At 41.1% G+C, this 57,671-nt stretch carries 55 protein-coding genes and 1 pseudogene (1 of these 56 running past the window's edge); 30 read left to right on the top strand and 26 right to left on the bottom strand.

Going from position 1 to position 57,671, the window contains the following annotated elements; genetic code table 11:
• Positions 1 to 1,422, top strand: a 1,422-nt coding sequence (locus BLS32_RS10555; RefSeq protein WP_175453162.1) for a T9SS type A sorting domain-containing protein, incomplete at its 5' end; no start/stop codon positions are given.
• Positions 1,423 to 1,544: 122 nt separating this feature from the next.
• On the opposite strand, the gene BLS32_RS10560 is transcribed toward BLS32_RS10555, so the two are convergent.
• Positions 1,545 to 2,345, bottom strand: a complete 801-nt coding sequence (locus tag BLS32_RS10560; protein WP_091395258.1) for a TerC family protein — start codon at positions 2,343 to 2,345, stop codon at positions 1,545 to 1,547.
• Positions 2,346 to 2,623: 278 nt separating this feature from the next.
• Here BLS32_RS10560 and BLS32_RS10565 point away from each other — a divergent pair, with 278 nt between their 5' ends.
• The 7 genes from BLS32_RS10565 to BLS32_RS10595 all read left to right on the top strand — a co-directional run bounded on the left by BLS32_RS10565 (position 2,624) and on the right by BLS32_RS10595 (position 6,534).
• Positions 2,624 to 2,884 carry a hypothetical protein gene (locus BLS32_RS10565; RefSeq protein WP_091395261.1) on the top strand — a complete coding sequence of 87 codons (261 nt, stop codon included), beginning with the start codon at positions 2,624 to 2,626 and terminating at the stop codon, positions 2,882 to 2,884.
• Positions 2,885 to 2,975: 91 nt separating this feature from the next.
• Entirely contained in the window at positions 2,976 to 3,836 is an 861-nt protein-coding gene (locus BLS32_RS10570; RefSeq protein WP_091395264.1) for a T9SS type A sorting domain-containing protein, read from the top strand.
• Between the two features lie 89 nt (positions 3,837 to 3,925).
• Entirely contained in the window at positions 3,926 to 4,297 is a 372-nt protein-coding gene (locus tag BLS32_RS10575; protein WP_091395268.1) for a nuclear transport factor 2 family protein, read from the top strand.
• A 124-nt stretch (positions 4,298 to 4,421) separates the two neighbouring features.
• Positions 4,422 to 4,901, top strand: a complete 480-nt coding sequence (locus BLS32_RS10580) for a response regulator transcription factor (protein ID WP_091395272.1) — start codon at positions 4,422 to 4,424, stop codon at positions 4,899 to 4,901.
• A 104-nt stretch (positions 4,902 to 5,005) separates the two neighbouring features.
• A complete protein-coding gene (locus BLS32_RS10585) occupies positions 5,006 to 5,539 on the top strand; it encodes a DUF4199 domain-containing protein (protein WP_091395275.1) in 534 nt (177 codons plus the stop codon).
• A gap of 9 nt (positions 5,540 to 5,548) precedes the next feature.
• Positions 5,549 to 5,974 carry a VOC family protein gene (locus BLS32_RS10590; protein WP_091395278.1) on the top strand — a complete coding sequence of 142 codons (426 nt, stop codon included), beginning with the start codon at positions 5,549 to 5,551 and terminating at the stop codon, positions 5,972 to 5,974.
• A gap of 44 nt (positions 5,975 to 6,018) precedes the next feature.
• Entirely contained in the window at positions 6,019 to 6,534 is a 516-nt protein-coding gene (locus tag BLS32_RS10595; protein ID WP_091395281.1) for a DUF6141 family protein, read from the top strand.
• 8 nt (positions 6,535 to 6,542) lie between these two features.
• On the opposite strand, the gene BLS32_RS10600 is transcribed toward BLS32_RS10595, so the two are convergent.
• The 3 genes from BLS32_RS10600 to BLS32_RS10610 form a co-directional block, all read right to left on the bottom strand.
• Positions 6,543 to 7,937, bottom strand: a complete 1,395-nt coding sequence (locus tag BLS32_RS10600) for an exonuclease domain-containing protein (RefSeq protein WP_091395283.1) — start codon at positions 7,935 to 7,937, stop codon at positions 6,543 to 6,545.
• A 160-nt stretch (positions 7,938 to 8,097) separates the two neighbouring features.
• Entirely contained in the window at positions 8,098 to 8,802 is a 705-nt protein-coding gene (locus tag BLS32_RS10605) for a LytR/AlgR family response regulator transcription factor (RefSeq protein ID WP_091395286.1), read from the bottom strand.
• The gene (locus BLS32_RS10610) at positions 8,778 to 9,812 is read right to left on the bottom strand and encodes a sensor histidine kinase (RefSeq protein ID WP_091395289.1); all 1,035 of its coding nucleotides are present in this window, start codon (positions 9,810 to 9,812) and stop codon (positions 8,778 to 8,780) included. The genes BLS32_RS10605 and BLS32_RS10610 overlap by 25 nt, the downstream gene beginning before the upstream one ends.
• A gap of 163 nt (positions 9,813 to 9,975) precedes the next feature.
• On the opposite strand from BLS32_RS10610, the gene BLS32_RS10615 reads away from it, so the two are divergent.
• From BLS32_RS10615 to lepB, 7 genes are all read left to right on the top strand, one after another.
• Complete coding sequence (locus BLS32_RS10615) at positions 9,976 to 10,944, top strand: hypothetical protein (RefSeq protein ID WP_091395292.1); 969 nt, start codon at positions 9,976 to 9,978, stop codon at positions 10,942 to 10,944.
• 8 nt (positions 10,945 to 10,952) lie between these two features.
• Positions 10,953 to 11,201 carry a hypothetical protein gene (locus tag BLS32_RS10620; RefSeq protein ID WP_091395295.1) on the top strand — a complete coding sequence of 83 codons (249 nt, stop codon included), beginning with the start codon at positions 10,953 to 10,955 and terminating at the stop codon, positions 11,199 to 11,201.
• A gap of 140 nt (positions 11,202 to 11,341) precedes the next feature.
• A complete protein-coding gene (locus BLS32_RS10625) occupies positions 11,342 to 13,318 on the top strand; it encodes a tetratricopeptide repeat-containing sensor histidine kinase (protein WP_139171756.1) in 1,977 nt (658 codons plus the stop codon).
• Positions 13,319 to 13,323: 5 nt separating this feature from the next.
• Complete coding sequence (locus BLS32_RS10630) at positions 13,324 to 14,073, top strand: LytR/AlgR family response regulator transcription factor (RefSeq protein WP_091395301.1); 750 nt, start codon at positions 13,324 to 13,326, stop codon at positions 14,071 to 14,073.
• 217 nt (positions 14,074 to 14,290) lie between these two features.
• Positions 14,291 to 16,846 carry an RCC1 domain-containing protein gene (locus tag BLS32_RS10635; protein ID WP_091395303.1) on the top strand — a complete coding sequence of 852 codons (2,556 nt, stop codon included), beginning with the start codon at positions 14,291 to 14,293 and terminating at the stop codon, positions 16,844 to 16,846.
• A gap of 375 nt (positions 16,847 to 17,221) precedes the next feature.
• A complete protein-coding gene (locus tag BLS32_RS10640) occupies positions 17,222 to 17,680 on the top strand; it encodes a GNAT family N-acetyltransferase (RefSeq protein ID WP_091395306.1) in 459 nt (152 codons plus the stop codon).
• 122 nt (positions 17,681 to 17,802) lie between these two features.
• Positions 17,803 to 19,404 (top strand): signal peptidase I, encoded by a 1,602-nt coding sequence (gene lepB, locus BLS32_RS10645; RefSeq protein WP_091395309.1) that lies wholly within the window; start codon positions 17,803 to 17,805, stop codon positions 19,402 to 19,404.
• Positions 19,405 to 19,491: 87 nt separating this feature from the next.
• Here lepB and BLS32_RS10650 read toward each other — a convergent pair whose 3' ends face one another.
• On the bottom strand, positions 19,492 to 20,163 hold the full coding sequence (locus BLS32_RS10650; protein WP_091395312.1) for a porin family protein: 672 nt from the start codon (positions 20,161 to 20,163) through the stop codon (positions 19,492 to 19,494).
• Between the two features lie 340 nt (positions 20,164 to 20,503).
• Between BLS32_RS10650 and BLS32_RS10655 the strand changes: the two genes are divergently transcribed.
• On the top strand, positions 20,504 to 21,280 hold the full coding sequence (locus BLS32_RS10655; RefSeq protein ID WP_091395315.1) for a T9SS type A sorting domain-containing protein: 777 nt from the start codon (positions 20,504 to 20,506) through the stop codon (positions 21,278 to 21,280).
• A gap of 233 nt (positions 21,281 to 21,513) precedes the next feature.
• Here the strand turns inward: BLS32_RS10655 and BLS32_RS10660 are convergent, their stop codons facing one another.
• The 11 genes from BLS32_RS10660 to BLS32_RS10710 all read right to left on the bottom strand — a co-directional run bounded on the left by BLS32_RS10660 (position 21,514) and on the right by BLS32_RS10710 (position 38,509).
• Positions 21,514 to 23,820, bottom strand: coding sequence for a chondroitinase-B domain-containing protein (locus BLS32_RS10660; protein ID WP_091395319.1), 2,307 nt, complete (start codon positions 23,818 to 23,820; stop codon positions 21,514 to 21,516).
• A 112-nt stretch (positions 23,821 to 23,932) separates the two neighbouring features.
• Positions 23,933 to 25,837 carry a sialate O-acetylesterase gene (locus BLS32_RS10665; protein ID WP_091395322.1) on the bottom strand — a complete coding sequence of 635 codons (1,905 nt, stop codon included), beginning with the start codon at positions 25,835 to 25,837 and terminating at the stop codon, positions 23,933 to 23,935.
• A 387-nt stretch (positions 25,838 to 26,224) separates the two neighbouring features.
• Positions 26,225 to 26,893: a bifunctional 4-hydroxy-2-oxoglutarate aldolase/2-dehydro-3-deoxy-phosphogluconate aldolase gene (locus BLS32_RS10670; protein WP_091395325.1), complete on the bottom strand. Its 669-nt coding sequence runs from the start codon at positions 26,891 to 26,893 to the stop codon at positions 26,225 to 26,227.
• 10 nt (positions 26,894 to 26,903) lie between these two features.
• Positions 26,904 to 27,926 carry a sugar kinase gene (locus tag BLS32_RS10675; protein WP_091395328.1) on the bottom strand — a complete coding sequence of 341 codons (1,023 nt, stop codon included), beginning with the start codon at positions 27,924 to 27,926 and terminating at the stop codon, positions 26,904 to 26,906.
• A 19-nt stretch (positions 27,927 to 27,945) separates the two neighbouring features.
• Positions 27,946 to 28,701, bottom strand: a complete 756-nt coding sequence (locus BLS32_RS10680) for an SDR family NAD(P)-dependent oxidoreductase (protein ID WP_091395331.1) — start codon at positions 28,699 to 28,701, stop codon at positions 27,946 to 27,948.
• 32 nt (positions 28,702 to 28,733) lie between these two features.
• Positions 28,734 to 30,008, bottom strand: coding sequence for an MFS transporter (locus BLS32_RS10685; RefSeq protein ID WP_091395333.1), 1,275 nt, complete (start codon positions 30,006 to 30,008; stop codon positions 28,734 to 28,736).
• Positions 30,009 to 30,163: 155 nt separating this feature from the next.
• A complete protein-coding gene (locus BLS32_RS10690) occupies positions 30,164 to 30,871 on the bottom strand; it encodes a FadR/GntR family transcriptional regulator (RefSeq protein ID WP_091395336.1) in 708 nt (235 codons plus the stop codon).
• Between the two features lie 154 nt (positions 30,872 to 31,025).
• Entirely contained in the window at positions 31,026 to 32,375 is a 1,350-nt protein-coding gene (locus BLS32_RS10695) for a RagB/SusD family nutrient uptake outer membrane protein (RefSeq protein ID WP_170227558.1), read from the bottom strand.
• A 10-nt stretch (positions 32,376 to 32,385) separates the two neighbouring features.
• A complete protein-coding gene (locus BLS32_RS10700; protein ID WP_091395341.1) occupies positions 32,386 to 35,454 on the bottom strand; it encodes a SusC/RagA family TonB-linked outer membrane protein in 3,069 nt (1,022 codons plus the stop codon).
• A gap of 441 nt (positions 35,455 to 35,895) precedes the next feature.
• Entirely contained in the window at positions 35,896 to 36,249 is a 354-nt protein-coding gene (locus BLS32_RS10705) for a cupin domain-containing protein (protein ID WP_091395343.1), read from the bottom strand.
• Between the two features lie 10 nt (positions 36,250 to 36,259).
• Positions 36,260 to 38,509: an alginate lyase family protein gene (locus BLS32_RS10710; protein WP_091396096.1), complete on the bottom strand. Its 2,250-nt coding sequence runs from the start codon at positions 38,507 to 38,509 to the stop codon at positions 36,260 to 36,262.
• 121 nt (positions 38,510 to 38,630) lie between these two features.
• Here BLS32_RS10710 and BLS32_RS10715 point away from each other — a divergent pair, with 121 nt between their 5' ends.
• Entirely contained in the window at positions 38,631 to 39,191 is a 561-nt protein-coding gene (locus tag BLS32_RS10715; RefSeq protein ID WP_091395346.1) for a DUF6642 family protein, read from the top strand.
• A gap of 18 nt (positions 39,192 to 39,209) precedes the next feature.
• On the opposite strand, the gene BLS32_RS10720 is transcribed toward BLS32_RS10715, so the two are convergent.
• Positions 39,210 to 39,638, bottom strand: a complete 429-nt coding sequence (locus BLS32_RS10720) for a response regulator (RefSeq protein ID WP_091395349.1) — start codon at positions 39,636 to 39,638, stop codon at positions 39,210 to 39,212.
• Between the two features lie 227 nt (positions 39,639 to 39,865).
• Between BLS32_RS10720 and BLS32_RS10725 the strand changes: the two genes are divergently transcribed.
• The 3 genes from BLS32_RS10725 (at position 39,866) to BLS32_RS10735 (ending at position 43,230) form a co-directional block, all read left to right on the top strand.
• Entirely contained in the window at positions 39,866 to 41,002 is a 1,137-nt protein-coding gene (locus tag BLS32_RS10725; protein WP_091395351.1) for an alpha/beta hydrolase, read from the top strand.
• A 74-nt stretch (positions 41,003 to 41,076) separates the two neighbouring features.
• Positions 41,077 to 42,273 carry a PQQ-dependent sugar dehydrogenase gene (locus tag BLS32_RS10730; RefSeq protein ID WP_091395354.1) on the top strand — a complete coding sequence of 399 codons (1,197 nt, stop codon included), beginning with the start codon at positions 41,077 to 41,079 and terminating at the stop codon, positions 42,271 to 42,273.
• Between the two features lie 3 nt (positions 42,274 to 42,276).
• On the top strand, positions 42,277 to 43,230 hold the full coding sequence (locus BLS32_RS10735; RefSeq protein ID WP_091395357.1) for a gluconolaconase: 954 nt from the start codon (positions 42,277 to 42,279) through the stop codon (positions 43,228 to 43,230).
• 11 nt (positions 43,231 to 43,241) lie between these two features.
• Here BLS32_RS10735 and BLS32_RS10740 read toward each other — a convergent pair whose 3' ends face one another.
• Complete coding sequence (locus BLS32_RS10740) at positions 43,242 to 44,009, bottom strand: XRE family transcriptional regulator (protein ID WP_091395359.1); 768 nt, start codon at positions 44,007 to 44,009, stop codon at positions 43,242 to 43,244.
• Between the two features lie 107 nt (positions 44,010 to 44,116).
• On the opposite strand from BLS32_RS10740, the gene BLS32_RS10745 reads away from it, so the two are divergent.
• The 6 genes from BLS32_RS10745 to BLS32_RS10770 all read left to right on the top strand — a co-directional run bounded on the left by BLS32_RS10745 (position 44,117) and on the right by BLS32_RS10770 (position 47,933).
• Positions 44,117 to 44,575, top strand: a complete 459-nt coding sequence (locus BLS32_RS10745) for a DUF1810 domain-containing protein (RefSeq protein WP_091395362.1) — start codon at positions 44,117 to 44,119, stop codon at positions 44,573 to 44,575.
• Positions 44,562 to 45,188, top strand: a complete 627-nt coding sequence (locus BLS32_RS10750) for an alpha-ketoglutarate-dependent dioxygenase AlkB family protein (protein WP_091395365.1) — start codon at positions 44,562 to 44,564, stop codon at positions 45,186 to 45,188. Before BLS32_RS10745 ends, BLS32_RS10750 begins: the two co-directional genes overlap by 14 nt.
• A gap of 46 nt (positions 45,189 to 45,234) precedes the next feature.
• Positions 45,235 to 45,630: a ribosomal maturation YjgA family protein gene (locus BLS32_RS10755; protein ID WP_091395368.1), complete on the top strand. Its 396-nt coding sequence runs from the start codon at positions 45,235 to 45,237 to the stop codon at positions 45,628 to 45,630.
• A gap of 337 nt (positions 45,631 to 45,967) precedes the next feature.
• Positions 45,968 to 46,300 (top strand): hypothetical protein, encoded by a 333-nt coding sequence (locus tag BLS32_RS10760; protein WP_245699415.1) that lies wholly within the window; start codon positions 45,968 to 45,970, stop codon positions 46,298 to 46,300.
• Positions 46,301 to 46,346: 46 nt separating this feature from the next.
• Positions 46,347 to 46,778: a hypothetical protein gene (locus tag BLS32_RS10765; protein WP_091395371.1), complete on the top strand. Its 432-nt coding sequence runs from the start codon at positions 46,347 to 46,349 to the stop codon at positions 46,776 to 46,778.
• 45 nt (positions 46,779 to 46,823) lie between these two features.
• Positions 46,824 to 47,933 carry an acyltransferase family protein gene (locus tag BLS32_RS10770; protein ID WP_091395374.1) on the top strand — a complete coding sequence of 370 codons (1,110 nt, stop codon included), beginning with the start codon at positions 46,824 to 46,826 and terminating at the stop codon, positions 47,931 to 47,933.
• Here the strand turns inward: BLS32_RS10770 and BLS32_RS10775 are convergent.
• The 3 genes from BLS32_RS10775 to BLS32_RS10785 all read right to left on the bottom strand — a co-directional run bounded on the left by BLS32_RS10775 (position 47,930) and on the right by BLS32_RS10785 (position 50,738).
• Positions 47,930 to 49,672, bottom strand: coding sequence for an ABC transporter ATP-binding protein (locus tag BLS32_RS10775; RefSeq protein WP_091395377.1), 1,743 nt, complete (start codon positions 49,670 to 49,672; stop codon positions 47,930 to 47,932). The genes BLS32_RS10770 and BLS32_RS10775 overlap by 4 nt on opposite strands.
• Positions 49,673 to 49,801: 129 nt before the next feature.
• Positions 49,802 to 50,203, bottom strand: coding sequence for a GlcG/HbpS family heme-binding protein (locus BLS32_RS10780; RefSeq protein WP_091395380.1), 402 nt, complete (start codon positions 50,201 to 50,203; stop codon positions 49,802 to 49,804).
• 139 nt (positions 50,204 to 50,342) lie between these two features.
• Complete coding sequence (locus BLS32_RS10785; RefSeq protein WP_091395383.1) at positions 50,343 to 50,738, bottom strand: winged helix-turn-helix transcriptional regulator; 396 nt, start codon at positions 50,736 to 50,738, stop codon at positions 50,343 to 50,345.
• Between the two features lie 133 nt (positions 50,739 to 50,871).
• On the opposite strand from BLS32_RS10785, the gene BLS32_RS10790 reads away from it, so the two are divergent.
• The 3 genes from BLS32_RS10790 (at position 50,872) to BLS32_RS10800 (ending at position 52,656) form a co-directional block, all read left to right on the top strand.
• Positions 50,872 to 51,309 carry a DUF1304 family protein gene (locus tag BLS32_RS10790; RefSeq protein ID WP_170227559.1) on the top strand — a complete coding sequence of 146 codons (438 nt, stop codon included), beginning with the start codon at positions 50,872 to 50,874 and terminating at the stop codon, positions 51,307 to 51,309.
• 3 nt (positions 51,310 to 51,312) lie between these two features.
• On the top strand, positions 51,313 to 51,900 hold the full coding sequence (locus BLS32_RS10795; protein ID WP_091395390.1) for a Crp/Fnr family transcriptional regulator: 588 nt from the start codon (positions 51,313 to 51,315) through the stop codon (positions 51,898 to 51,900).
• Positions 51,901 to 51,978: 78 nt separating this feature from the next.
• The gene (locus BLS32_RS10800; RefSeq protein WP_091396098.1) at positions 51,979 to 52,656 is read left to right on the top strand and encodes a hypothetical protein; all 678 of its coding nucleotides are present in this window, start codon (positions 51,979 to 51,981) and stop codon (positions 52,654 to 52,656) included.
• Positions 52,657 to 52,658: 2 nt separating this feature from the next.
• Here BLS32_RS10800 and BLS32_RS10805 read toward each other — a convergent pair whose 3' ends face one another.
• A complete protein-coding gene (locus BLS32_RS10805) occupies positions 52,659 to 53,507 on the bottom strand; it encodes an alpha/beta hydrolase (RefSeq protein ID WP_091396101.1) in 849 nt (282 codons plus the stop codon).
• 294 nt (positions 53,508 to 53,801) lie between these two features.
• On the opposite strand from BLS32_RS10805, the gene BLS32_RS10810 reads away from it, so the two are divergent.
• The gene (locus BLS32_RS10810; RefSeq protein WP_091395393.1) at positions 53,802 to 54,875 is read left to right on the top strand and encodes a glycosyltransferase family 9 protein; all 1,074 of its coding nucleotides are present in this window, start codon (positions 53,802 to 53,804) and stop codon (positions 54,873 to 54,875) included.
• 1 nt (position 54,876) lies between these two features.
• On the opposite strand, the gene BLS32_RS10815 is transcribed toward BLS32_RS10810, so the two are convergent.
• From BLS32_RS10815 to BLS32_RS10825, 4 genes and pseudogenes are all read right to left on the bottom strand, one after another.
• Complete coding sequence (locus BLS32_RS10815) at positions 54,877 to 55,383, bottom strand: peptide-methionine (S)-S-oxide reductase (RefSeq protein ID WP_091395395.1); 507 nt, start codon at positions 55,381 to 55,383, stop codon at positions 54,877 to 54,879.
• Positions 55,380 to 55,952 carry a peptide-methionine (S)-S-oxide reductase MsrA gene (gene msrA / locus BLS32_RS18690; protein WP_245699430.1) on the bottom strand — a complete coding sequence of 191 codons (573 nt, stop codon included), beginning with the start codon at positions 55,950 to 55,952 and terminating at the stop codon, positions 55,380 to 55,382. Before msrA ends, BLS32_RS10815 begins: the two co-directional genes overlap by 4 nt.
• A pseudogene (msrB, locus tag BLS32_RS18695) lies at positions 55,926 to 56,363 on the bottom strand (peptide-methionine (R)-S-oxide reductase MsrB); the annotation flags it as partial. The gene msrA and the pseudogene msrB, both read right to left, overlap by 27 nt.
• Before the next feature lie 101 nt (positions 56,364 to 56,464).
• Positions 56,465 to 57,671, bottom strand: partial view of a DEAD/DEAH box helicase gene (locus BLS32_RS10825; RefSeq protein WP_091395402.1) — the 3' portion only. It continues 314 nt past the right edge of the window; 1,207 of the gene's 1,521 nt are visible here — the last part of the coding sequence; its start codon lies beyond the right edge, outside the window; it ends in the stop codon at positions 56,465 to 56,467.

A 57,671-nucleotide genomic window follows, 5' to 3' on the forward strand; every position in this document is an offset into this window, starting at 1 on the left:
TGGTCGCCTGCTTTGAATAATACGGCCGCGACAACTTATACGTTTACACCCTCGGCTGGCCAATGTGCAACCACAGCTACGATGACGATCACGGTAAACCCGGTTCCGGAAACGCCAACCATTACCTCAAGCGGTGCAACAACTTTCTGCCGGGGCGGAAATGTCGTGCTGACTTCATCGGCTGCGACCGGGAATATCTGGTCGAATGGTGCGACAACACAGTCGATCACCGTTTCAAATTCAGGGGAATATAGTGTTTTGATCAGTAACGGAAATTGTACTTCGCTAAGTTCAGCACCAACCACGGTAACGGTCAATAATTTGATTGCTCCTAATTTTTCATTTCCAACAACCCCATTATGTAGTGGCGGCACAGTACCTGATTTGCCAACAACATCTCCAAACGGAATATCAGGTATCTGGACTCCAGCAATAATAAATAACCTGACGAGTGGCAGCTATTCTTTTATTCCTGACCCGGAACAGTGCAGTCTCCTATTGGTACTGAGTATAACAATCAATCCTTTGCCGGAAACGCCAACAGTTACAGCTTCAGGCACTACGAATTTATGTACGGGCGGAAATGTCGTTTTGACTTCATCGGCTGCGACCGGAAATGTCTGGTCAAATGGTGCGACAACGCCATCAATCACCGTTTCGGCTTCGGGAACTTATAGCGTTTCGGTGGATAATGGAAACTGTACTTCTGCGCCATCAACAGCAACAACGGTGACGGTTAATCCATTGGCTGCAACGCCAACCATTACGACAAGCGGTGCAACGACTTTCTGTGAAGGCGGAAATGTCGTTTTGACTTCATCGGCTGCGACCGGAAATGTTTGGTCGAATGGTGCGACAACGCCATCAATCACCGTTTCAGCTTCGGGAATTTATAGCGTTTCGGTGGATAATGGAAACTGTATTTCTGCGCCATCTGAAGGAGCAACCGTTGATGTAAATGCAGCGCCACTTGCAGGCGTGGCAGAAGCTTTGGGAATTTTGACTGCAGCACAAACCGGCGCTGCATACCAATGGTATGACTGTTCGGGTACACCGATTTTTGGCGCAACAGGGCAAACTTTTGTTCCGGTTGTTGACGGCAGTTATAAGGTAGAAATTTCGTTGGGAACTTGTACGGTCACTTCGGCTTGTATCGATGCCACCGTTTTGGGAATCAAAGGTTTTGATGCGGTTCCTGAATTTAAATATTATCCAAACCCGGTTGTTGATGTTTTAAACATCAGTTATGCTAATCCGATATTGAAGACGACGGTGTTTGATATTGCCGAAAGGACGGTGATGACAAAAATAGCCCATTCGGAAACGACACAGCTCAACCTGTCCGGCCTTCCTGCCGGTGTTTATTTTGTTGAGGTGCATGCTGCAAATGCAAGTACTGTTTTCAGGATTATCAGAAAATAAAAAACATAGGTTAAATATTAAAAGCCACGGACAAGTAAGTTCGTGGCTTTTTTTATGATTTGACTTCATTTAAACAGACTTCAAAATATGAAACCCTGCATTTTCAACTTTAATAACGCCATTTATGATTCGGAAATGTTGGTGTTCTTTTTGGGCCAATTGAAAAATGTGGAAGTTAAAATCGGTACAAAGAAAATTAGCACCGTAAGTACTGAAATGCCAATGTCGGCGGCATGGCTCGCTAATAACCGGCTAATTGGGCTTTCGGGATAAAAGTGCTCAAAAAGCGATACGGTCAGTTTGAGTCCGAGTATGGCGATAACAATAAATGCAGCGGTTTCAAGGAAAGGATATTTTTCCATTAATTTGACAAACCATTGTGCGATAAAACGCATCGCCAGGATTCCGATAAAAACACCGATGCAAACCAGAATAATATTTGGCGTAAAAGCCACTGCAGCAAAAACATTGTCAATCGAAAATGCCATATCCATCAATTCCACCAGGCAAACTGTTGCCCAAAAAGAGCCTAATGAACCCACTGTAATTTTATACAGCCAGTTGCTTTCCTTATCGATGGTATCATCTTCAGTGCTTTCGGTTTGTTTGCTTTTCCAGAAATCGTAAGCGAGATACAACAGATAAATTCCGCCCAAAGGCTTTAACCACCAGATTTTAATCAGGAACGCTGCAAAAATCATGGCCAATCCGCGGAAGAAATAAGCGCCCCAGATACCGAATTTTAGCGCTTTGTCGCGTTGGTCCTGCGGCAGATCCATCACCATGGTTGCAAGTACGGCGGCATTGTCGACAGATAGAAGGCTCTCAATGATGATCAGGTTTCCAATGATCGCAAGCGAAGTGCCCGGATGGCTTATAATGTCCTGCCACAATATGGCGATGTGCTGAAGTAAATCGTTCATTTTTTGATGGATTTGTAATTTATTAGTTGCTTTTCTTTGGCAAACGTGCCGAAGATATTGGTATTTTTTTAATATTTATTTATTTCTATGAACTTATTGTATCCGACATACATTTCCGGTTAAAGACTCTGAGACATCATTCAAACAGCAATTGATATTTTCATAAATTACGGCTTGAGGGAAAATATGATCGTGATATGCAGATTCCAAGAAACTGAAAATATTTTTTGCCTGGATTTATTATATTTACAATCGTTTGAAAAATAAAAAAAAATACTATGAAACCTGAAAACCTGACTGCATTAAGTGATCAAGAACTTTTTCAAAAAATAAAAAAAATAAAAACCAATAAGACAATCGATGCGGCACTTATTGGATTTACTGTTGGAATTGTAGTGTATAGCGCGGTACAAAACGGTTTTGGGTTCTTTACTTTCTTCCCTTTGATAATAACCTATGTCATTGTTAGAAATTCTAAAAACAATCAGATTTTAGAAAACGAAATGCAGCGTGAATTACAATCCAGAAACCTAAAGTAAGTTTGGCTGGATTATCGAAAAACGCCTGACAAAATGTGTCGATAAAGACCCTAAAATGAAATTCAAAATTAAAAAATAAAAAACATTCCTAATGAAAACAAAATTACTTCCTTTTTTATTTTTAATATTTTTAAACGGAAAATCCTTTTCACAGGACTATTTTCCCCTATTGAACAATGCATCGTGGAATGTAGAAGTAGCAACTTTCGGCGGAAGCCAGACTTATGCAATTACCCAAAATGGCGAAGCAATTATTGGCGCACATACCTATAAAAAGTTTATTGATTCCGATCTAAGCAGGGAATATTACATCAGGGAAGACATTGCTGCAAAAAAGGTGTACAAAATACTTAATGGCAGCGATGTCCTGCTTTTTGATTTTAACCTGCATGTTTCAGATGTGATTACACTCGCAAACGGAAACAATTACAGTGTGGCTTCGATTACAAATATCAATGTAAACGGTGGACAAAGAAGGCAATTTTATTTAAGTAATGTATCGAATCTGTTCGGATACAATGAAGTTTGGGTAGAAGGTGTCGGGAGCACCGCCCATCCGTTGGTGTCGCGCTACGAAATGTTCTCAGATCCTGTATATTACCTGCAATGCAGTTTTCAGAATGGAGAAAACATTTACAATCGCGGATTGGCAAATGGCGGCACTCCGACAGCTTGCGTGGTTTTGAGTGTTGAAGATCAGGATTATTTGCCCAAAATAAGCTTTGCTCCTAATCCGTTTCAAACCGAAATCACAATTTCAACTACAACTGGTTTCAGGAATTCGACTTTAAAAGTTTACAACCAATTTGGACAGTTGCTTAGAGAAATCAAGGGGCTGAATGGGAATAAAATCAACTTTGGAAGAGAAAACCTAAACAGCAGTTTATACTTTTTTGAATTGACGGAAAACGGAAAATTATTGACGTCTGCAAAAATACTAGTGACAAACTAACAATTAATTGAAAATACCGCTACGCGCCGGAGAAGTAAAAACAAGTACCGCCGGATTTTAATAATCCGATAATCCACATCAATTACAAAATGGAAAATCAATTCGAAAATACCATCAAAAAGGCATATACCGCATTCAATGAAAGAAACATCGACAGCGCACTATCGACCATGCAACCAGATGTACAGTGGTCGAAAGCCTGGGAAGGCGGCTACATTAGCGGCCATGGTGAAATTAAGCAATACTGGACCAGGCAATGGACAGAAATCAATCCGAATGTCGAGCCTATCGGGTTTGCTGAAAGACCAAACGGAAGCCTGGAAGTTACAGTGCATCAGCATGTAAAAGATCTACAAGACGGTTTAATATTTGACGGACTCGTAAAACACATTTACAATTTTGAGAACGGACTGATAAAAACAATGGATATTGAACTCATTAATCCAATTAACCTTTCGTAGCATCTTAATTTAAATTGCTGTTGTTTGTTATTCAATGCCATGGTTCAGGCATGCATCAATATGATATTTTCCATAAATTTGTTGTATTTCGAAGATCTTAAAACCGCACCGAAACCTCCTAAACATGACCAGTCAAAAAAAAATCCTGCAAAGGAATAAAGCGGTTATCATGTACAGCATCAGCCTGGCGTTGCTTTTGTTTTTACTCAAATGGCTTGAGCTTCGGTTGATCGTATTCGACCATTTCTTTGAAATTTACATCGGATGCATTGCTGTCCTTTTTACTTCGCTGGGCATCTGGCTTGCGTTAAAGCTTTCAAAGCCAATTATCAAAACCGTAGTCGTCGAAAAGGAAATATTCGTAAACCGAAATGAAAATTTTGTCCCGGACCAATCAAAAATCTCCGAACTGGAACTCAGCAAACGGGAACTGGAAATCTTAAATTTATTGGCTCAAGGCCACAGCAACCAGGAAATCGCCGCAGCCATTTTTGTTTCTTTAAGCACCGTAAAAACGCACAACCAGAATCTTTTTGAAAAGCTGCAGGTGAACAGGCGCATACAAGCCGTTGAAAAAGCAAAAAAGTTAAACCTGATTCCGTAAGGTTTCACACACAGGTATAAATACTCTGAAAGCAAAAAATAGCCGAAAGTATGAGTGAAAAAAATGAAACATCCGCTACATTCGCAGCATAAAAACCATAAAAAATGAAAAAAAACATTCTTGTTTACGGGCTTATTTCAGGCATTATAGTTTCTGTTTTGATGCTGTCTTCAGTTAATTACCTAAGCCATTGCAACGGAAACACAGGCTATGAAACCAGTATGCTTATTGGCTATGCTTCGATGCTCCTCGCCTTTTCATTGGTATTTGTCGGCATTCGCAACTACAGGAACAAATACAATGAAGGTGTAATCAGTTTCGGAAAAGCATTCAAGATCGGAATCGGGATGGTCCTGATCGCTTCAACCATTTACGTACTTTCCTGGCTTGTCGACTACTTTTTCTTCATTCCTGATTTTATGGATAAATATGCCGCGCACATGATCGGCGAACTCAAGGCAAACGGTGCGAGCCAGGCCGAAATTGCCAGCCAAACAAAAGAAATGGCAGATTTTGCAGTGATGTATAAAAATCCGTTCTTTAATGCGATGATGACCTACATGGAAATTTTACCGGTCGGATTGGTCGTAACGTTGATCAGTTCCCTAATTTTGAAAAGCAAAACAGTCAAAAATTAATATAAAAATATGGAAGACCAAAAAAACAATACCGACAACACTACTCCGAAAGTCACCGGAATTGGAGGCATTTTCTTTTTTTCAGACAATCCCAAAGACGCAAAAGAATGGTATGCCAAAAATTTAGGGCTTGAAATAAATGCCTGGGGCTCATCGGGTTTTGAATCCAGGAATATTGACAAACCAGATCAAATCGATTCGCTTCAATGGAGCCCTTTTAAAACAGGAGATGATTATTTTTCGCCATCCAAAAAAGAATTCATGATTAACTACCGGGTTCAGAATATGGAGGCGCTCGTAAGCAAACTCAAAGAAAACGGCGTCACCATACTCGACGACATTGCGACCTATGATTATGGGAAATTCGTACACATTATGGACGCTGAAGGCAATAAAATCGAATTGTGGGAAGCTGTGGAAGAAAGCCACGATTAAAGCATTTTTCAACAAGCATTCCGGAAAAATATGGAATTGAAATCATGGAAGAAAAAATACTATTTACAGAGCAGCAAAAATTCAGTCAATGGTGGATCTGGCTGCTTCTCATTGTACTAAATGTCTTTTTTATTTTCGGAATTAACAAGCAGCTCATCCACCATGAACCTTTTGGAGATCATCCGACTGGAGATATCGGATTGCTTGCCGGATTTGGATTAATCTTATTTGTCACACTACTTTTTTACACTTTTAAACTGCAGACCATTATTAAAGAAGATGGCATATATGTCCGGTTTTTTCCGGTTCAAATCGCCTACCGCAAATATTCGTGGGATAAATTGACCAAAACCTACGTCAGGAAATACAGCCCGATTGCAGAATATGGCGGTTGGGGTTTTAGGGGCGGAATTTCCAAGAGTGGATGTGCTTTTAATGTTTCGGGAAATCAGGGATTACAGCTTGCCTTTTCAGACAGGCAAAATTTACTGATCGGCACCAATAAGCCTGATGAAATAAAAGAAGTGCTGGTTAAAATCGGAAAATACAAAATAGAATAATCAGGCAATTATTCGGCAACGTTCGCGTTTGAAAGTGCCTGGTCCCGGATGATCTTATGCGGATGTTTTTTCGCAAAAGCATAAATCAGCTGCATGATGTATTGATTGCTTCGGTAAGGCGTCATGTAATCCTTCATTCCGGAAATTTTTGTAAAACCCACATCCGAAGCGATATAACCCATACCATAAAAATGGCCGGCTTCAACCCAGATGCAGCTGCGTTCTTCTGCAGATCTTCCTTTGTCCAAGATCCCAAAACTTGGCCTGTTTTCGAGCAAAAAATCGATGGCAGTTGCGATCTGCTCGTTGTGCTGTACAACATCGGGCAAATTTGTATGGTCGGGCTTTAGCAAGAATCCGCCTTCTGCCGGCCGGCCGTATTTGCAAAACCGGTGATCAATGCCAAACTGTTCTGCCAGGCTTCGCAGCAAATGTACGGCCTCATATTCGTTGTTAAAAACCTGTAGGGCCGACTGGAATTTGCTGAGTTTTCCAACTGCGAAATACCGATAGCCGTTGCGGGCTTCATATTCGTAAAGCCCATATTTTGCTTCAAAACGCTTCAACGCCTTATTGTATATTGGCCATAGTTTCTTGATTTCGGAACATTCGAGCAACAGCGCCATCAGTTCTGTAGCACAAACTTCAAACGATATTCCGAAAATATCCCTTAAGAAATGCTGCCTTTGTGGTTTCAGGTTGTGCCCGCTGAAGTGCGAAGCCACACGCTTTTTTATATTGATCGCCTTTCCAACATAAACCACTTTTCCGAACGCATTGTAAAAATAATAGACCCCAGGTTTTTCAGGCAATTTTTCAAAATCCTGAGGCGGCAGGTTTGGCGGCAGGCGCTGGTCCTGTGCAGTTTTTTTAATCATATTCTGCAATACGCCTTCGCTGTCCCATTCAAGCAGTCGTGAAAATAAAATGACTGTGGCATCTGCGTCACCACCTGCGCGGTGGCGGTTTTCCAGACGAATGTCCAGCGAATGGCAAAGGTTTCCGAGGCTGTAGGAACGCAGCCCAGGTTTGATTTTTCTGGCGGCGCGCACGGTACATAATTTTTTCGCTGTCCATTTGAAGCCGCTTTCTTCAAGCTGGTGCCTGACAAATGAATAATCAAAATTGACATTGTGTGCCACAAAAATCCGGTCGGTCAGCATTTGCAGGACTTTTTCAGAAATATCATCAAAAATCGGTGCATCTCGCACCATGTCATTGTTAATTCCCGTCAATGCAAAAATCGGGACCGGGATTTCCTTTTGCGGATTGACGAGCGTTTCCCAGCGGTCGATGATTTTTGTTCCGTCATGAATGACAATTGCGATCTCGGTAATGCGGCTGCCACTGGCATTACCGCCTGTGGTTTCGATATCTACGATGGCATATTGCTGATTTTTCATGGTAAGTTATAACGCAGCGCAGTCGTTCAAAGTATGGCGCTGTTGTAATTTTTGGAGCAGATAAATTTAAGGAAATCTTGTGGGATTTAGAACGAAATAAGCAAACAATTTCCTTTTTTTCACTTTAAATACAAAGGCAAAAACGGCGTTTTTTTTCAAATCAGCGTGAAAGCAAAATCTTGTATTTTCTTCCAACAGGAATTTCGATTCCGTTATAAAGTGTCAGGTGGGTTTGCCCGATGTTGTTTACAAAAGAAGTATTTACGATAAAGGAACGGTGTATCTGTATGAAATCAGCATTGCCAATCGCTTCAGCCATGCCCAGCAAAGTTCCGTAAACAATGAACGGCAGTTTGTTTTTAGTACAGAATAATTTCAGGTAATTTCCTGTACTTTCAATATACATCAACGTATCGAGGGCAATGTGCATCATTCCGCCATTTACCTTGACAGACAACATTTTATCCGATTTGGTTTCCGAAACTTTAGCCTGCGCAGTGCCTGCAAAAAAGGTTCGTGCCTTTTCAATGGCTTTTGCAAATTTTTCGAGTGAAATGGGTTTTAACAGATAATCGATCGCATCATTCTGATACGCTTCGAGGGCAAAGTCAGAATATGCTGTTGTGACAATGGTCAGCGGACGCACAGGCTGCAATTCCATCAATTCAATTCCCGATAAGACCGGCATGTTGATATCGAGGAAAATCAGGTCATACTGGTTTTCATTCAGCATTTTCAGTGCTTCTTTTCCGCTGTAAGCGCTGCCCGAATGTTCAAGATCGTCAAATTTTGAAATGTGCGAAGCCAGTGCTTTGTGGGCTGGCGTTTCATCATCGACGATCAGGCAACGGTATGTAATTCCCATAATTGTAGTTTTATTGTGAATAAACCATTTTCCTTGCCGTAGACCAATTCGTGTTTGAGTCCGTACACTTCAAGCCGTCTTTCAAGGTTACCAAGACCAATTCCAGTTCCGTTTAACCTGGAGCCGACTTCCAGAAAATTATTTTCTATTGAAAAAGACAGGTTTTTTCCGCTAACCTCAAATTCAAAACGGATTTGCGGTTGAAGCGTTTCCCTTGAAAACTTAACGGCATTTTCTACAAGCGGCAGAAAAAACAAAGGTGGAATCTCGATTCCGTCGGTTTCTCCAATGTATTCCTGGTGCACTTCGAGCCGTTCGTTACTGAAGGAACAATATGCTAAATATCGTTTTACGAAATCCATTTCATCCTGCAAAGGCACGAGATTTTTTTTGGTGGCTTCGATCTGGTAGCGCAGCAAATCGGAAAGGTTTAAAATGCGGTCTGGCACGCTCTCAGGTTCAGATAGCGATTCGCCATAAAGGTTGTTCATCGCATTCAAAAGAAAATGAGGGTTGAGCTGCTGTTTTAAAAATGAAAGTTCCGTTTCGATGTTCATTTGTGCTTTGCGGCTTTCTGAAATATTTCTTAAAATCCACAAATGCAAAAAGTACAATGCGGTGCCGTTGCTGATCGCGATGACTGTGAGCAATAATGAAACTTTTCCCAATTGGACAGCAAGTAAAGTTTCGCTTCTCATGTGCACAAAATCATAATAATACTGGATCCCAATGTAATAAAGCGTCCAGTATAATAAAAAAAACGCAATAAATAAAGTGTATTTTTTCTGAAACAATAATTTTCGTACCAAGACCATATTGCTAAAAATCATAGCAATGTACAAAGGAAAAAAGCCTCTTGAAATTTTTACGAAAGTCCATAAAAACTGCCCATTTGTTTCGTCAATCTCGGGATCGGTATCATAAACGCATCCAAAAATAACCAGCAGGCAAACCACGATAATGATGGAATTCCGTATCCAAAAATTCTGATAAAGCCTGATGATGTTCATGCTGCAAAATTAATCCAATAATTTGCTGTGAAAGCCATTGGATCCAAAAAATTACACGAACGCCATTGGTATAATCGAAATGGTCGCGGTATAAATTTTAGCTTCAAATGGAAATATACGTGCTATTTTTGCTGCTTCAATTTGACAGACCTAACAATTCTTTATGAAAATATCCTTTTTATTGATGATGATTGGCTCGTTTCCAATGCTGGCACAGGTTAAAGACAGCACTTCGGTGGCAGCCGGAAAAGAGATCAATGACAAATTTCCGACAACGCGTACATTCGACATCCAATATGACCAATTTGGTTCGTCAGATTTAAAAACCAAAATCATGGGAAATGCTTTTGAAAAAGGGACTGTTGAAAGCCATTCGCGGTTTAAGTTTGCTGCGAATATTCCGCTTTACCAGTCGGCTGCAAAAAGATTTTTCATCACCAATTCCTTCCGGTACAAACGTGAGGCATTTTCATTCGGAGACATCCAAAACGAAACCAGCAGGTACACCAGGCCCGATTTAGACTTTCATTATTTTGCCAATACGGTCACTGCCACTTATTTTTCAAGCCTGTGGAAAAAGCCGGTCATGTACAATGCAAGTGCGACTGTTGATGCCGATCAATATCATTTTCAGAGGGTCAAAGGCCTGGCATCGGCGATCATTGTTCTTAAAAAAACACCGGTGACGACCATTACTGTCGGTGTGATGCTGATCCTCGATCCTTCGTCTATCGTTCCGTTTGCACCGATTGCAACGTATGAACACCAATTCAGCAATTCGCCCTGGAAACTTGATTTCATCCTGCCGCAACGCTTGTTGTTAAAAAGGCCGCTGCTCGAAAACGGACGGTTTTCAGTGGGCACGGAACTGGGCTCTGAAAACTTCTATCTCGCACTCAATTCTACTGCATTTCAAGGAACTTATGAACTCAACCAACTGGAATTGCGTTCGGGAATTGCTTATGAATATGCGATCAGGAAAAGCCTCATCGGCACATTTAAAACCGGAATCGCAAATGTTTTAAGTTCGCGGATTACCGAACGTGGGGAACGCACGAATCGCTATGTAATTGACAACAAACAAGATCCGCAGTTTTACTTTAATATTGGATTGTCGTATAATCCATTTTAAATGAATTTATGAACTTTTCAGAAGTACAGATCATGGAAAATTTAGATCACATACTCATTTTAAAAACAGACATCCGGACTGAAGATCAGGTGACATCGTTAAAGCCCTTGCTTTCAGACCATCCGGATGTGATGGACTGGAGTATTGATGTTGACGATGTTGATTGCGTGTTGCGCGTGGTTTCGGAAACGCTTTCCTGTGGCCAGATCGTAATGCTGTTGGGGAAATCCGGTTACTTTTGCTGCGAATTGGAATAAAACATTAGATCTGAATTGGGATTGGAACTTTTAGGAAATCCAAAAAATCGTGTTTAAACGGAACTCAGATTTATTTTTTGCCCGAAAAATAGATTTTTAATTCCTTACTTTTGGTTTCGAATTTAATCATCCATTTCTTAATGCTGAAATTACAAAAACTTTTTGCGCTGTTTTTTTTCTTCCTGATGTGCTGCAATTCCTATTCTCAGGATAAAACGATTGATTCTTTAAAAGTCGTTTTGCAAAATTCAAAAATTCATGACACGACAAAATTACGCGCCATAAATGAAGTAATGGACCGCAATTATACGCAAGATGATCAGGCCTACTATACGCTCAACAAAATGAGAGGCGATTTGGCGCAGAAAAACCTTAAAAAAAGCAATAGCCCGGAACTGGAAAAAAAATACACGCTTTGGCTGGCTTCTTACAATACGACTTTAGCCAATGAATACGCCAATAAACAGGAAATTGAAAAAGCCCTTGCGTGTTCTGATAAAAGCATCGCCCTGTTCAAATCGGTAAAAGCATATAATGAAATGTATTCTGCAATGATTAGCAAAGCTTCTGTTTATGCAAAATTCAAGCAGGACGAGAAAGCCATACCACTTATTTATGCAGCATATAAATATTTTGAAAAAGACAAGGCAAATCACATCAACGATTTAGCCGACGCCTCGTCTGCCCTGGGCTACATGCATTATGACATGAACCAACATGCCAAGTCCATAACCTATTATAATGACGCCATCCGTTACTATAAAATGGCGTATGCGAAAAACCCGAGCAATGAATTACTGTATGTGATCAGTGTCAATTATGGCAATATTGCTTTCTCGTATTCCCAGCTCAAAAAATTCGACAAAACAATTGAATATTGCGACAAAGGCATTGAAATATCCAGGAAGATCGGAAATCCTACCATGACCGGGATTCTTCTTACGCGAAAAGCGTATGCCCAAATGCAATTTGAAAAATATGACGAAGCTGAAAAATTGTTCAAGGAAGTTTTATCCCTGAAAGAATTGGAATTGGCGAACAATGATGTAGCGATCGCAAATGCGAATACCGGACTGGCAGATTTGTATGTGAAAAAAAAGGAATATGCCAAAGCCCTTCCTTATGCCGATAAAGGTTTTTTCCTGAGTAAAAGAGGCGGCAGCGTTCCACTTCAGACCAAAACTGCCAAAACGATATATGACATCAGTATGGCGACAAAAAATTTCGAACGCGCGCTCGAAATGTATCAGTTTCAGGAAAAGCTAACCGATTCGAGCCAGATTGAAGCCTCAAAAAATGAATTGGAACAACAGCAGCTTAAATACAATTTTGAGAAAAAGGAACTGAATTACAAACTTATTTCCGAAAAAGAAAAATCGGCTAAAAACAACTGGCTGATCGCACTTTCATCTTTGCTTTTATTGATTCTCCTTGGCGGATTTTTCTATTATCGCAACAACAGGCAAAAGCAGGCGATCGCTGTTCTGGAAAAAAACCAGATCAAGCAGAAATTGCTGATCACGCAGATGAATCCGCATTTCATCTTCAATTCCATTGAAAACATCCGAAGCCTGATTTACCAGAACCAAAACAATGATGCCGTCAATTATTTAGGGAAATTTTCAAAACTCACAAGGCAAATCCTTGAGAATTCCAATGAAAATTACATTTCACTCGAAGAAGAAGTCGAAATGACCGAAAATTATCTGTCCATCCAACAGCTTTTGTACAACAACAAATTCATTTTTAGCATTGCAATCGAGGAAAACATCGATCCCGAAAGTGTATTCCTGCCGCCAATGCTTACACAGCCTTTCATCGAAAACGCGATCAAGCACGGCCTGAGCAACACCACTGAAAATGGAAAGATCGACATCCGGTTTTACCTCAAAGAAGCGAAATTGTTCTTTGAAGTTTCCGATAACGGAAAAGGATTTGACAATAGTCAAAAGTCGGGCACACACAAATCACTGGCCATGACCATTACAAAAGAGCGTTTGGTGACCTACACCAAAAACCATGATTTTGTAGTACAAACCGACAATATCATCGGTAAAGATGAAAATATCATGGGCGCAAAAGTGATCTTCGAAATCCCTTATATTTACGAAAATTAATCAGTATGCTAAAAGCCATTGTCATTGATGATATTGAAGCGATCCGAAAAAACCACATTGCGATCATCAAATCGTGTTGCCCAAATATTTCGGTTATCGGTCAGGCCGATTCGGTAGAATCAGGTGTAAAACTGATCCGTCAATTGTCGCCAGATCTTGTTTTTTTAGATGTTGAAATGCCCGACGGCACCGGATTCGATTTGCTCCAGAAACTAAAGCCCATTGCGTTCAAAGTCATTTTCATCACCGGGCATGAGGATTTTGCGATCCGAGCTTTCCGATTTTCGGCGATCGATTATCTGCTGAAGCCGCTTGACGCCGATGATTTGGCCGAAGCCGTAAAAAAAGCCGAAGATTCTTTAGGTAAGGAACTATTCGACATCAAGCTGCAGAATTTATTTGCAAATCTTGACCGGCCGAAAGACCTCCAGAAACTGGTCCTTAAAACTTCCGACCGGATTTATTCGGTCAATATTCAGGACATCGTTTGTTGTGAATCTGATAAAAACTACACGACTTTCGATTTTATCAATGCCCCAAAACTGGTCGTTTCAACGAATCTTAAGGAATATGAAACCTTATTGGTTCCGTATAATTTCTTTCGCACACACAAATCGCACCTGATCAATATGGCCTACTTTGACCATTTTGTCAAAGCCGATGGTGGAAACAAGATCGTGATGAAAAACAAGCTTACGGTTCCACTTTCCGTCCGGAAAAAAGAAGAATTCCTCGTGTTGCTGGAAAATCTGTAACCTAAAATCGCAAAAACGGTCGTATTTAAAAATGCTACGTTTATCTGCTGAAAAGCCGCGTACGTACATTTGCGAAAATTCTTATTTTGCTTTGGATTATCATTGTTTCATTAAAAAACAAAAACCATTCATCTTAAATTCGGCACGAGCTTAGGATTTGTTTTTATTCGATAAAAAATAATATCTTTCACTCATTAAACGAAGCTATCAAACAATTATGAAAAAATTCTATCTTTTATTTTTATCGGTTTTCAACATCGTGGCATTTGCCCAAACGTATGATTATACGTTGTACCATCCAAACAATTCCGGGATCACATCGGCAAATATCAACGATATCAAAATCGATTCGGGCGGCGCATTATGGCTTGCTACTTACGGAGCACTCACGACGTTTAACGGCACTGCATTTACGAATTACACCACTGCCAATTCCCAAATCCAGGCCAGCGACCTGAAAAAAATTACCATCGACAACCTGAACAGAAAATGGATTGCAACCGGAGAAAACGGCGTGATTCTTTTTAACGGATCGATTTTTATAAACTACAGAAGCACCAATTCTCCACTTCCCAATAACGTAATTAATGACATTGCCGTTGATAATTTAAACAATGTCTGGATTGCGACATATAGCGGATTGGTCAAATTTAACGGCACAACCTGGACAACCTACAATACGACGAATTCTGAGATTTATTCAAATACTGTAACCTCTGTTGCAACAGACAGCAACAACAATGTATATCTGACATTGAATGGAATTTTAATGAAATTCAACGGAACTGCATTTTCGATTATTGGCGACCAGGCTTATAAAATCCATAAAATCGCAAACAATGATTTGTATGTGACTACGCAGCAGGGCGGCTATTTAAAGTATACAAATGGCGAAGTTTCAGATGGCCAGTTCTACAACAATTCCTGTATGCTCGACTGCCAGATTGAAGGCATCGATGTAGACCAGAACAATAAAGTATGGCTGGGTTTTTCGCGCGAATGTGCCAATGGTGGTTTGCAGAATTTCACCGATTGCCACAACTACATTCCGGCTGTTGCAGGAGCCGCTTTTGACTATGTGAGCTGCCTGAAAGTGCAAAATTCAAGCACGATTTGGGTTGGGACTTATGAAAACGGACTTGTAAAAATGAGCCTGCATACTTCAGGAACGACTTGCAACGCGCCAACCAATCTTTCCGTAACGAACCTGAATCCGACGTCTGCCACGTTCAACTGGACTGCAGCATCGCCTGCGCCAAACGGTTATGCTTTTGTTTATGCAAACACTAATAATTTTGGAAGCGGCATTACCGGATATACGACATCGACATCTGTTACAGTTGACGGCCTGAACCCAAATGGGGATTATTACTGGTGGGTGGCTTCCGATTGCGGAACAAGCCAAAGCGAATGGACAGCAGGAGGATTTTTTCCAACACCGCAAGTTCCTGCGCCTGTTGTATGTTATCAGAAAGTAAGCGCCGGAAGCGACCACAGCATTGGGCTAAAAACCGATGGAACGCTTTGGACATGGGGAAGCAACAGTGCCGGGCAATTGGGCTTCAGCACAACGATTACTCAAAAAAATGTACCAACACAGGTTGGTGCCGCTTCAAACTGGCAAAACATTACCGCATCAGGAAATGGGACTTATGCCATCAAATCTGACGGAACGCTTTGGGCCTGGGGAAATAATAATTTCGGGCAATTGGGCGACGGAACAACGATTAACAGAACGACTCCAACACGAATTGGCACTGCGATCAACTATGCAAATGTCGGAATCGGACAAAATCATACCGTTGCTGTTAAAACAGACGGAACAATCTGGGCCTGGGGATGGAATTCTTCAGGACAATTGGGCGATGGTACGACTACAGACAAAACATCGCCGACACGCATTGGAACTGCAACCAACTGGAAAAATGTCAGCGGTGGAAGTTTGCATACTGTTGCCGTGAAAACCGATGGTACGCTTTGGACCTGGGGATCTAATAGTTCAGGCCAATTGGGTGATGGAACAAATACGAACAGAAATATTCCTACGCAAATTGGAACTGCAACCAATTGGGATACTGTTGCTGCCGGTGGCGAACTCACTGTAGCCAGAAAAACCGATGGCTCGCTTTGGGCATGGGGAAATAACAACAGCGGCCAATTGGGCGACGGAACCACTGTAAATAAAAATGTTCCCACCCGAATTGGAACCGGCACGAACTGGCAAACTGTAGAGGTTGGGATTTTTCACGTCTTGGCCGTAAAAACAGACGGCACGCTTTGGGCTTGGGGACGAAATGCTTACAGCCAATTGGGTGACGGAACGGAAACCAACCGAACAGTACCAACGCAAATCGGCATTGCAGCCAATTGGAAGGGCATTTCCGGTGATGCATTTCATAGCCTTGGTGTAAAAACTGACGGATCTGTTTCATCCTGGGGTTATAATTTTAGCGGCCAATTGGGTGACGGAACAACCACTGACAGGACAATTCCAACAGCAATTGCCTGTGCTTCTACTTTAGAAGTTGACAATTTTGCTGTGGCCAATGAAATGAAAGTATATCCGAATCCTGTGAATGATGTTTTAAATGTTTCTTTTGATGCTACAATCAGCAAAATCACCATTTACAACATGCTTGGCCAGGAAGTGATTGCAAAATCTGTAAATGCCAAAGAGAGCAAAATCGATGTTTCGGCTTTGCATTCAGGAACTTATTTTGTAAAAGCGGATGCAGGAAATCTAGTGAAAACCTTGAAAATCATTAAAAGGTAAAACAAGCTTCAGACAGAAATTTCCACAAATTACTTCGTGTAATTCGCGACTAAAAAAATGAGCCAGTCCGTCAACACAGTATTTTAGGAAAAAACTCTAAATAAATCAAATCCCAAATTCTTCGTTGAGTCTGGGATTTTTTTATAGGATTTTGTTACATGGCAGAAGTAAGCATTCATGCCGGGGAAGGCTTTGAAGAAGGCAGAAAAACCAAAGAAGATTGGGATAAAAAATCGTGGCGCCAAGGAAATTAAATGATACACTGTAATATCAGTCAGAATCTTCAAACTACTAGATATCAATGTGTGAAAAATCGTGAATTCGCATTAAAGAAATAAACATTTCGTTAGATTTACTTCGACCAATGCCACAAAAATGAAAATTGCCAAAGCCTTTCCTTCAGATCACAGAATTCTATCCGATATTACTTTCAAAGGAAAAACATATTGGAATTATGATGCAGCTCAAATGCAAAACTGGAAACCCGAACTGACTATTGCTTCAGAATACATCGAAGCCCATGAAACCTATAAACTCATCGTTGAAGAAGAGATCGTTGGATATTATTCATTCGTTGAAACGGATAAAAATACCATAAAGCTCGACAATCTTTTTTTGCTTCCGAAATGCATCGGTTTGGGATATGGCAAATTTTTGATGAACGATTTTCTGAAAAGAGCCACAAAAACATCCGCCACAAAAATCATTTTAGATGCTGATCCGAATGCCGAAAACTTTTACAAAACCTTCGGATTTCAGACCTACAATAAATTGGAAACTTCGATAAAAGGCCGTTTTCTGCCACAAATGGAACTCGATATTATGCCATCTTAATTCCTTTCGAAGCAATACAAACTTTTTAACGGCTGATTCTGATCCAAAAAAAAATTAAGTTGCGCTGTAACGAATTGCTGATTGTTCACACCTATTGGACATTATCAATTAAATCCTGGCGCATGACATTTTTCGGGTGGTTTCTCTTTTTTCTTCTGATCCAGATCATACACTTTTTGGCAACCTGGAAATTATACCTAAAAGCCGGCCGCAAAAGCTGGGAAGCACTAATCCCAATATACAATGCCGTTGTATTGATGCAAATCATCAACAGGCCGAAATGGTGGGTCATTTTGCTGTTTCTACCCATTATCAACCTGATCATGTTTCCGGTCGTTTGGGTCGAAACCATCCGAAGCTTCGGGAAAAACAGCAAAACCGATACGGTACTCGTCATTATAACTTTTGGGTTTTACATTGCTTATTTAAATTATAATTCTGAAAAACTGCACTACATCCCCAACCGCGACACCAATCCGAAAGCCGGGATCCAGGATACGATAAGTTCGCTTTTGTATGCGGTTATTTTTGCGACGGTCATTCACACATATTTCATGCAGCCGTTTACGATTCCGTCGTCATCACTCGAAAAATCCCTGTTGGTTGGCGATTACCTGCTGGTTAGCAAAATTCATTATGGCGCCAGGGTTCCAATGACAACTGTTGCGCTTCCGATGGTGCATGATACGATTCCGCTGTTTAAAAAGAAGTCCTATCTGTTTAATGACAAGCTTTCGGAAAACGAAAATTCCTGGGCAAACAAACTGCAATTGCCGTATTTGCGGTTGCCCGGATTTCAGGAAATAAAGCGCAATGACATCGTTGTTTTCAACCAGCCGGCCGATACGCTGTTAGACATGAATAATTTTTCACCCGACCGGAATTATTACAAACCGATCGATAAAAAGACCAATCTCGTAAAGCGCTGCGTTGGGATTCCCGGTGATGTTCTGGAAGTGAAAGACGGCAATGTTTACATCAGCGGAACATTGTCACAGCTTCCCGACAGGGCAAAATTGCAGTTTGCTTATGCGATCAAATTTAAAATGCAGCCTTCTTCGTATGAGCAGATTTCAGCTATTTTAAAAATGTATGACATTACCGACGGCGTTGGTTTTGACCCTGAATCCAGTGTTTACTTTGTACAGGCTACTGCCGAAAATGCAGCAAAAGCGCGAAACAATCCGTATATCGAAAGCCTTGAATTGAAGAAAACCCCGAAAGGCATCCGCGATTCGAAAATCTTTCCGCACAACTCAAAGTACGCTTGGAACACCGATTTCTTCGGGCCAATTTACATTCCGCAAAAAGGAAGAACGATTCCGCTCAATGTTGATGTGCTGCCGCTTTACAAACGCCTGATCACGACTTATGAAAGGCATCGATTGTCGGTAAAAGGGAATGATATTTTTATCGACGGAAAGTTGGCAAAAAGCTACACTTTCCAACAGAATTATTACTGGATGATGGGCGACAACCGTGACAATTCGATCGATGCGCGCTTTTGGGGATTTGTACCTTTTGACCACGTGATCGGAAAGCCGGTTTTCATCTGGCTGAGCATCGACAAAGATGGCAAAGGCCTTAATAAGATCAGGTGGGAACGCATGTTTACTACGGTTTCGGGCGAGGGAAAAGCAGTGTCGTTTTTCTTTTATGTTGTTGGCGCGTTGGCCGTTTATTTCGGATATAAAAAATACCGGAACAAGAAAAGCACCAATTAACATCCGATAAAAATCCAAACCAAATTGCTGTATCGCATAAAAAAAGGCATCCCAATCAGGATGCCTTTATACATTTAAAAATGTTTGTTAGAATTTATATCCCAAACTGATCTGGAACACCTGGTTGTGTAATCCGTCAAAACCAATGTCGCCACTTTTGTTTGTATCGTATAATTTTGTAAAACCGTAAGTGTAACGGCCCGTTGCGAACAATCCCATTTCAGTCTGAAAAGTCAGTCCGCCCGCTACGCCAACGTCAAATTTGTTAGGCTCAAATCTGGTATTGGTAAGATCAATATCTCCGTCGTTAGAGTTTGGATTAAAGTCGAATTCATCATTGACAAGGTAACTGAATTGCGGCCCAACGTCGATGCTTAACCCTTTGGTTACGTAGATTTTTGCTAAAACCGGCACGTTGATGTAATCCAGTTGTACTTCTGCATTGTCACCATCACTACCTTGAAGGTTTTTGACATCAAAGCCTTGTCCACTGTAAAGTGCTTCTACTTGTACCGAGAACACATCAGAAACTGGAATTTCTGTAAATACACCTGCATGGAAGCTGGTTCTTGATTCCGGGTTTTCATCCCCGCCAACCACGTTCGCAAAGTTCACCCCACCTTTCACTCCGAAAGTAACCGATTTGGATGCTGTATTGTCTACTTTTGCTGGCATATTGCCCACATTATCCTGAGCAGTAGCAACTGTTGCCGTACCTACAAGCAATAATGCAGACACTAAAATTTTAATTGATTTCATAGCATTTTTTATTTAATTGTTAGAGTGTCAAAGGTATTTATATACCATGCATGCATAGTATTAAGATATCAGGATAATTTTACACGATTTAAATAATTCTCATTGATTTCTAACAATTAATGCTTATTCAGTATAAAATGTTAATTTTTTTACGCAAACGTTGGTAATTGTGCAATTTTTGACGTTACTGTCTGAAAAACAGCAATTTGATTTTTCCCTTTATTGGATAAATATTTATGGATAAAAACCACATACCACCTGTTTGAGATTGTGTAATTCAAAATATTGAATATTTTTGTGAGCATTTTAAGAAACTTCAACGCTGATAACAAACTGAAACATGAAAAAAACTACCCGATTAAAATTAAACCCTTACAATTCTCTAGTCATGCTGATTGGGATCTTATTCCTTTCGATTTCTAATAACAGCTCGGCACAGTGTGTCGCTCAATTATTGGACGGAACCAGAAATTCAAATGGCAATGGCTACCGTTGGGCCGATGCGTTCTTAGCACCTTGCAGCGGAAAGCTTGAATATGTGCAGTTTTATGCAGTAACAGATGGAAACATAGCAGCAGGAACACTGAAAGTATATTCGGGGCAAGGCGTAACTACAACACCGATCTACACTCAAAATTACGGATCGATGGCGGTAACCGCAGGTGCACCAATCCGGGTTGACCTCACAGGCGATGTAAACCTTACTGCAAATAGTGCCTATACATTTGAATTGTATATAAGTGGTGTTAATATCTATTATTATCCTTCATTTTCAGCTTATCCCGGAGGTGCCGCTTACCAAAACGGTGTTGGAAGTTACCAGCACAATTTCAAGCTGAATGTTATCGGAACGCCGCTTGGAACGGAAGCACTCGAAAGCAACACGGAAATTGCAGTTTACCCAAATCCGTCAAATGGAATCTTCCAAATTCAGGTTCCAAATCCTAAAAAAACAGCTGTAGAAGTTTACAACATTCTTGGTGAAAAAATATTTGCGACAATTTCAGATCAGCAAAAAACCATCAATATGAATCTTTCAGGCAAACCACAAGGAATTTACACCGTTAAAATAAGTGATGGAGAAAATACGGCGGTGCGTAAAATAACGATTCAGTAAAACTCTAAGTATTTAATTTTTATACAGATACGATCATTCCCAAACTTTTCATATTTTAGGTTCGGAAAAAATAAAAATGTAAAAAATATGAAACAGTGAAATTATTTGGAATTTTTTTTATTGGGTTGTTGTTCCCAATTGCGATCACGAGTTGCAAAAATGAATCATTGCAAGACCATAAATCATAAAAAAGCCGCTGACGAATCAGCGGCTTTTTATTTTGCTGATCTTTATCAATACATCATTTTCAATTTCAGGTTTTGCTCTGTTTTAAATTCACCCGAATTTTTAACGGTGTTGTCTTTCGGCTCCTGCTTCTTTTCACCCCAAAACACTGCGATTGCTTTCACGGGATTGTTTGAAAAAGTGTTGTTTGTAATCCCAACCTGAATGATCCCACGCGTTTTGATCAAAATCCCGCTTGGTTCTAAAGCACCGCTATTGCTGACCAAATTGTTCTGAAAAACCAGGTTTCCACCAATGGTCGATTCGTCATAACCGCCGCGGTAATAATCCAGGACGGCATTCTGAATGTTGTCAAATTTGGAATTCCGGATGTAAACAAACTCGGCGTTGTATTCGCCCTGATCGTCATTTTCAGATGCCAGGCTTATACCGTTCTTACAGTTTTTGATAACCGAATGGTCAATTGAAATCGTATCGGCAAATGAATCTTTGAACGCCTTCAAAACAAAATCAAAACCGCTGATTTCGGTATTTCTGATTTTCAGGTTGTAGGCCGAAGCCATATCTTTTTCTTTGGTCGCAAAAGCATTTTGGGTGTTTTCTCCTTTAAGATTTAGGTTTTCTACCGTCAGGTTTCCGTTAGGCAACATTAGGAAAATCGATGAATTTGCTTGCCCTTTGTACAAAATAACCGCAGCCTGTTTCTTATCTTTTGACCTGATCGTAATCGATTTGTCGATAACCAATGAATTGCCGAGGTTGTAAATTCCTTTTTTCAATTCGATCACATTTCCCGGATTGGCTTTAGAAACAGCTTCAGCCAATTCTTTTTCAGAACTGACGGTGATTGTTTTTGATACCGTTTTTTTATTTTCATCAGAAAACCAACTGGCTCCAAAATCTTTCTTGTCGAGCTGTCCTTTGCTTTTGTCAACCGGAAACACCATCGCTCCAATAGCACTCGAATTTGCGCGTTTTTTTCCGAAAAGGTCTTTCTGGATGGTTTCAAAATCAAATCCTGAAAAGACATCAGATTGATTTGAAGTCGGAACATACAGCCAATCGGATTGTTTTGTCATCGAAAAATCTACGGTTTGGATCGCGTCTTTAACATCGCTGTTGTTTGGGCCGTTCATCACATTATTTTTGAACAAAACACCATCGACTTTATCATACGCTTTTATCGGAAAATCATTCGCCTGCTGATTGAAGATCAGATTGTCTGCAACAATTGTCCTGAGCGGCCGCGCCGAACGGATTTCCTGCAACGGCAACACCTCTTTTTTATCCATATTTGCGCCCACGCTAAACTGCCACGGCGCCACACAATCCACAAAAGTGTTGTAAGCAACCACAACATCGGTCACTTGGTTGTAACGATTTTGGGGCGATTTCGGCACGCCGTTCATGACTGCCAGCGCACTTCTGAATTCCTTGCCTTTGATCTTATAAAAATAATTATTCGTGATCCAATGCCCGGAATTGATCACGCGGATACCGCCCATGAAATCTGACGCGTCGTCGCCAATGAAAAAATTCCCGTCGATCGTGCAATAATTCCCATGTCTTAAAACCAGCGATCCTTCGGATTTGTAAAAAATATTATTTCGGAATTCATTGTTGTTTGATTTGTTCGAAATGACTTCCACTTCGCCGTCGCAACGTTCAAAAAGGTTGTTCGACACATTGGTAAAGCCTGGCGCCATTGACGTATAACTGTCGCCCAATTGAATGGTTTCCCCATGTGGCCCGCCTTTTCTCGGCCTCGGCCCAAAATGGTTGTTGACGATCTGGTGGTAATTGTTGGTGTTTTCATTTCCTGCCAAACTCACTAAAATCGTTGGCCCGGAATTCGATTTTCCTGCGATATAACAATGGCTGAGTTCGTTGTTTCGGCCCCAGAATTCAATCCAGTGGTCTTTCTTGCTGCGGTTGGATTGGGTGAAGTCTTTGATGACACAATCGGTAACTTTGCAGTGGTTGGCAATCGTGGTTGAATCCAGTCGAAAGTCGATAACGGTTTTCGATGGCGTAAATCCGTTTTTGAAATACAAGCCACGGACTTCCAGGTATTTTCCACCGATTTTTAAATCGGAAATGCCTTCAATAGTAACTTTTCCAGGCGTTTCTGCACGTAAAATAATCGGAGCTTCATTGGTTCCGTTTCCGAAGAATTTGATTTGGATATCTTTCCAAATGCCATTCGCCAGAATGATTTCAGTTCCCGGAACGGCATTTTTAATTGCGGCATTTAATTCATCCGGATTGTTGACCTTAATGTCATTTTCTCCAATTCCGAAAGAAAAAAAAGCGAAAACAAAGCTTAGTAACAACATATTTTTTATCAGTTTCATTTTTCTAAAATCAATTTGTTTGTTATCATTTTTTGAAACATTAAGGCATTGAGATTCATTGAATATTGTGTTTGCTTAATGAATCTCAATACCTAATGGTAAATATTTTATTTTAAAAATGATCTGTACGAAATGGCGGCGTAGCCAATCCATCTTTGTTAAAAAGCATCACTTTTCCCGGTGCATCGTACCATAAATAGCGGACTTCCTTTGGATTAGAAACCTTTTCACTACTGACTTTTACAGATTTGAAATCATTTTGCAACACCGCAGTAGCCGTATAGAATTTTTGATCGGAACCGGCAACCATAAACCCGCTGATTCCAGATTTTGATGTATCACCAGCAAAAGTCCCGTTTTTAAAAGAAACGATTATCGCATTTCCGTCAGCTTTAATTTTATCAAATACAGGTGCCGAAGAAGTCTCTTGTTTATTACCATAAGTGAGGTTTCCGGCAATTGTGGCCATTCGTTTTCCGACAACCTGTTTGTGGATCGGATGGATATTGTCGTCGGTGCCAACGTCGATCAAAACCGCCATTCCTGTATTTGGAAGTTCGAGCGCCTTTGCCTGCGATTCGCGCACCAAAGGCCAAAGCTGTTTTTGGTTGGCAAGATTTGGCAATTGCGCAAAAATAAACGGATAATCTGCATTCCATTTTTTACGCCAGTCGGTGATCATGTCTTTAAATAAACCGGCATATTCAACCGCATTTTTCATGTTCGATTCGCCTTGATACCAAATGATTCCTTTAATTTTGATCCCAAAAAAAGGCGCAACCATGCCGTTGTATAATGAAGTCGGATAAATGTTTGGATGTTGCCTGAGCGGAACTTCTTCAATCGTTTTGGTTCCGATTTCGTATTTCCATTCTCCCGATAAATCGATTTTACCAGAAGCAGTTTCCAGATACAAAGCCGCGGCTGCACTTCTGAATCCGCCAATATCACCAGTATTTTTGATGCGCATTGTTATTGTATTTTTTCCGACTTTAAATACATCTGCCGAAACTTTATAAAAACGATCTACATCTTTGACATCGCTTTGCCCGACAATTTTTCCGTTGATGTAAGTCACATCTTCATTGTCAATCCTTCCAATGCTTAAAAGCAACTCTTTTTCAGATAAGTCTTTTTGGGATATTTCGAAAGTCCGGTTCACCCAAACCACGCCGTCACTCGGAGTAATTTTAGCCGTTTCCCACAAAGTCGGCACATTCATAATTTGCCATTTTGTTTTGTCGTACGAATCCTGGAACCATTTTTCGGTTGTTCCAATATCGAGTTTATCGGCTTTTTCTTCCCAGGCTTTGAAGTCTTTGTCGTATTTGGCAAGCAATTCAGGAAAGTTGATGTTTTTCATTTCGGCAATGACTTTTCTGGCCGATTCGTGTTTGCCCATAACATCTTCGCCCATCCAGTCTTCAATGCGCGTTCCGCCCCAGGATGAATTGATCAATCCGATCGGCACTTTATATTCCTGATATAAATTGCGCCCGAAAAAATACGCAACAGCCGAAAAACCTAAAGCACTTTCAGGTGAACAGGTTTTCCATTCGCCTTTTTCGATGTCTTTTTGCGGCGTTCCAGCCATCGTTCTTGAAACCTGGAGCAGTTTTATTTGATCGTAATTGGCTTTAGAAAGCTCTTCTTTTCCGTTTAAAGCGTCTTCGAGTTTCCAGCCCATATTGGATTGTCCCGAACAAAACCAAACGTCACCGATGTAAATGTCATCGAAAGCAATTTGGTTTTCTTCGGAAATTGTCATTTTGTATGGGCCGCCGGCTGGCAGTTTTTCGAAATCAACGCTCCATTCACCATTAGAATTGGCTTTAACCAAAAGCGTTTTATTGTTGAAAGTGATCTTTACGGTTTTATTTACATCGGCCCAGCCATAAATCGTGATTGGCGCATCGCGTTGCAGCACCATGTGGCTGGAGAAGAATTTGGGCAGGGAAACTTTGGCCAGTATTGTCCCGGATAAAAGCAGTAAAACTATGGATAGAAACTGTTTCATAACATTTAAATAAAATTATTTCTTTGTAAAAGGCAATCGATATAGAGCGAGAAGTATTTGTTTTAAAAAAATTACTGGTAAAACCTACACAGGATAAAACCATTAAGGCATTAAGATTCATTAAGTGTTGCGTTGTCGTAATAAACCTTAATGCCATAATGGTAGAAAAAAATGTAGACTATCAAACATATAATGTATATCGTATTTTAATAACTGTCTGATTAAAAATAAAAAATCTGACTTCGTCCAAACAAAGAAATAAAGGCTTTTCCTCAGAGCAACTCCTATTCTTAAACATAGAATGCAACTTCTACTAATACAAAATAAACTCATGAATTGCCACTCCTATGAAAAAGCCCTATTTCCGTCCAAACTAACTTAAAACACTTATTTTTTTAAACTTTTGATGATGTCGATGCATTCGCGGGTCAGACTTTCAATTTTTGAGAAATCGAAATTTCCGTCTGCATCTGCTTTGATCAATTTTGAACCGATCCCAACGCAGCTTGCGCCTGCATCGAACCAGCTTTTGAGGCTTTCTGCTGTTGGCGAAACACCGCCGGTAGGCATAATCGTTGTCCACGGTTGCGGTCCTTTGATGCCTTCGATAAACTTTGGCCCATAAATATCTCCGGGAAAAAGCTTAATGATCTCGCAGCCCAGTTCTTCGGCTTTTGCAATTTCTAAAAGTGATCCGCAACCTGGCGACCACAATACTTTTCGTCTGTTGCAAACGATTGCAATGTCTTCGCGCAATACCGGAGTCACTATGAAATTTGCACCGAGCAACATGTACAAAGAAGCTGCCGCTGCATCGGTTACAGAGCCGACGCCGAGAATCATTCCTGGCAATTCGGCAATTGCATATTTGTTCAATTCGGCAAAAACTTCATGGGCAAAATCGCCGCGGCTGGTAAATTCGAGCAGCCGTGCGCCGCCGTCATAAACAGCTTTCAATAGCTTTTTAGCAACTTCGGCGTCTTTGTGGTAAAACATCGGCACCAAGCCTGTTTCCTTCATGACCGTTGCGACTTCTATTCTTGTAAATTGTGCCATTTTATGTTTTTTATCGGGATACTTTTCCTGAAAAATCACCCGAAAGCAATTTTTCAACTTCTTCTTTTGTCACCAAATTGTAATCGCCTTCAATCGTATGTTTTAAGCAACAAGCTGCAACTGCAAAGTTTAACGCACGTTGTTTGTCAAACAGCTCTTCTGAAAATCCGTAAATGAGTCCGCCCATAAAAGCGTCGCCGCTTCCTACACGATCGACTACCGGCGTAACTTCCTGAACTGCTGCGTTGTATATTTTTTGTCTGTCGTATAAAACACCGCCAATCCTTTGATGAGACGCGCTGACGGAATATCTTAAAGTCGTTGCTGCCGTTTTTAAATTCGGGCAAAGTTCAAAAATCTTGTCGTATAATTTCGGCAAAGACGCTTCGTCCTGATAATCCGGATTCGCTTTTTCAATGCCCAACATGAAATAAGCCGTATCGATATCGCCTAAAATCAGGTTGCTGTATTGCAGCATTTTCGGCATCACTTCATGTGGTTGCTTGCCATATTGCCACAGTTTTGAACGGTAATTTAAATCGGTTGAAATCGTTAATCCGAGTTCGTGTGCCATTTCAATAGCTTCTAAGCAAGCTTCAGCTGCGCTTTCAGAAAGTGCCGGTGTGATACCGCTCCAGTGAAACCAATCGGCATCTTTGAAGATTTCCCTCCAATTGATCGTTCCTTTTTGGATCGTTGCCATCGCGCTGTTGGCACGGTCGTAAATGACATTACTGGCACGTGTGCTGGCTCCGGTTTCGAGGAAATACAATCCGAGGCGATCGCCACCTAAAACTATATTTTCCGATTTGACATGTAGCTTTCGCATTTCCTTGATCGCCGAATGCCCGAGTTCGTTGTCGGGCAATCTGGTGATAAATTCGGCGTCGAGGCCATAATTCGCAAGCGAAACAGCTACGTTAAATTCGCCACCTCCATAGGTTGCTTTATAAGACTCGGCCTGGGAAAACCTCAGAAAACTCTGGGTGGACAAGCGGAGTAAAATTTCACCAAAAGTGACTACTTTTTTCATTTTATTTCTGTTTGGATAATTAGCTGAATGCCAATCCACCGTTGATATCGATATTATTTCCGGTTAAGAATGACGCTGCATCTGAGACCAGATAAGCCACCACATCTGCTACTTCTTCTGCTTTTCCTTCTCTGCGCAAAGCAGTTCCGGCAGCTACGTTTACACGCACTTGGTCTTTGGTAAAATCATCGTGGAAACGCGTGGCGATCATTCCTGGATTCAATGCATTGACGCGAATGCCCTGTGGGCCGAATTCTTTTGCTAGTGATCTGGTGTATGTCATCACCGCACCTTTTGAAGCCGCATACATTGATGCGCCAGGGCCGCCGCCGTCTCTTGCTGCCTGTGAAGCAAAATTCACGATTGAAGATCCTGAAACCAGGTAAGGTTTGAATGCTTGCGTTACTAAGAACACCGATTTAAAATTGACATTCATCAGTAAATCATAAAAATTTTCGTCCATTTCTTCGATGGTTTTGCGGGCGAAAAGTCCGCCGGCAACATTAACGAGAATGTCAACCTGTTTTCCGAAAGCTTCTGTCGTTTGGGCAACCATCACATCGATATCGGCTTTTTTAGTCACATCTGCGTAAGCGGCAATCGCTTCTCCACCTGCATTTTTTATCTGGGAAACCGTTTCATTGGCATCGTCAACATTGTCAAAATAGTTCACCACGACCTTTGCGCCTTCCGACGCCAGTTTGATTGATACGGCACGGCCAATATCACGCGATCCACCAGTTACAACTGCTACTTTTCCTTTTAACTTGCTCATTTTTTTATTGTATTTGAAATTATGTGTGTTATTTAAAATTTGTGTTCTACCGGTTCAATTTTTTTGATAAAAAACAGGATAGAAAGTATGGCCAGCGGCGCTAATATGGCGATGATGATGAATGCTGGCGTGTAAGAAACTTTTGTAATTTGCGGAATCAGCCAGTTGATAATGATGACAGAAAATGCTCCGATCGTTCCTGCAAAACCGGCTAATGTTCCTACTGAAGGGCCTTTGAATAAATCGCTTGAAAGCGTTTGTAAATTTCCGATGGCGAACTGGAATCCGAAAAGTACAATCCCAACGATGTAGATGAAACTCATTGAAGTATCGACGAGGAAAATGATGGCTAAAAGTCCAATGAAAATCAGTGCGCAGCCAATTCCAATGGTGATTTTTCTCGCCGCATCAACCGATTTCGTTTCCATTAATTTGCCGCAATACCAGCCACCGACAAGGCTTCCGGCCATTCCGCCTAAATAAGAAATCCAGATCGTAGAACCGATTTCGGCAATGCTGAAACCGAATTTGGAATGCAAATACAAAGGCATCCAGCCTACGAAAAGCCACCAGATTGGTTCTATAAAAAAACTTCCTACGATAACGCCCCAGGATTCACGGTGCTTTAAAATCTGTAAAACACTCAATCCTTTTTCTTTTTCGTTTGATTTTTTGGCGTTGTCTACTTTGCTGCTGGCAACGATTAAATTCAATTCTTCTTCAGTAATCCACGGATGTTTTTCGGGTGTTGCTTTGTTGATGATCAGCCACGGAATCACCCATAAAATTCCGACTACTCCTATGATAATGTAAGTCGATCTCCAGCCGTAATGCCCGAATAAAAAGGCTATTAAAACCGGTGCGATGACGCTTCCTAAAGAGGCTCCGGCATTGAAAATTCCCTGTGCCATCGCGCGTTGCTGGATCGGGAACCACTCGCCATTACTTTTTACTGCGCCCGGCCAGTTTCCGGCTTCACCCAATCCGAGAATCCCGCGAAATAATGTCATTGAAAACAAGCCTCGGGCTACTGCATGAAAAGCTGAAGCCAATGACCATACGACAATCGAAACGGTAAAACCCAATCGCGTTCCGATGATGTCGTATAATTTTCCTGATAGAAATTTTCCGGCTGCATACGTGATCATGAACACATTGAGCATCACGGCATAATCGGATTCGTCCATGCCGAGGTCTTTCCCCATTTGCGGCCACATGATCCCGAGTGCCGAACGATCGATGTAATTAATGACCGTTGCGAAGCATATCAGTGTGATGATCCACCATCTTAATCCTTTTATTTTCATGGTTTAAATTTTGGCTTATCTGAATAAAAAAAGCAAAAAAATCCTGTACCCTGTGTTTTTTAACAAGGTGAAATTGGTATTTTAACTAAAGAAAAGCAATTGTTTTGTATCGATTAGTTATTGAATTTAACCGATCTTTTTATGGTACAACCAACTTAAATGTTGTAACAATATTCATATAATAGTTTGAAATGCTCTTTCATTTTTTGTTTTGCAAGCTGCGTGTCCTGCGCGATGATCGCTTCGTAGATCTCCGTATGTTCTTTAATGATGGCCAAACCGTCGTTTTCCTTTTTATCGCACACGTGGTACTTTTCAAAATTGGTCAAGATTTCTGGCGTAATGATCAGCATCAGGTTGTTCATCGTCGTGTTTCCGCTGGCTTTAGCAATGGCGAGGTGAAACAATAAATCTTCCTGCATCGCGTCTTCTCCTGTCAATATTTTCTGGATGAAAGCGTTTAATGCTTTTTTGATCTGCTGCAAATCATTGTCGGTTCTGCGTTTTGCTGCAAGTCGGACGGTTTTGAGTTCGAGTAAAATCCTGGTTTCTACCAATGATTTAAAGTCGGAACCCTTCAATTCGAGAATGTCATCAATGATTCCGTTCATTGCAATGACTCCGATGTCTGCAACGAAAGTGCCGCTTTGAGGAATCGATTTTAAGATGCCGTAGAATTCCAGTTTTTGAATCGCTTCGCGTACGCTGCTTCGGCTGACTTCAAACTTTTCAGACAGCATGCGCTCAGACGGCAGTTTGTCATTTGGCTCCAAATTTTTGAAATTGATGTAATCCCTGATTTTTGAAATGATCCCATTCACCACTTCCTCATTGTCTTTTTTAGTCAGTACCTCTAAATTCATTGCTGTAAATTTAAATTCAAAATTTGGTTAACCAGATTGGTTTGACAAAAATAGGAAAAAATAGCTTTCATTATAAAATAACTGTTCCCACATTGATGCAATAAAAAATATATTAAAATGCCGACTGTAATCTAAGTCACAGCCAGCATTTTTATTAATTGTATAATGGATTCTGTACCAGGATTCCGCTGCTGACGTTGATCTGCGTTTGCGGAATTGGCAACAATAAATCTTTCGGTGCCTGAAAAGTCACTGAATAAGCAGACAATACCGTTTCTGCCTGTCCGAAACGGATCAAGTCATACAAACGTTGGTTTTCATAAGCCAGCTCTGCCCTTCTTTGGTTCAGCAATTGTGTTTTTGTAATTTCAGTACTCGTCACTGGAGCAACAAATGCGCGGTTGCGGACTTTATCATAATAAAAGATCGCTTGTGCATCGGTTGTCGAATTGGCTGTTCCCATGACCGCTTCGGTGTACATCAGATAAATATCGGCAAGGCGCAACACGATCCAGTCGTTTCCTGACAAACGCGGTGCGGCAGCTGTGTTGACCCATTTCCCGTTTTGTGCTGGTGTGGTCTGGTTGATGTTTGTCAATCTTCTTGTATCCAATGGATCGGCGTTCATAAATGTTGCAAAATTTGGCGTTACATAATTCAGTCCGCCAGCAACGGTCATATTGTAGGAGAAATCTTCGCTTTCCGTAGAACTGTCTGCGGTGTATGGAATTGCAAATAAAATTTCATTGTTTTTCTCCACATAAAAGACATCACGATAATTGGCGCTGAGGCTGTATCCTGTATCGCCTACCAATGCTGTCAGCAGCGGCAAAGCATCGCTGTATCGATGCTGTGTCATGTATACTTTTGCCAGAATTCCCTGAGCGGCTTGTTTGGAAGCGCGCCCAAAAGTTGTAGCTGATTTTAACGGCAGATTTTCAATTGCTTCTTTAAGATCGCTTTCAATCAATGCATAAGCGGCGGCGGCCGGGCTTTTTGCAAAATAACTTTTATCTCCAATTCCGATAACTTTATCGATAACCGGGATATCCCCGAAAGCGCGAACCAGATTGAAATGCGACAAAGCCCTTGCGAATTTCGCTTCTCCGATATAGTTCAACTTTTTGGCTTGGTCAGCCATCACATCGATATTTTTCAATACGACATTGGCACGGTAAATAACATTGTAGTTCGCACTCCAATAGTCGTTTACAACCGAATTTGTTGGCTGGACTTCAAACGTTTCCAATTGCTTGAATTCGCCTTCACCCAAATTTGATTTGGCATTGTCAGAACGCATTTCGGTTAATGTAAATTCCCGCAACGGCACAGCCTGCAGTCCGTCATAAATTGCGATCACTGCACCAAGAATATCAGAATCGTTGTTGAAAAACTGTTCTTCTGAGATGGACGAAATCGGAACCAATTCTAAATCGTCTTTCCCGCAGGAAGAGGCAAATCCTGCCAGCAATAGTGCTAAAACTGTATATTTAATATTTCTCATGTTCTTTATTTTAAAATTCAACATTTAAACCAAAAGAGATCGTTTTGTAAATTGGCGCTGCACCTCTTTGGTATCCGTAAGTCGTTGGCGTGGTTGGCAAGGAACCCGGCCCTGATGAAGGCATAATTCCTTCGGGATTGTATCCATTGTAGTTTTTAGCCATGATGTAAACCAGGTTTTGAGCACCTGCATACAATCTTAATTTTGTGAGGCTCATTTTTTTAACCAGTTCACCATCAAAAGTATACCCTAAGTTAATGTTTCTCAAGGCTACATAAGACGCATCCTGGATGTCATCTGTGGTAAAAATTCTTTCTTTAACAAGCGCTGCATCCGGGAACGACGGAATGTAATCTGCATTAGCATTGAATTCATTTTGCAGGTACTGAGAATCTACATTTCTGACTTCGGCACCGTGTGAACCCTGGACCATGAAACTGAAATCGATATTTTTATACCTGAAAGTATTGTTTAAACTCCATACCAAATCCGGGTTTGGATCTCCTAAAATTTGTCGGTCATTCGTATCGATCTTGCCATCGCCGTTGATGTCTTTCACATAAATATCCTGTGACTGCACGTTGATTGGATATAATGGATTTTTGATATATCCAGGCTCGATTTCGTGGGTGGCGACATATCCGTAAAATGAAGATATCGGATGTCCTTCAAGCGCGATCCATTCTGCCGGGCGTTTTGGGTCGATCACGCTGATCAATCCGCTTGCTCCTGCAAAATCAAGCAACGTATTTTTGTTGTGCGTAAATAATGCTGAAGTGGTCCAGGTGAAATTCTTGCTTTTGAAATTTGTAGAACGCAATTCCAATTCAAATCCTTTGTTTTCCACTTTTCCGCTGTTTACCAATGCCGTGTTGAATCCGGTAACGGCAGGAATCGGAAGGTTTAATAGCAAATCTTCGCTTCTTCTGACATAATAATCGAATGAGATTCCGAGTACGCCTCCAAAAATGCTTGCATCCAACCCTAAGTCATATTCTACGAGTTTTTCCCAACCCAAATCCGGGTTTGAAATGTTGCTTACATTGTAACCGTTTGCCGTTCCTGTTAAGCCTGTGCTGATTGGATTGACCATGCCAAGGTGTGCATATTCCCCAATTCCAGAGTTGCTTCCTGTAGCACCGTAGCTCGCTCTTAATTTCAATTCCCTGACGAATTTGCTGTTTTCAAGGAATTTCTCGTTTGAAATTCTCCATCCAATCGATGCAGCCGGGAAATATCCAAATTTTTTATTCGGGCCAAATTTCGAGCTTCCATCTGCCCTGAAACTTACTGAAAACAAATACCTGTTGTCGTAAGCATAATTTACCCTTGAAAGGTAAGAAACCAGCTTCTCATCTGTTTGTGTCATGCTTCCGCCGCCTGTACTTACGTTTGCTGCAGGAATGGTTGCAATGTAATCATTGGTATAACCTGTACCTCTTAAACTTACATATTCGGTATCCCAGTTTTCCATTGTGAAACCGGCAACTGCCGAAACGTTGTGTTTACCAAAATCATTGTTGTAGCTCAATAAACTTTCCGCAACGGTATGTCTTCTTTCAGTTGAATTGTAAGAAGATGAAGCATCACCGGCATAATTTAAAGTCGCTTTCGTACCCATTCTGTTCTCTTCTTTGATCATTCGGTAATCGCCTCCAAAAGACTGTTTGAAATTCAAATGATCCGTAAAGTTGATTTTGAAATAAGAGTTTCCGAAAATTTTCGTCTGCATGACTTCATTGTCGCTTTCCACAACGTAGGCGTATGGGTTTCCATCGCCGGTTACATTAATCGAAGTGGTTCCGGTTCCTGGTGTATCGGTTGTCAAATCATAATTTGTAAAGAATCGCTCTTCGGCATAATCCCCAATTTTTACATTCGGAAAAGTGACCGGATTTACAAACTGGATCGAATGCGCATCCAAACGGATTGGCAACCACGAACTCTGGCGGATTGCGTTGATGTTTGAATTGGCAAAAACCCTTTGTTTCGTGTAAGAAGGATTCAGCATTACGCCAAACTCTAATTTTTTGACTTTAGTATCTAAGTTTAAGCTGGCATTCAGTTTTTTGTAATTGTCGGTCAATTGCACGCCTTCGTCGTTGTTGTATCCTAAAGTAGAACGGAATTTTGTGTTTTCAGTTCCGCCGCTGATCGATAAACTGTGATCGGTGATCGTACCGCCGTCATACATTACTTCTTCCCAATTGGTATAAGTTCCCAATCTTGCAATCATCGCCATCTGAGGCGTTAATTCGCCATTGTTGTTTTCACGAACATGTTGCGCCCATTTTTCAGGTGTTGATAAAATATTGGTCCTCGGCACCGATTTGAAACCCATATAAGTATTGTATGAAAATTTCGTCGGGCCTTCTTTTCCTTTTTTGGTTGTGATCATGATAACGCCATTCGCACCACGCGATCCATAGATCGAAGATGAAGACGCATCTTTTAAAACTTCAACCGATTCTACTGTGTTCATATCGATACTTCCGAGGAAATCGGCATCGTTGCCCACGGCCACTCCATCCAAAACGATGAGCGGACTTCCGGCAAATGAAATCGATCCTTGTCCACGCACTTTAATTGTTGGCGCGCCACCGGCTGTTGGATTGGTCTGTTGGATATTGACACCCGCAACCTGTCCCATCAACGCATCATCGACACGTGAAACCGGGATCTGATCCAAATCTTTGTTGGTCACTTTAGAAATCGAACCAGTAAGGTTTCCTTTCTTTTGCGTTCCATAACCTACGACTACGACTTGCTCCAATTGGTTTGAGCCGTCTGCCAAAGTAATGTCTAGCGATTTCTGGTTTGTGATTTTTACTTCCTGGGTTGCGAAACCCATGTATGTAAATTGAAGCACATCGCCTGGGGTAACCGAAATGGCATAATTTCCGTCAAAATCGGTTTGCACACCAACCTTCGAACTCGTCACCATGACATTCACTCCCGGCAGGGAGGCTTTGTCTGAACTTGAAATTACTTTACCTTTTAAGGTATAACTGCCTTGGGCAAATGCAGCAACATTAAACAGTAAAATAACAATCAATGAAAGTTTAATCTTAAAATTCATAATTACATTGTTTAGTTTATAATGTTTGGTTTTTGTTGGTCTCAAATTAAGATTTAATCTGAAGTGGTATTTTTTTTAAAATGTGTTTTGAAACATTTTATTTGGTTTTCCAAATTGGATAACCAGTTTGGAAAACCAAATATAGTTTTCTTTTTAAAATAAAAAAGTTAAAATGAATTTTTTTTGCCGAAAAAACTATTGATGCTGTTTTTTTAAACTGATTTTTATCAGAATTCGATAGGAATACAGAAATATTGTTTCATAATAACCAGAAAAAACGATTTCGTTAAAGACCTGTAATTGTTGGTATTTACAACGATATAGTTTGATTATCCCGATACCAAATCATTACTGGAAAGGTTAAAATAAAACGTTGGATCTTTCAAAACAAATTCTATTTGCTCAAAAGATCCAACGCTAAATGATAATTGACTACTGATATTATACCGATTTCATGAAGTCTTCCCGAATCGGACTAAAAACATCAATAAGGATTCCGGCTTCCAAACATTTCGCACCATGCCAGACATGTGGTTTGATGTAAAAACAATCACCGCCTTTTAGGATTTTTGTCTCTTCTCCTACCGTTACTTCAAATTCCCCGCCAACAACATAAGTCACCTGCGCATGGTAATGTTCGTGCATCGGCCCGATTCCGCCTTTATCAAACGATACATTTACGAGCATGATCGTATCGTCATAGCCCATGATCTTGCGTTTTACGCCTTCGCCAACGGTTTCCCATTCAATTTCATCCCCAATCAGGAATGCGGCACTTGATCCAAAAGTTTGCATAATTTATTTTTTATTTATTTGTGGTTTTATAATAAACGCCTGTCCATTTATAAGTCTTGTCTTTTATTTTTAGCTGATGCTTTTTAACGGCGCTATTGTCTTTTGTCGAAAACAGCAATAAGGAAGAAACACCCGACTTATTTTTTATGTTCACTCCTATATAATAAGGATCTTCGTAAACGATTTCCAATGTAGCAATGCTACTCGAAGCATTTACTGCCGATTCCGTAACGGTACTGTAACTTCCGTGCGATTCCAGTACCGATACAAACGTGGAATTTTTCGCGTTCTTTTTCCTGAAAATAATTCCCGGATCGCGTCGCAAATTAAAATTCGGGTCGTTTGCTCCTGTTCTGACAAATAAGACTTCGTCGTTTGGATGTGTTACAGCAGTCAATGTGTAAAAACGTTCCTCATCAAGCCATGAAATTTTTGCATTCGGTTCAGATAAAGTTGCCGAAGCTTCTTTCCATAAATGCTGGTATCCATTCTTTTTTCCGAGCGGCTCAAGCGATTTCGGAGTTTCCAACGAAAAATTCTCCGACATCAATTGCCCGAAATAATAAAACGGCAAATCATATTGGTTGGCAGTTTTAGAATCGACTTGCATGATGTCGAGCAAAAAAGGCCTTTCAAATCCGTCTTCCTGGATCAGCGCCATCGTTCTGTGCAGCGTAGTTCCCGGATAGGCATTATTTTCCTTTGCGCTGATAATTTGTATTTTCGGATTGGATCCGTCATAAAAATATTTCTCGGAAGCGAATTTATTCCCGGTTTCAAAATCGCCGTTAAAATGTGACGTTTCGTTTTGGATCAGTGTATTGTGTGCGATCGTTTGCTTCGCCCAGGTGGTATTTTCTTTCAGGTAATTTCCGCCGCCTTTTTGTTCGATGTTGACAAACCGCGCCAATCCATAATCCTGCAAAATTTCGGTAGCGTTGTGATAATACGAAAATGAAAGTTTGTCATAATGGCCGTGGCTCAAACCCTGGGCGGCATATTTCATGACTAATGTCAGTTCGTCATTGCCTGTTTTATTTCGTATAATGGCGACGCCGCCCTGTTTACCATCGGTTCCATCCGATAAATCAATGGATTTTTTTTCGAATGGCTTGGCCAATTTGTCCCTGATGCCCAATGCCACAGCAATACCGGGGCTATTTAATGAAACGCGGGCTTGTTTTTCGGCAATCGACAACAACGACGGATCTTTTCCGCCAAACAAATACGCGATATCCACAGCCGAAACCAATTCACGCGAATAATACGACATGCCTTTTTGCCCATCGTTCAAAGGAAAAAATTCTCCGGCCGAATTCGTTAGGTTCAATAAAGCATAAACCGATTTGACCAAAATCCCTTTTTTATATTCGAAAATCTTCAGATCGGGCTTGTTGTTCTGCAGCGCTTCGGCAAAAATCAGGAATGGATACATCGCATACCTTTGATAATAAGGACCTTCAGTATAATAGCCATCAGGAGAAAACGGTTCGTCAACATTGGCTAAAAAGCCTGTCTTTTGTCCTTCTTTTCTGATCAATCCGCCGTCGCTGTCTTTCATTCCGGGAGGCAATCCGTCATTTTTCAATCCGTTTAAGGCACGATCTAAAAGTTCGTCGTCATGCAACACCAAAGCGATCATCCCAACAGCTACATTTCCCCACGTACTGTGGTTGTGTACGCGGTTGAAAAATTGCGGCGACCCGATCGAAATAAAATCGGCAAACGGCCTGAACAAATCTTTTTCGAGATGTGCGCGGTCGGTTGGCGAAATAAAATCATACACACAATCGTAAGCCTGGCTCACATAAACCAGCCAATTCGAATCGTTCAGTGCCTGCCAGAAAATTTTTCCACGTGCATAAGAACGCTCCTGCGGATGCAAAGGCAGCGTTGGGTATAATTTGGCATAAGCCAACAACATATCACGAACGTAAACCGCATATTTTTCATCTCCCAAAATCTGGTACAAAACCCCAGCTTTTTCCATGATCAGGAAATTTCGTTTGTGGCGTTCGTGTGTATAACCTCCGGAAAAATCTTTCGGTATCGGGACTTCGATTCCCAGCGCAATTTCGGCATCAACTTCAAATTTTACATCGGCTAATGAAGCGTCAAAAAGCGGTACTTTTCCCAGTTGCGCCCGGATGTCCTTTACGCTTTGCGGAGTGAGCACCAAACTCGGATGCTCCTGCGCAACTGCCATCTGAAACAATAATAATAAACCGAATGTTGATTTCTTGATAAAAGGGATTTTCATAATTTGGATATTGGTAAACCAGTTTGGTTTTCCAAATATATTATTTATTGTTCGAAAGTTTATGAATAATTTAAAAAAAGACATTTGTAAATTTGTTTCTATAGCTACAAAACACCATTGTATGGATGACGATAAATTTATTTTCTGCCTTGAAGCCGTTCCCGATGTTGATGAAGAAATCACAACGGAAACGGTTAAAAACCTCGAAGAATTGGCTTACGAACTCGGAATCGACAGCATTTACAAAACCTGCGACACGATTGAAGGGTTTGAAGACAGCATCAATGCCCTGCTTTATAATGACCTCAATTTTAAAAATTACGAGATCATTTATCTGGTGATGCAGGGCGAGGGAAACAGCATTCAATTAAACGATTACTACTACAGCTTCCAAGAAATTGCAGAAATCTTTGAAGGGAAATTAAGAGGCAAAATCCTGCATTTTGCAAATGAAAAAATATTGGATCTCAGTGCTGAGGAAGCGCAGTATTTTTTGGATATTACTGGAGCTAAAGCCATTTCGGGCTATGGAACCACTTTCCATAAAATCACGAGCAGCAATCTCGACAAAGCCTTTTTCAGTTTATTTGAAGAGGAAGACAATGTCATAGCAATCGTTGAAGCACTGCATCAAAAATATTATGCGCTTTGCAAATTATTGGATTTCAGGTTGTATTATTAATATAACTTATTCGTTTCGTTAATGTTTGTGATGAAACTGCGCCAGGGACGGATTGAAATTTTCCCATTCTATTCGAAGCGCAAATTCAATCGACTTTGTTAAAAGCTGCATCGATGTGGGCTTTGTGATGTAATAATTGACGCCTATTTTCTTACATCGTTCAATCGTAACCGGATCACTTGCAGTACTCAAGACAACAATTGGAAGATTTTCAAGCAATGCAAACGACCTGATTTGTTCAATATAATCGTATCCTGAAATACCTGGCATATTCAGATCGATAAAAATAATTGCTGGAAAAGGCGGCGGATTGTGTAGTGCGAACATTAGTTTGTCACCAAGATTGAATATCTCAATACGAACAAGAATATTCCTTGCCGCTTCTTTAAATATAAACAGATCATCTTCGTCGTCATCTGTATAAAAAATCGTTGGAACAGTTGTCATCAGAACGTTGAAGCAGGAAAGGCTGTGAGAAACCAAAATACAGATTTACTTCGGCGTAAGGTACTCATTATTAATCAAATCCATAAAAAATAAAAGATTAATAATGGGTAGCCCATCTTTATACGCAAATATCTTATAATTGTCGAAAGATTAAAAAAAATCATATAATAAATCGGACACAAAAAATTGGAAATTAGTGTTATAAATCCAACTACAAATTATCCAATATGAAAATCAAAGTGTACCCACTGTTAAAACCAATCTTCTTTTGTGCCTTGTTGTCAATCGCATTTGGATGCAAAAAAGATCCGGCTAAAGACCTTCCCGAAAAAAAAGCAAACGACAGCATCGTTTCCGAAAATAAAGATGCCGATTTAAAACCAGTTGGCCCTGCGCCTGAATGGGGAAAAAATATCAAACCTGAAATGGCCGTTGTCATTGAAAAACTTGTAAGTCTTGGCGGTAAACCAATTGAAACGCTTGACGCCAAAGAAGCACGTTTGCAACCCACGCCAACCGATGCAGTAATGGCCGTAATGAAAGACCACAACATGACCATGCCGTTGCCTTTATGCGATACCATCGGGAAAGACATTCCCGTTACTGGTGGCAAAACACACATCAGGATTTATACTCCAAAAGCGGGAAAAGCACCGTTTCCGGTGGTTGTTTATTATCATGGCGGCGGATTTGTGATTGCCAACATTAATGTGTACAATGGAGGCGCTCAGGGACTTTGCGAACAAACAGGTGCCATCGTCGTTTCGGTGGAATATCCAAAAGGACCTGAGAAAAAATTCCCAGCCGCACACAATGTGGCTTTTGATGCTTACCAATGGGTACTCAATAATGCCGCTTCTTTTAATGGAAATCCAGCTAAAATTGCCGTTGCCGGAGAAAGTGCAGGCGGAAATCTTGCAGCAAACGTCAGTATGATGGCGCGCGATAAAAAAATCATGGTTCCGTTGTATGCGGTGTTGGTTTATCCGGTTGCCAATAACAATATGAATGCTGAAAGCTATACCAAATACGCAATGGCGAAACCTTTGAATAAAGCCATGATGGGCTGGTTTGTAAAAAATTATCTCGCGAATGAAGCGCAGGCAGCCGATCCGCGAATCAGTTTGGTAAAAGCAAACCTTGCCGGATTTCCACCAACATTAATCATCGGCGCCGAAATTGATCCGTTGCAAACCGAAGGAAAATTGCTTGCCGACAAACTAAAAGCTGCAAATGTCGATACGGAATATAAATTGTATGACGGTGTTACACATGAATTCTTCGGAATGGCAGCTGTAGTTCCGCAGGCGAAAGACGCACAGGGACTGGCTGCTAAAAAATTAAAATCTGCTTTAGGTTTGTAACTTACAACAAGCCTTTACACAAGTATTCAAAATAAAACGGAGGCTTTTTGTCTCCGTTTTCAATACCAGAAATCATGAAATACACTACAATATTTTATTTAACGGCTGCAATCTTGCTTGCAAAAGGAAATCCTGCCCATTCACAAAAAGGAATTCCGCCGAAAGATGTCGTCAAGATCAATACGACAACCACTTATGCACAACATGTCGACTTCACGCCGGATTTGGTTAAAAACCTTAAAGTTCCTGCTGGATGGGAAGTTTCCATAGCCGCTTCCGGACTTGGAAAACCGCGCATGCTTTTCTTCGGAAAACCCGGAGAATTGTATGTAACCAGACGAGATGCCGGCGATATTTTATTGCTGACCGATAAAAACGGCGACCATAAATATGACGAAGTCAAAACCGCTGTAACCGATTTCAAAGGCGTTCACGGAATTACCATAAAAGAGGGCTGGCTTTACGGCTGCAACAACAACGAAGTGCGCCGCTATAAACTCAAACCGGACGGATCTGCCGACAGTGATGCCAGAGAAATCCTGATCAACGATTTGCCTAGCGGCGGGCAACACTCCAACCGCACCATTGATTTCGGAGCAGATGGCCTGTTGTATATTACCGTAGGAAGTGTATGCAACGATTGCGTGGGCGATAAAGAAACCGCGACCATATTAACTGCCGATCCAAAAACATGGAAACGCGCTATTTATGCATCGGGACTTCGAAATACAATTGGTTTCGACTGGCATCCGCAAACTGGCGAACTTTGGGGCGTTGACAACGGATCAGATTTTAAAGGCGACACCTGGCCGCCTGAAGAATTGAATCGACTTGTAAAAAATACAGATTACGGATTTCCATTTGCTTACGGAAAACGGGAAGTAGACAAAACCCGCGAAGATCCTGTTGGCACAACCAAAGAAGACATCGCAAAAGCTTCTGAACCTTCTGTAATGGAATTCCCGGCGCACTCCGCTCCCATCGATTTTAAGTTTTTTGGCGCGGGAACGCCGTTCAGCGGCGATGCGCTCGTGTGCTGGCATGGCTCGTGGAATGCAACGAATGTCGTTGGCTACAAAGTCGAACGAATTGCGTTTAAAAACGGACAGCCTTCCGGATCACAGGATTTCCTTTCGGGATTTCTGATCAATAATAATAAAGAACGTTTCGGCCGTCCGTCGGGATTGGCAATTGCAAATGACGGAATCGTTTATATTTCTGATGATGCCAACGGAATTATTTACTGTGTGAAACCAACTTCAAAAAAATAAATCATGAAAATCATTATATATCCGATCATGGCGATCGCAGCGTTATTTGTTGCGCCGTCCCATAAAATTGAATTTGAAGCGCCCGAAAGTTATCCCGAAGGCGTCACATTCAATCCGAAAAACAATAATTTTTATGTTTCGTCAGCAAGGCTTGGAACGATCGGCGAGGTATCTTCTGATGGAAAGTACAAAATATTTTACCAAAGCCCGGAATTAAAATCAACTTACGGATTAAAGGTCAGCAACGATCAAAAACGATTGTTTGCCTGCGTTGGCGATGCCAATTACAGCAAATTCAAATCGCCCGACACCGATAAAAAACTCGCGCATTTAATTGCAATCGATTTAAAATCAGCAAAAAAAGTCATGGATGTAGATTTATCGGGATTGGTTCCAGGAAAACATTTTCCAAACGATCTGACATTCGATAAAAGTGGAAATACCTATGTGACCGATAGTTTTGCAAATGTCATTTATAAGGTATCTCCCGATGGAAAAGCATCGGTTTTTGCAAAAAGCGATTTGTTTAAGACTGAAGGTGTCGGACTCAACGGAATTGTCTGGAATCCCGGAAATTTTCTGCTGGTTTCAAGCAGTGGCGCAGGAACTGTTTTTAAAGTTGATGTTGCAAATCCAACAAATATCACCCGTGTAGAATTGCCGCAGTTTTTTATGAATGCTGACGGACTTTTACTCAATGATTCCAGCACATTGACATTGGTACAAAACGGCGGAAGCAATCGCATTTACCAACTGCAAAGTACAGATAATTGGAAATCTGCAAAGGTAAAATCAGCGACGAAATATGAAGACCGTTTTGCTTTTCCATCGACTGCAACAGCAAACAAAAATGAGGTCTGGGTGATGAACGCAAAATTCAACGAACTGAATGACAGCACCAGTGTTCCGTCAAAAAAATTCAGCATACAAAAAGCAGATTTTGTGGACATGAAATAGATCTTTTGCGGCTATCCGATTTTTCGGTTGATGGCCGCAATATCTTTTTGCATGCCGCTCAAAATGCCCGAAAGATTGTCCGGGCTGATCAAATCAGATTTGGAATCATCACGCCCGATGTGCGCCACATATTCCCAGATTTCAAGAATATCTGACAGTTTGATTTCATACGGATTGTAAATGATATTGTCCGGGGCAACCGTCAACGATTCTGCATTTTTGCTGCTAAGCCTTTTATAAGTAATGCCTTCACTGAGTGTAATCAATATGTAGGTCTTCTCTTTTTTGATCTCGCCAAGGTTATCGACATATTTACCGATAACAAAACTGAGATCATTGTGTGGCGGCATCGAATCTCCTCCGACCGGAAAAGCCCGGAATTTACCAACGCCTAAAAAAGGCAGCGAAATTTGCTGTAAATTTTCAATAAATTCGGGATCGGCATAACCAGTAAGGTAACCGGCACGCGCTTTATGCGGAACGATTTCAATAAAATTATTCCCATCGGCATCGACCGTTATGGGAAGTACGATTCGGTTGTCGTCGAGTTTCAAAAGATTGTCGACGTTGAGTTTCCGCAAATCGATAGTCAGCAGCAAATCAATGCTGATATGATAGAAACGCGAAATCAGCAACAGGGTTTCTGCTGGCGGCGTATTTTTTCCGTACTCATATTTTTTGTAGCGTTCACACGGGATCTGCAAACCGTTGGCCGCTTCCTGCTGGGAAAAATTTCGCCTGTTTCTCAAATACTTAAGGTTGTCCGAAATGTACAGCATATGTTAAAGGGATTTTAAATCCCTACAAATATAATTAATTTAGGGATTTAAAAGCCTAAATTTGAAATTATTTTATTTATAGTCATAACACACTTAATCATAACATCATGGCAGTCGCGAATGAAACAATCGCCTTGCAGCGGTTTCTGGATGCACAGAACCAAACCTATCTCAAAGCTTTATCCGAAATCAGGTTTGGGCGCAAACTGACGCATTGGATGTGGTTTGTTTTTCCGCAACTCAAAGGCCTCGGCCACAGCGACACAGCATTGTTTTACAGCATCAGCGATCTTAAAGAAGCAACGGCTTTTTTGTCGCATCCGGTTCTTGGTAAACACCTGATCGAAATTTCGCAGGCGGTTTTGAATATTAAAGAAAAATCTGCAAATGAAATATTTGGAAATCCGGACGATCTCAAACTTCGCTCGTGCATGACTTTATTTGCCAATGTTTTGAATGCAGATGTTGTTTTCCAACAAGTACTCGATCACTATTTCGGTGGAAAGCAGGACGAACAAACATTGCGTTTACTCCTTAAAAAAAAATTGCAACATGATACTGTTTGAAGACACTGAAATCTTTACATCGGGAAACCGCGGTAAAAAAATATTCGACCTGCCCGATTGCGATTTGATACTGATTGACCAATTTATTGATAAAGAAGCATCAGATTATTATTACAATACATTGTTGGAACAAACCAAATGGCGCGAATATGAAATGGAGCTTTTCGAGAAAAAAGTAACCGCTCCGCGAATGGTTTCCTGGTACGAAGAACCGGACAATTCAGAAATAAATGTGACAAAACAGGAATTTACGCCAGATTTGCTCGACATCCGAAAAAAAGTAGAAACCGAAACCGCGCAACATTTCAATGCCGTGCTTTTGAATTTATACCGAAACGGGAATGACAGCGTGGCGTGGCATAGCGACCATACGGATAAAACCGGGATCAATCCAGTAATTGCATCGGTCAGTTTTGGGGAAACGCGCCTGTTTCGCTTGCGGCACAAGCATCGGAAAGATATCCCGCAGGTCGAAATTCCGTTGCATCACGGTTCGTTTTTACTGATGGCAGGAACAACAAACAGTTTCTGGCAGCATCAGGTTCCGAAAACCGCTAAAACTATTTTGCCAAGGATCAACTTAACTTTTCGGCAAGTACAAAAATCATTGTAATTTAAATCTGTAATTTGCGTTTGAAATGTAACGCCATCCAAACCAGATGATTCAATTCAATTTGAGGTATTTTTTACTTGCCGCTTTGCTTTTCATAACTGAAGTGCTCATTGCGCTTTATGTTCATGATGATTTCATCCGGCCTTATTTTGGAGATTTTTTAGTCGTCGTTTTGATCTATTGCTTCGTAAAATCTTTTTTGGATATTCCTGTACTGAAAACTGCCATTTTCGTTTTGCTGTTTTCATTTGCTGTTGAAGCTTCCCAATATCTGAATCTTGTCGGAATACTTGGGCTTGAACATTCCCGGCTTGCAAAGACAGTACTTGGGAATTCTTTTTCGTGGTCGGATATCTTAAGCTACATCGCTGGAATTCTTGTCGCAATCTTCATTGAAAACGCTGTCCGAAAACGAATCCCAGGCATAAAAAAGTCCCAGTAAAGGGACTTTTTCATTTTCTTCCGAACCGCCGTGTTGCTGACCGGATTCCGCTTTACGCGCCGGCGTTAGGTTTACACATGTACGAACGGGTGGAAAGTACATGCCCAACTACAGCCTCGTCGACGAACTGACACCCGTCGTCTTCGTATCGGGAGAAAATTTTTTTCGTTGTGTTGCTTTGTAAAATTAGGTACAAATCAGTTCTGAATTTTATAAAATTCCGGACATTGCTTGCACGATCGAACGAATGTTAATAAAAAACCTTCCATCTGCGGAAAGGCATAAATTACAGGGAACTTTTTTTGCATAACTTCGGTGCATCAACCACAACCTAAATATGAATCCAGACATTCGGGCTTATAACGGTTCACAAGCTGAAGCCGATAAAAAAATCTTCGAATTGCTGTGTATTGAAATTGATAAAGCACTTCCTGAAGCAAAAAATAAAATCTGGCACCGGCATCCGGTTTGGTTTTTAAACAGTAATCCGGTCGTGGGCAGCAAACTCAAAGACAGTGTGAGGCTAATATTTTGTAGCGGACAGACTTTTGAAGAAAATGGCCTTCATCCGAAGCGCGCTACAACACAACTGAAAAAATTAATATTGAAGATCTTAAAAACTGGCTCGTCAAATCCCGCGACATCCAATGGGATTATAAGAATATCGTAAAAAGAAAAGGGGTTCTCGAAAGACTAAAATAATCTACCAAAAAATAATGAAACAAATTCTAAAAAACCTGATTTTTGCCGTTGCATTTATCACCGGCTTCAGCAGTATCGCCCAAACAAAAATTGACTCTTTAATCCAAAAGATTGACAATAAAGACGTTTATCTTATTTTTGCACAAAAAATGTCACCAAGAATTTCCGGAAGTTTCGGAAGTGAAATGGTTTCCATCGGAAAAAAAGCAACCCCGGAACTCATCAAAATCCTCGATGACCACAACAAAGGAATTGCTGCCCATGTAATTCTTTCAAAAATATACAATTGGGAAGAACCCATTTGCTGCGATGTAATGAGCGATGGAAGAATCGAAATCGTGTTCCTCAACGGACTCAAAATTCACATCGAAAACAACAATTTATCTGCGACAGCTGAAGACCTGAAAGCCAACAAGGCCAAATGGAAACAGTACACGGAAACTTAACCTGCATAAATCTATTTTTCTCAATCCAATTTAAAATACCTCTTAGTGGCATCGGAACTTACCCATAAAAAATTTTACGGCCTTGACCATTTGCGGGCTTTGGCGATAAGCTACGTTTTTTTGTTTCATTATTTTATCATTAGCAACGGACAACCACAATGGTTGCCGGGCTTTGCAAAATTCGGCTGGACCGGTGTCGACCTGTTCTTTGTCCTGAGCGGATTTTTAATTTCATCGCAATTGTTTTTTCAAATCAAACAAGAACGGAAAATCTCTTTTAAAATATTTTTCCTTAAACGTTTTTTCAGGATCATCCCTGCATTTCTGGCCACCGTCGGAGTGTATTTTTGCATGCCGTTTTTTCGGGAAAAAGAAGCTTTGCCGCCACTTTGGAAATTTTTGACTTTTACGCAAAACCTTGGATTAAACCTGAAAGATTTTGGCACCTTTTCGCATGCCTGGTCGCTTTGCGTGGAAGAGCATTTTTATTTGTTCCTGCCCATAATCCTAATTTTCCTTCAGTTTTCAAAACTTTTCAAACATGCTTACTGGCTTTTATTGCTGTTGTTTTTGTTCGGATTAGCAATCCGGTTTTACAGTTTCAATCAGTTGTACCTTCCGGAGATTAATGGTGAAAATCCCTGGATGTATTGGTACAAATACGTTTATTATCCAACATACAACCGGCTTGACGGACTTTTGGCCGGAGTGGCGATTGCGGCAATTCACCGGTTTTTGCCAGCAACATGGGGTAAGATTTCAGCTTATGGAAATCTGGCATTGGCATTAAGCCTTGCGGTTTTATCAGGCGCTTATTTCCTTTGCGAAGACCAGCAAACTTTCAACGCGTCGGTTTTTGGATTTCCTTTGATTGCGTTTGGTTACGGACTGATGGTTATTGGCGCGATCAGCCCAACAAGCTTTATCTACAAATGGAATTCAAAGGTTACGACGTTCATCGCAACACTTTCTTATGCCATTTATCTGACGCATAAAGGCGTGATCCACATGACACACAAGCTTCTGGAAAACGTCCATTTAAATTCTAACCTGATGCTGGTTATTTGCATCGTTTCCTGTACAATGGCAGCCATATTGTTGAATTTTGCAGTCGAAAAACCATTCATGAAACTGCGTGACAAGCTGCTGGCCTAACGCCTTTCCCCAACCTGCTGGCGCCACATCGAATAGTACAATCCTTTTCGCACCAATAGATCTTCATGAGAACCGGTTTCAGATATTTTTCCTTTTTCGAGTACATAAATCGTATCGGCGTGCATGATCGTTGACAGTCGGTGTGCAATGAGGATCGTCATTTGTTTGCGCTCCAGTGAAATGTTTTTTATCGTGCCCGTAATTTCTTCTTCGGTAAGCGAATCCAATGCTGATGTGGCCTCATCAAATATCAATAGTGGCGGCTGTCGCAGCAAGGCTCTGGCAATTGAAAGCCGCTGTTTTTCACCACCCGATAGTTTCATGCCGCTTTCGCCCAACACGGTATTGAGTCCATTCGAAGCTTTGGCAACCAATGCAGTTGCTGCCGCTTTTTTTAACGCCATCTTGATTTCATCATCGGTGGCAGCTGGATTCACAAACAACAGATTGTCTTTAATTGTCCCGGCATAAAGTTGTGTGTCCTGGGTCACGAATCCGATTTGCCGTCGCAGTGGATTGTACCGGATCTGGCCTGAATTGATTTCGTTGAAATAAATAGCACCGGCATTCGGCACATACAAACCCACCAGTAATTTCACCAAAGTCGATTTTCCGGAACCCGACGGCCCAACAAATGCAATGGTTTCTCCAAGCCGGATGTCAAATGAAATGCCGTCAATTGCGTTGTATCCGGCAGTTTTATGCCTAAAAACAACATTTTCAAACCGAAGCGATTCCAATTTGCCTACCTCAACAGAATTTTCGGGACGCTGCTCGATCGGCCTTTTCATCAAGGCGTCAAAAGACCTGAGCGACGCATCGGCTTCGCGGTACAATATGATCATGTTGCCGAGTTCCTGAAGCGGTGTGAATATCGCTGTTGAAATAAATTGCATCGCAATGAGTTCGCCTGTTGAAAGCACTTTCCTGAAAATCAGCCACAGCAAAATGAACAAGATCGACTGCTTGAGCAGGTTCAGCATGTTGCCTTGCAAGAACGAAAGAAAGCTCACTTTCCTGGCTTTCAGCATTTCAAGCTTGTAAATTCTTGCGGTTTGTTCGTTAAGCCTGCGGATCTCGGCAAATGTGAGTCCGAGGCTTTTGACGAGTTCGATATTGCGCAAACTTTCCGTGATCACGCCCGCCTGCCTGTCGGTTTGCCTGTTAATGGATTTTTGGATCCCTTTGATTTTTTTGGATACCAATCCCGTCAGCGAACCCAATAAAACGACACCCACGAAAAAAACCGGAACCAACAGCCAGTTCTTATTGATGCTGTACCACAACAAAAAGCCCACGCCGATCAGCGACGCATACAACACATTGATAAACGAATTGATGAATCTTTCGGCGTCGGTTTTAACTTTCTGAAGCACCGATAAAGTCGTTCCGCTCCTGCTCTCTTCAAATTCCTGATAGGACAACCGCAGTGTTTGCTTTAACCCATCGTTAAATATATTCATCCCGAATGCAGCCACCGCTTTGCGCGTAATGTAATCCTGTGCCGCTTTGGACAAACGCGCCAATATCGCAATCCCGAAAGCGAGTGCAAGCCATTTGGTGATGCCTTGCATGAGTTCGTTTTCGGGAAGATTGTTTTTATTTGTCGCATATTCGTCGATGATTTTCCCAAAGATCACAGGATCGACCAAAGTCAGCAATTGGGCAGCAGCCGCTAGAAGCAGAGAAAGGAAAACGAGGTTTTTGTGCGGACTTAAATATTTCCAGAGTATCTTCATTTCAATTTTATTTTAGCAAATAGGAAAATCCGTACCGGTACTTTTAAAAACAGGTTGAAATTTATTTAATAAAAGCAGGCTAACAGATTCTACAATCTATTAGCCTGCTTTTATTTTTTCGTAAAAGATTTAAGAGAATGCTTTTACCCCGGCTTCAGCCACCGTTTGGTCGTCATCGACGGTACTTCCGGAAACGCCAATGGCGCCAATAAGTTCACCATTAGCATCCTTAATGACCACGCCTCCGGGAAATGTAATTAATCCGTTATTTGAATGCTCGATCTGAAATAAAGGCTGGCCAGGCTGCACCAGCGGACTCAGTTTTTCAGTATTCATTTGAAAAAAAACCGCAGTTTTTGCTTTTTTGATCGCGATGTCTGCTGAACCCAGCCAAGCGCCGTCATTGCGCACAAATGCTACGAGATTTGCACCGGCATCAACTACACAAATGTTCATTTTTGTTCCAATTTCTGCTGCTTTTTCTTTTGCAGCCATAATGATGTGTTCTGCTTGTGAAAGTGTAATGTTCATAATGATGTTATTTGTTTTTTTAAATATATAGTTGGGTTTTTATAAATCCATCTTTGAAAGATACGTTTCTCATACCAAGTTCCGATTACAGCATTTTAGCCGATTATTACACAATAAAGCAAAATATCAGCTTTAAATTTTAAGAACAGCTTTCCTGATTTGCTATACCATCATGGCCTTCAATCCTGGAATTTTGCGTCAATTCATGAAAAATTTCCTTGTAGCCTTCGCCCCAGCTTTTCATCGCACGCAGTACTTCGAGGACGCTTTCGGCATTTTTAGTCAGCGAATATTCTGATTTTGGCGGAAGTACATTGTAAATTTTCTTTTCGACAATTCCGTGTAATTCCAGTTCAGAAAGCTGTTGATTTAAAACCCTGGCCGATGCCTGCGGAATCGATTTGTGCAGTTCAGAAGGACGAATAATACCTTTGCTGATGTTTGCCAGCAAATTCGCTTTCCATTTTCCGCCGATGACTTCAATGGCAATGTTGAGTCCGCAACTCAGGTCTTTCGGTATTTTTTTTTCGTACATTTTCTCAGATTAAGCTACAGCAAGTTACATCATTCAGTCTTATGGATAAAATTATCCGCTACTGATAATTTTCGCCCTGCTGTTTACAGTTCCCAATCTGTGCGATCTTTGCATGATCTTAAAACCATATATGATGAAAAACGCCTTAAACAATGTCACGAAAATTTTGGTCTTTTTAACCATTGCAGTCCACCTGATGTTTTTTTTGATCGAAGCCATATTCTGGATGCAGCCCGAAGTGTACAACAGATTGCTTTATTTTATCGAAAATCCCGTTGCTTTGGATTATCCGCTACAGGCGCTTGTGCTCAAAAAACTTTTTATCAATCAGGGATTTTATAACCTTTTTCTGGCCATTGCGGGTTTAAATGGCCTGCAACTTCTAAAAAAAGGAAAATATGAAACGGGATCTGCCTTAATATTGTTTCTTTGTTTTTCCGCAACGGTTGCCGGGATCGTACTCGCATGCAGCACTAAAGCTTACATACTTGCCTTTTTCCAGACCATGCCAGGAGCGACCGCATTTGCCCGGTTGTATCCGTTGTACAGGAACGAAATGTCTAAATCATAATTTATGGAGGCCGATAAAACAGCGTTGATTCATTTTTTAAAGCAAATCCAGGTCATGTCTGATGCGGTGGCGGTTATTGCTGCTGCAGATTTTGAGCAGGTTTCTTACCAAAAAAATGAATTGTTGTTGGCTCAAGGCCAAATTTCCAATGATTTCCTGTTCCTTGAAAGCGGATTCATCAGGGCATTTACACTCGACACCGAAGGCAATGAAGTGACAACAAATTTCTACAAACCCAACACGATCGTTTTTGAAGTCGCCTCGTTTTTAAAACGAATCCCGACAGCCGAAAGTTTTCAGGCGCTGACCGACTGTACCGGCTGGAAAGTGAATTATGACACTTTTCAGGTATTGTTTCATTCGATTCCAGAATTCAGGGAATTTGGCCGCGCCAATCTTGTAAACGGTTTTATAGCACTGAAAGAAAGAACGCTTTCAATGATCAATCTTACAGCAGAGCAGCGCTATGAAAACCTCATCAACAGCCGCCCCGACATTTTCAGGAATGCTTCCCTGAAACACATTGCCTCTTACCTTGGCATTACCGATACGTCGCTGAGCAGGATCAGGAAAGAATCAGCACGAAAATAACCTTTTTGATTTCTTGCCAAATGGTAGGCTTTGATGTTTTTTTACAAACGTCCTTTGTATGATAAAAATCAACATACCATGGAAAATATCCCTTTTTACATTTTTTTCGTTTTCGGACTTACAACAGCCGGCGGCGGTTTTTTGTTTTATAAAGCCACAAATTATTCCAAAGCATTTCTGATCGTTGCCTTGTGCTGGCTGGCTTTTCAATCGTTTTTGAGTCTGTCGGGATTTTATTTGATTACCGATGCATTTCCGCCGCGTTTTCCATTATTGGTCATGCCAACGATTATTTTAATGCTGTTTCTGTTTTGCACAGAGAAAGGAAAAACGTTCATTGACAGCCTTGACATCAAACGCCTGACGCTATTTTCAATCATCAGGATACCGGTTGAATTTGTGCTTTTCTGGCTGTTTGCATACAAAGCCGTTCCGGAGATCATGACATTTGAGGGACGGAATTTCGATATCCTGTCTGGGATTTCTGCGCCGATTGTGTATTATTTCGCCTTCGTAAGTCAGAATCTGAATCGCAAATTGTTGCTGGCGTGGAATTTTATCTGTCTCGGATTGCTTTTAAATGTTGTCGTTAATGCGTTGCTTTCTGTTCCCGGAACGTTGCAGCAATTTGCTTTCGACCAGCCCAATGTCGCGATTTTGTATTTTCCTTTTGCACTGCTTCCGTCTTTTTTAGTACCATTGGTTTTATTTTCTCATTTGGCTTCCATCAGGCAGATTTTCATTGAAAAAAACTAACCTCATAGCGCATTCTTTTTATGTATTTTCATGAAATCAATGACTTCTTTATACCTGTCGCTCCAGGGAAAAATATATTGTAAAATCATTGGAACATGGCTTTTATTCACAGAAATCGGTTTCACTTTTGGTTGAAAACCGTGCAGGCGTTTTAAAAATCGCTCATTGGCAACTTTAATTGACGGATAGGTTTTTTGTCCGATGTAAATTAAAAACGGCGGCGCATTTTCATCTAAATAATAGACTGGCGAAGCGTTGCGCCAGCCTGATGGATCTTTACCCCAGGTAACATCATAATTATTTGTTTCCGTTGGCGGATTTTCTTCTAGATAATTTTTCATATCAAGCCCGGCAGCATCATTTAGGATGATTCCCGAAATGGCGCCAGGTTTAATACCGTATTGCGGATCAAGAGTAGCCAAAGCTGCCAAATGCCCGCCTGCTGAATGTCCGGTAATGTAAATTTGCTCAGTATCGCCACCGTATTTCTGAACATTTGCTTTTGCCCAAAGTATCACTTCTGCAACTTGCCGAGTCATCATTTTATAATCTGCATCGGAACTGAGCGTATAATCTGGAATGATGGTGACGATGCCTTTTTTTGCAAAATTTCGTCCGAAAAAACCATATTGGTCTTTATTTCCGGTATTCCAGTTTCCGCCGTGGACAAAAATCAGCACTGGCATTTTTTTATCTGAAAGTTTTCTTTTTGTAAAAATGTTGAGCTTGGGCTGATTTGACTCTGTTTTTAGATTTGCAGAAATGTAACAGACATCTTTAATTTTCTTTGAAGCGCAGGAAGCCATCAAAAATAAAGTAAGCAAACTAAGAATTGAAAGTCGGATGATCATAATGATTCGTTTGTTATGATTTACGAAAGTTGCCTGCCGATAGTTTCCGTAAAACCTTGTAGTAATTGTTTCAAAGTTGATAAACATTTCTATAATCTGAATAACATTTCGATATTCAAATATTGCAAGATTCATAACACATGGTGTAAATCTTTGACAATCATTTTAACGAATTTCACATTTATTAAATTTCGTTACCGATTAATCAGCAAAAAACACTTTTTCTTAACTGTGGATTAACAGTGTTCCTATCTTTTAGTCTGAAATTGCATCAGCGAAAAAACAATTGAATCTATGAAGATCTTAAAAAGCATCAACCAGTTCAGAAGGGTTTTCATGAAAAAGCTCACCGGAAACATCGGACGCCAAAAGCAAGGTTTTTATCCTGTATTGATCAGCAATTCAAGAGCAGTAAAAATCCTGATTTGCAGGCCAAATGCGCGACTCGGGAATTTATTGATGCTCACGCCATTGATCCAGGAAATCCGTCAGCATTTTCCCGGATGCACGATCGACTTATTCGTAAAGGGAAGCCTCGCTCCTGTCATCCTTAAAAATTATCCTGAAATCGGAAACATTATCGAATTGCCGGCAAAGCCTTTCAGCCATTTATTTTCTTACATTTTAAAATGGTTCAAGATCAGGAAAAATAATTATGATCTTGCTATAAATGCGACTGAAAACTCCTCTTCGGGAAAGCTTTCCGTAATGTTTTCACGGGCAAACCACAAGATTTTTGCCAATGAAACCGAAAGCCTTTCAGCCATTTTTCCAGATGCTGTGCACATGGCGAAAAACCCGGTCTATACTTTCAGAAGGTATTTTCCAATTGCTCAGGCAAATAAAAGAATACCGCCTTTAAACCTTAGACTCAACGCTTTTGAAAAAGCACGTGGCAAAGACATTTTACAACATCTTACCGGAAATTCTAAAAAAACGATCTGCATCTTTACGTATGCAACGGGCGAAAAGTGCTATCCCAAAACGTGGTGGATGCCTTTCTACCAAAGTCTTTTAAACGAATTTCCGGATTACCATATTGTCGAGATATTGCCGGCGCATGATGATTCGCAAATCGATTATAAAGCACCTTCGTTTTTCAGCAAAAGCATCCGTGAAATTGGTGCGGTGATATCGAACGCCGAACTGTTTATTGGTGCCGATAGTGGCATGATGCATTTGGCGAGTGCAGTAAACACACCGGTAATCGGGCTTTTTTCTGTCACTTCTGCCGAAAGGTACAAACCATATAACGATTACAGCATTTCAGTCAATACCAACGAAAAAACGACGGAAGAATTGGTTCTGTCAATAGCAAACGTTTTACAAGTGAAGGCTTCAGACAGGCTTTTGAAGCGTCAGTTATGATTCAGATTAAATGCTGAAGTTTTTCCAAATCTGCAACAGCAGTAAATTTTGACAGCAGCATTTTTAATTTCGGATTGATGTAAGTCTCGCAGAATGGCTTTTGTGGATCATTGAAATAATAATTTAACGCTTCGGGATTGTTTCTTTTAAAATCCCTGAACGGAAGTACTTTCGTAATGATTTCGGTTTCAAAATCCTGCTGAAGCGTTTCAATGGTCTTGGCTGCAATTGCCGCATCTTTATCGGTAAATACATAAACCGCCGACCGGTATTTGCCGCGCATCGAATGCACTGAAGTCGCGCTGTGCGTATGCAGATGAATGGAAATCAGGACTTTAAAACCAATCGTATCTGGATCAAAAGTGACGATTACGCCTTCAGAGAAAGTGTCATTTTCCCCATCCGAAGCAATCCAGCCTTGTTCGACAGCAATTACGCCTTTCAATGCAGCGAAAACCGCTTCGGTACACCAATGACAGCCACCGCCGAATGCCGCTTTTCTAATCATGATTGTTTCTCGGATTTGATTTTTTCTTTGTATAATATTCTAAACTTTTGGAGTTTCGGATGGATGACAACTTCGCAATATTGCGCTTCGGGATTGTTCGCATAATAATCCTGATGGTCGCTATCGGCTTTGTAAAATTGTTCGAAAAGTGCAATTTGGGTCACGATATTTTCACCAAAAGAAGGCTGCATTTCTTTCAAAACGTCTATTGCTCTCTGTTTTTCATCAGCATTTCTATAGAAAATGATACTTCGGTATTGCGTTCCTACATCGGCGCCTTGCCGGTTGGAAGTGGTCGGATTGTGCGTACTTAGGTGTATGAGGATTAAATCTTCAAACGAAATTTCATCTGGATCGTAAGTGATTTCAATCACTTCGGCATGTCCGGTCATTCCGCTGCATACTTCCCGATAGGTAGGATTGCTGATGTTCCCGCCGCTGTAACCGCTTTCGACTTTTTCAACGCCTTTCAGCTGTCCGAAAATGGCTTCTGTACACCAAAAACAGCCGCCGCCAAAAGTAATTTTTCGGGTCTTGCTGCCGACTTTTTGCAACGAAACGGCGTTCATGCAATAACGCAATCCTGACGGTGCCGGGCCATCGGGAAAAACGTGGCCGAGATGCGCGTCACAGGTGTTGCAAAGTGCTTCAATGCGAACCATCCCGAAGCTGATGTCTTTGTGATATGCCACTGCATTTTCAGCCATAGGTTGCATGAATGACGGCCAGCCGGTGCCGCTTTCAAATTTTTCTCCGCCATCGAATAATAGACTTCCACAGCAAATGCATGCATATTTTCCAGGTTCGAAATAAGAACACATCTCTGAACTGTGCGCGCGTTCAGTGCCTTTTAACCTGGTAATGCGAAATTCTTCATCGGTAAGTTCCTGCTTCCATTCGGCAGCTGATTTTACGACTTTATGATCGGGAGCCGGATTGCTGTAGTTTGCAAACCGGATGATGTCAATCCATTTCAGCATTGGAATATTTTTTGAATCGGTTAAAATTACGGCAATTGTTAGAAAAAAGGAAATCTGAAAAGAGGCAATTCACCTCAAGAGATTGCATCAATCTGCAATTGTTATCCGGCCACTTTTTGCAAAACCGGACTGTGGAACAGTTTTTTAATCAGGCGTTGCAAACGGTCGTTGTAATCTTCTATAAGCCAGTCTTTGTAATTCTTGCTGGCTTTGTCGATGGCTTTTACATATTGCTTGACGCGCCATTCAATTTCGGGAGCCAGGGCTTCGGCCAATGCCAGTGCTTCGCTTAAAGTTTCTGCATTTTCAAGACACATCAACGCCTGTTGCCTGATTGAAAACTGGATGACGCGTTTTGGTTTCAGGTGGTGTGCGGCAACATCCTGTAAATTCCCTTCGATGTCAAAAGCCATTTCGAGCGTATTGGGAAAGCGCGCGCGAAGTTCGGCTGAAATGGCATGAGATTGCACTGCTGAACCGCTACTGGTGTGGTATTGCAACTGTGCTGCATAATCGGCAGGGTTTTCAAAAACAAACTTCCAATCCACCGGTTCGTGCCACTGGCCAAAGCGCTGGATGTTGTTTCCAATGTCTATGATCGTAAAGTTGTTTTTAGATGCCAACCGCCTTGCACCGCGCCCGATCATTTGATGGTATAGCGTCACCGATGTCGTCGCGCGGTTTAAAATCACCGCCTGCACCGTGGGTTCATCAAAGCCAGTGGTCAATATCGAAACCGATGTCAGCACCGCCCCTTTTGTCTTTTTGAACCATTTCAGGATTTCTTTTCGTTCTTCGTTTGGCGTATGGTTGTCGAGGTGCTTTATCGGGATTCCGGCATCAGAAAAAAATTCGGCAACTTTTAATGATGTGTCGATTCCGTTGTTGAAAATCAGTGTTTTACTGCCTTTTACTTTGCTTTCGTAAGCTTCCAGTAAAAGTTTTAGCATCGCCGGGGAACTGTACAATTCGTTAGAGGAACTTACGGTATAATCACCGTGAATTCCGGTTTTGAGCGTGTTGAGTTCGACTTCATAGGCGTGTGACATTGGCTTAGCCAGAAATCCGCCATCGATCAGCGACTGAATGTTTTCTCCGGTTACAAGCTCGTTGTAATGCACGTTCATCGGAACCGAAACATCAGAACTAAAAGGCGTTGCCGTTACCCCGATGACAAAAGCATTTTTGAAATTCCCGAGCAGTTTCCTGAACGAATTGTGATGCGCTTCATCGATGATCACAAGCCCGATGTTTTGCGTCTGGATTTTTTTGGACTTGATCCTGTTCTTTAAAGTTTCGATCATGGCA

The sequence above is a fragment of the Flavobacterium noncentrifugens genome, from assembly GCF_900100375.1.
Lineage (GTDB): Bacteria > Bacteroidota > Bacteroidia > Flavobacteriales > Flavobacteriaceae > Flavobacterium > Flavobacterium noncentrifugens.

Coding starts and splice junctions, on each gene's coding strand:
- BLS32_RS10700 (WP_091395341.1), bottom strand. CDS start 35,454: ATGAATTTTAAGATTAAACTTTCATTGATTGTTATTTTACTGTTTAAT.
- BLS32_RS10780 (WP_091395380.1), bottom strand. CDS start 50,203: ATGAACATTACACTTTCACAAGCAGAACACATCATTATGGCTGCAAAA.
- BLS32_RS10620 (WP_091395295.1), top strand. CDS start 10,953: ATGAACTTTTCAGAAGTACAGATCATGGAAAATTTAGATCACATACTC.
- BLS32_RS10615 (WP_091395292.1), top strand. CDS start 9,976: ATGAAAATATCCTTTTTATTGATGATGATTGGCTCGTTTCCAATGCTG.
- BLS32_RS10660 (WP_091395319.1), bottom strand. CDS start 23,820: ATGAAACTGATAAAAAATATGTTGTTACTAAGCTTTGTTTTCGCTTTT.
- BLS32_RS10665 (WP_091395322.1), bottom strand. CDS start 25,837: ATGAAACAGTTTCTATCCATAGTTTTACTGCTTTTATCCGGGACAATA.
- BLS32_RS10575 (WP_091395268.1), top strand. CDS start 3,926: ATGGAAAATCAATTCGAAAATACCATCAAAAAGGCATATACCGCATTC.
- BLS32_RS10650 (WP_091395312.1), bottom strand. CDS start 20,163: ATGAAATCAATTAAAATTTTAGTGTCTGCATTATTGCTTGTAGGTACG.
- BLS32_RS10600 (WP_091395283.1), bottom strand. CDS start 7,937: ATGAAAAATCAGCAATATGCCATCGTAGATATCGAAACCACAGGCGGT.
- BLS32_RS10715 (WP_091395346.1), top strand. CDS start 38,631: ATGGATGACGATAAATTTATTTTCTGCCTTGAAGCCGTTCCCGATGTT.
- BLS32_RS10595 (WP_091395281.1), top strand. CDS start 6,019: ATGGAAGAAAAAATACTATTTACAGAGCAGCAAAAATTCAGTCAATGG.
- BLS32_RS10560 (WP_091395258.1), bottom strand. CDS start 2,345: ATGAACGATTTACTTCAGCACATCGCCATATTGTGGCAGGACATTATA.
- BLS32_RS10790 (WP_170227559.1), top strand. CDS start 50,872: ATGAAAAACGCCTTAAACAATGTCACGAAAATTTTGGTCTTTTTAACC.
- BLS32_RS10735 (WP_091395357.1), top strand. CDS start 42,277: ATGAAAATCATTATATATCCGATCATGGCGATCGCAGCGTTATTTGTT.
- msrA (WP_245699430.1), bottom strand. CDS start 55,952: ATGAACGCCGTTTCGTTGCAAAAAGTCGGCAGCAAGACCCGAAAAATT.
- BLS32_RS10695 (WP_170227558.1), bottom strand. CDS start 32,375: ATGAGAAATATTAAATATACAGTTTTAGCACTATTGCTGGCAGGATTT.
- BLS32_RS10795 (WP_091395390.1), top strand. CDS start 51,313: ATGGAGGCCGATAAAACAGCGTTGATTCATTTTTTAAAGCAAATCCAG.
- BLS32_RS10720 (WP_091395349.1), bottom strand. CDS start 39,638: ATGACAACTGTTCCAACGATTTTTTATACAGATGACGACGAAGATGAT.
- BLS32_RS10725 (WP_091395351.1), top strand. CDS start 39,866: ATGAAAATCAAAGTGTACCCACTGTTAAAACCAATCTTCTTTTGTGCC.
- BLS32_RS10800 (WP_091396098.1), top strand. CDS start 51,979: ATGGAAAATATCCCTTTTTACATTTTTTTCGTTTTCGGACTTACAACA.
- BLS32_RS10610 (WP_091395289.1), bottom strand. CDS start 9,812: ATGAACATCATCAGGCTTTATCAGAATTTTTGGATACGGAATTCCATC.
- BLS32_RS10785 (WP_091395383.1), bottom strand. CDS start 50,738: ATGTACGAAAAAAAAATACCGAAAGACCTGAGTTGCGGACTCAACATT.
- BLS32_RS10765 (WP_091395371.1), top strand. CDS start 46,347: ATGAAACAAATTCTAAAAAACCTGATTTTTGCCGTTGCATTTATCACC.
- BLS32_RS10630 (WP_091395301.1), top strand. CDS start 13,324: ATGCTAAAAGCCATTGTCATTGATGATATTGAAGCGATCCGAAAAAAC.
- BLS32_RS10565 (WP_091395261.1), top strand. CDS start 2,624: ATGAAACCTGAAAACCTGACTGCATTAAGTGATCAAGAACTTTTTCAA.
- BLS32_RS10605 (WP_091395286.1), bottom strand. CDS start 8,802: ATGGGAATTACATACCGTTGCCTGATCGTCGATGATGAAACGCCAGCC.
- BLS32_RS10625 (WP_139171756.1), top strand. CDS start 11,342: ATGCTGAAATTACAAAAACTTTTTGCGCTGTTTTTTTTCTTCCTGATG.
- BLS32_RS10690 (WP_091395336.1), bottom strand. CDS start 30,871: ATGAATTTAGAGGTACTGACTAAAAAAGACAATGAGGAAGTGGTGAAT.
- BLS32_RS10670 (WP_091395325.1), bottom strand. CDS start 26,893: ATGGCACAATTTACAAGAATAGAAGTCGCAACGGTCATGAAGGAAACA.
- BLS32_RS10760 (WP_245699415.1), top strand. CDS start 45,968: ATGAATCCAGACATTCGGGCTTATAACGGTTCACAAGCTGAAGCCGAT.
- BLS32_RS10745 (WP_091395362.1), top strand. CDS start 44,117: ATGGCAGTCGCGAATGAAACAATCGCCTTGCAGCGGTTTCTGGATGCA.
- BLS32_RS10635 (WP_091395303.1), top strand. CDS start 14,291: ATGAAAAAATTCTATCTTTTATTTTTATCGGTTTTCAACATCGTGGCA.
- BLS32_RS10730 (WP_091395354.1), top strand. CDS start 41,077: ATGAAATACACTACAATATTTTATTTAACGGCTGCAATCTTGCTTGCA.
- BLS32_RS10705 (WP_091395343.1), bottom strand. CDS start 36,249: ATGCAAACTTTTGGATCAAGTGCCGCATTCCTGATTGGGGATGAAATT.
- BLS32_RS10685 (WP_091395333.1), bottom strand. CDS start 30,008: ATGAAAATAAAAGGATTAAGATGGTGGATCATCACACTGATATGCTTC.
- BLS32_RS10755 (WP_091395368.1), top strand. CDS start 45,235: ATGATTCAATTCAATTTGAGGTATTTTTTACTTGCCGCTTTGCTTTTC.
- BLS32_RS10590 (WP_091395278.1), top strand. CDS start 5,549: ATGGAAGACCAAAAAAACAATACCGACAACACTACTCCGAAAGTCACC.
- BLS32_RS10585 (WP_091395275.1), top strand. CDS start 5,006: ATGAAAAAAAACATTCTTGTTTACGGGCTTATTTCAGGCATTATAGTT.
- BLS32_RS10570 (WP_091395264.1), top strand. CDS start 2,976: ATGAAAACAAAATTACTTCCTTTTTTATTTTTAATATTTTTAAACGGA.
- BLS32_RS10675 (WP_091395328.1), bottom strand. CDS start 27,926: ATGAAAAAAGTAGTCACTTTTGGTGAAATTTTACTCCGCTTGTCCACC.
- BLS32_RS10775 (WP_091395377.1), bottom strand. CDS start 49,672: ATGAAGATACTCTGGAAATATTTAAGTCCGCACAAAAACCTCGTTTTC.
- BLS32_RS10710 (WP_091396096.1), bottom strand. CDS start 38,509: ATGAAAATCCCTTTTATCAAGAAATCAACATTCGGTTTATTATTATTG.
- BLS32_RS10810 (WP_091395393.1), top strand. CDS start 53,802: ATGAAGATCTTAAAAAGCATCAACCAGTTCAGAAGGGTTTTCATGAAA.
- BLS32_RS10640 (WP_091395306.1), top strand. CDS start 17,222: ATGAAAATTGCCAAAGCCTTTCCTTCAGATCACAGAATTCTATCCGAT.
- BLS32_RS10805 (WP_091396101.1), bottom strand. CDS start 53,507: ATGATCATCCGACTTTCAATTCTTAGTTTGCTTACTTTATTTTTGATG.
- BLS32_RS10750 (WP_091395365.1), top strand. CDS start 44,562: ATGATACTGTTTGAAGACACTGAAATCTTTACATCGGGAAACCGCGGT.
- BLS32_RS10740 (WP_091395359.1), bottom strand. CDS start 44,009: ATGCTGTACATTTCGGACAACCTTAAGTATTTGAGAAACAGGCGAAAT.
- BLS32_RS10655 (WP_091395315.1), top strand. CDS start 20,504: ATGAAAAAAACTACCCGATTAAAATTAAACCCTTACAATTCTCTAGTC.
- BLS32_RS10580 (WP_091395272.1), top strand. CDS start 4,422: ATGACCAGTCAAAAAAAAATCCTGCAAAGGAATAAAGCGGTTATCATG.
- BLS32_RS10680 (WP_091395331.1), bottom strand. CDS start 28,701: ATGAGCAAGTTAAAAGGAAAAGTAGCAGTTGTAACTGGTGGATCGCGT.
- lepB (WP_091395309.1), top strand. CDS start 17,803: ATGACATTTTTCGGGTGGTTTCTCTTTTTTCTTCTGATCCAGATCATA.
- BLS32_RS10815 (WP_091395395.1), bottom strand. CDS start 55,383: ATGATTAGAAAAGCGGCATTCGGCGGTGGCTGTCATTGGTGTACCGAA.